This window comes from Shewanella sp. 8A (genome assembly GCF_023475945.1).
GTDB lineage: Bacteria > Pseudomonadota > Gammaproteobacteria > Enterobacterales > Shewanellaceae > Shewanella > Shewanella xiamenensis.
The window spans coordinates 1-44,554 of the sequence record NZ_JAMDJP010000037.1; the positions used below are offsets into that span (position 1 = coordinate 1).

Here is a 44,554-nt window from a genome sequence, read left to right on the forward strand (position 1 = left end):
GCCTAATTTAAAGGCTAAGGTGTAATCTCGTTGTGTGCGCTTACGGCTTGAGTTAATTGATGTTGTCATAAAGAAGTCCTCTTTATGTCAACGTATTTCAGGACGAGACAGCTGAAAATAAAAAAGCCATGCAGATGCATGGCTTTTTAGATTGTGGAAGGGGCCTATGGACGAGCCATATCCGATTCAGCACTATTGCTGTGTTTCAGCTTAGGTTCAGTGGCTTCAGCGGTGGCGGTATTTTCATACTCACGGCCTTTAGGCACTTCAACCTGCGCTCTGACTTCTACCGTTGGTTTAGTCATTTCAGATGACACCATAGCACCAAAACGGCTAGACGCTTTCGGTTTGCTGACGACAACTTCCGTTGGTTGAGCCGTAGCAGCTTGCGCCATTACAGGTTTTGCCTGAGGTTTAACAAACGCTGCAGGTTTCGCCATCGGTGCTGATGCGACTGATTTTACCGCTTCTTTCGGCTCAGTCTTTTCTGTCACTGGTGTCACTTCTTCGGCTTTTGCTTCAGGAGTTATATCTGTCACTATTTGCATAGCCTCTGTGGCTTGCACTGCTGGTTCTGTTGCTGATTGTGGCTCGGCATCAGATGCTTTAACCGTTTCAGCGGCCTTATCGTTAACTACAGGTTTAGATGTGACTTCAGCGACAACAGCATCAGACTTAATTTCCGCGGAGGATTCAGTTACTGTGGTATCTGATACCGTGCTTTCAGTCGCTATGCTTTGAGAGACTGCGGCTTCAGTTGAGGAAATCACATCAGCAGTGTGCACAATCGGCGCTGGCTGCGTTGCTGTACTCTTCACTTCAACTTCAACTGCAACCGTTTCAGCCACGGTTTGCTCTGTTAAGTTAGCCGTTTCAACAACTGCAGTTGGTGCTGGATAGTCTTGATCTTCGCCTAACGCATCATTAGGAATGAACTGCGCAGGAGCCGTTGTGCCTTGTTCATCTTCATCGCGGCGACGGCGTTGGCCAGCAGCTCGCAGATGGCGAGGACTACGGCGGCTACGACGTTGTCCATCACGGGATTCACGTTTGGTTTTGTCATCTGCATCAACATTTGCTTCGGCGTTATCTTCATCAATGGCCGCTGGTTGAGTGTCTAACTTAGCATCCACTTGAGTGTCTGCTTGGCTTTCAACAACAGGCATATCAACAATAGCATCGGCTGGCTTAGTTTCTACCACATCAGCAGCTTCTGATACTGTGGTGTCGCCGACCTCATTCGCAACCGTAACCTCTTTACGTGGCTGGCGGCGGCGCGGCGCTTTCACTTCCGGTTGAACTTCTACCGTGACATCCGCATTGATTGCAACCAACTCAGCTAAAATCGCTTCTTCCTGAATTGACGTTTCTACAACATCTGTGGTGTTGTCGATACGAACTTTACGGCGCATATTACGGCGCTGACGACGTTCACGGACGACCTCTTGCTTTGGTGCTTCGTCTTGAACATCCGCAATCACTTCTTTAACTGCTTGATTGCGGGGTTTAGGCTCAGGCTTAGCACGTTTCGCACTTTCATCCTTTTCACGGATTGGGCGCTCTTGAGCTTGTGGTGCATCGGCGACTTTTTTGGCATTACGAGTACGTGGCTCGCGAGTACCTTCTTTCGCTTTTTCAGTATCTTGTGGATTGCGAGTACGGCGAGTGTCGTTACGACGATTGCGACGGTTGGCATTCGTGGCTTGACTGTCTTGCTTCTTAGTCTCGGTGCTCTTTTCTGCGACTGCGTTATCACTTGAGCTAAAGAAAGCACCAATTGCACTGAAGAGTTTACTAAAGAAACCCGGCTGTGCGGTTTCAACTTTGGCAACTGGTGCAGTGTCTTGTTCCACTTTTTGTGGAGCAGCAAAGCCTTTTAGGGCTGGAGCTGGCGCCGCAGTACGTTCCAGTTTACGTGGCTCGTACAATTTTGCTTCAGGCTGTTCAATTCGCTTGTAGCTGGATTCGTCGATTTCATCGTCGGTGCGGTGACGGATCACGCGATAATCTGGGGTCATCATATGCGGATCTGGGATCACATAGACTTCCACGTCATGGCGTTGTTCGGTGATACGAATCGCTTTACGTTTCTCGTTAAGCAGGAATGCAGCCACATCGACAGGCACAATGGCTTCGATTTGTGAGGTATTTTCTTTGATGGCTTCTTCTTCCATCAAACGCAGAATCGACAACGCTAAAGATTCAGTACTGCGGATAGTGCCTTGGCCATGACAGCGAGGGCAGATATGTGCAGCGGATTCTTCTAATGACGGACGCAGACGCTGGCGTGACATTTCCATCAAGCCGAAACGAGAAATACGACCTAATTGAACGCGAGCGCGGTCATGGTGTACGGCATCACGTAGGCGGTTTTCGACTTCACGTTGATGGCGCACTGGCGTCATATCAATAAAGTCAATAACCACTAAGCCACCTAAGTCACGTAGACGTAATTGACGGGCAATTTCATCGGCGGCTTCAAGGTTGGTATTTAATGCGGTTTCTTCAATATCGCCGCCCTTGGTGGCACGGGCAGAGTTGATATCGATAGAGGTTAAGGCTTCAGTTGGGTCAATGACGATTGAGCCACCCGATGGCAGACGCACTTCACGTTGGAACGCCGATTCGATTTGCGACTCGATTTGGAAGTGAGTGAATAACGGTACTTCAGCTTCGTAGAGTTTTACACGTTCAACAAAATCAGGGCGCACAAGTGCGATATGCTGTTTGGCTTCTTCGAAAATACGTGGATGGTCGATTAAAATTTCCCCGACATCACGGCGTAAATAGTCACGAATGGCGCGAACAATCACGTTGCTTTCTTGGTGAATGAGGAAAGGTGCGCCTTTGGTTTGCGCCGCTTCAGTGATCGCCGCCCAGTGGTGTTGCAGAACTTTTAAGTCCCACTTCAGCTCTGTCGACTCTTTACCCACACCAGCGGTACGGACGATAAGGCCCATACCAGCAGGGACTTCTAAATCGGCCATAGCTTCTTTTAATTCAGTGCGCTCATCCCCTTCGATACGGCGAGAAATACCGCCTGCACGTGGGTTGTTTGGCATTAACACTAAGTAAGAACCAGCAAGGCTAATAAAGGTGGTCAACGCCGCGCCTTTGTTGCCACGTTCTTCTTTGTCAATTTGAACAATAACTTCTTGTCCTTCACTGACGACTTCTTTGATGTTTGGGCGACCTTGGAATGAATAACCTTTAGGGAAATATTCTCTGGCAATTTCTTTTAATGGTAAAAAGCCGTGGCGATCAGCACCATAGTCTACGAAAGCGGCTTCTAAAGAGGGCTCTACGCGGGTGATCTTACCCTTGTAAATATTTGATTTTTTTTGCTCATGACCAGGACTTTCAATATCGAGGTCGTACAGTTGTTGCCCGTCAACGAGGGCAACACGCAACTCTTCTGATTGAGTTGCATTGATTAACATACGTTTCATGATGACGTCATTCTTCTTTAAATGGAGGTCATCAAACAATCGCGTTTCGTTGCATTACGGGCCTAGCTGTGGTGAACAAAGCCTCACGGCTGGTGAGCTAGGCAAGGTGCGCATTACTGTTAGACGCAGTCGCTGCGTGTCGCATCCTATTTATGGCTTATTTTTTAATGATTACAAAAACAAGGAATTCGTTGTAAAACATCAACCAACCCCATAAATTCTTTAATTTCGTTCCGGTAATGCCCAAGTCGAATCGGTTTGTCTGACGACAAGTTAAAATATATTTCGAAATCGGTGAGAAAAGCTTTAGATAAACCTTGATAAAGTAAGGTGAGATTCTCGATTTAATCGTAAAAAACGCATTTGTGGTATTTTTACTCAGTATACGATTTGCAAATCAATGATTTGCTATCAAGAAAATCTTTTTTGATCTATAAAACTTTTCACTTGGGACAGGGAGTTTGTGAACACTTTATTCACGGCTTATCCCTAATCGCTGGTGAAATATAGCAATAATCAAAAAATTCAGCAATGGAAAGGCACAATTCTTGTGAGTTGTTGTACAATGGCCGCCGTTATAAGTAGATGGCACATCATGAATACAGAATCTCCACAGCAACAGGTGCAGTTGATCACTATTGACGAAGACCACCTCGACCAACGAATTGATAATTTTTTAATCACAGCGCTCAAAGGTGTACCTAAGAGCATGATTTATCGTATCGTCCGTAAGGGCGAAGTACGGGTGAATAAGAAGCGCATTAAGCCAGAATATAAATTACAAATTGGTGATGTGGTACGTGTGCCACCCGTGAGAATGGCTGAGTCTGATAATCGGACCGCGCCTTCGGCTAACTTGAGCAAAGTGTCGCAACTCGAAGATCGTATTTTGCATGAAGATAATCATCTTATTGTGCTCAATAAACCTGCGGGTATTGCGGTTCATGGCGGCAGTGGTGTTGATTATGGTGTGATTGAAGCGCTGCGCTCCTTACGTCCGCAACAGAAGTTTTTAGAGTTGGTTCATCGCCTTGATAAAGATACCTCTGGCGTACTGTTAGTCGCTAAAAAACGCAGTGCGCTTAAACATATGCACGATCAACTGCGTTATAAAAAAATGCAGAAGGATTACTTAGCTTTAGTTAAGGGGGAGTGGTCGGCGCAGGATAAAGTGGTCAAACAACCTTTATTAAAGCTGACACTTAAATCCGGTGAGCGCATTGTGCGGGTCAATGCAGAAGGCAAACCATCAGAAACGCGTTTTAAAATTGTGCAGCGTTATCAAGGTTGTACATTGGTGCAGGCGAGTCCTATCACGGGACGTACTCATCAAATTCGCGTGCATTGTCAATATGCCGGGCATCCCATTGCCTGTGATGATAAGTACAGTGAGCAAGCTTTCGATGACAGTATGCGCTCGCTTGGCTTGAGTAGATTGTTTTTACACGCTGCAGAATTAATGTTTATCCATCCTGAAAACGATGAAGTGATGCGGGTTTCTGCACCACTGGATGATAATCTGCAGCAACTGTTGAATAAGTTAAAGCGGGTTTAATTCCCGCTCCTCTATATACCCGTGGATAACCTTGAAGTATGAAGGCTGCCAACCATTCTACCCTGCGTAAATATGATTTAGTGATTTTTGATTGGGATGGCACTTTGATGGATTCCATCGGCAAGATCATTATTTGCATTGAGAATATGGCTAGGGCACTGGCGCTGCCTGTTCCTGCTGAGGCGGATATTCGTAATGTGATTGGCTTGTCGATGACGCAGGCGTTACAAGTGTTGTTTCCTTGCGGATTATTGTCTTCATCACAGCGATTTTCGGCGTTTCCTGAAGAGGATATGTCTACTGCTTCTACTGTCAGCACCGGCACTGAAGAGTGTTACATCACGATGCGCGCCGAGTTTAAGACGCAGTATTTGCATCTTGATACCACGCCAACGCCAATCTTCGACCAAGCACCACAATTGCTCGAATCATTATCTGCAAAGGGTTATCAGTTAGCCGTGGCGACGGGGAAGGCGAGAGCTGGTCTGGTGCGCGTGTGGGAACAATCTGGATTAGGGCATTACTTTATTGCCTCCCGCTGCGCCGATGAAGCGCAGAGTAAGCCCCATCCTGAGATGATCATCAGCCTATTGCAGGAGCTGGGCATTCAGCCTGAGCGTGCTTTGATGGTCGGTGACTCTTTACTGGATTTAACCATGGCAGCGAACGCAGGTATCGATAGCATCGGTGTGACTTACGGCGCGCATAGTGAGGCGGTATTACGACAAGCTAAGCCGATAGCATTGATTGATTCACCGCAGCAGCTCCTTCAGCATTTATAAGCATTATGCTAATACATCTATGCCTTGGCTGAGCAGCATTTCCGTGAGTAAGATTAAAGGTAATCCCACGAGCGTATTAGGATCTCGTCCTTCTAAACGATTAAAGAGTGCAATGCCTAAACCTTCACTTTTAAAACTGCCTGCACAGTAAAACGGTTGCTCTTTATCCACATAAGCACTGATTTGTGATGCTGTAAGGTGCCGAAAATGCACTGTAAAAGGCTCAACTTGGGCATTCATTTCACCCGTTTGAGCATTATAAAGCGCAAGACCTGTATAAAAGGTAATGGCTTTCCCCGAGGCTTGACTGAGCTGCTTAATCGCATTATCGCGATTTAATGGCTTACCGATGATCTTGCCATCGATCACGGCAACCTGATCGGAGCCAATAATCAGACCATCAGGACAATATTTTGCACCAGCTTCTGCTTTTGCCTGCGCTAATCGTTGTACTAAGGCTTGCGCTGACTCATTAGGCAGTGAGGTTTCATCAACCTTGGGATCGCAGCACTCAAAGGGTAAGCCTAATTTGTTCAGCAGTGCTTGCCGATATACGGAGGTGGAGGCGAGGATTAACTGGGGCGTCATCATTAATAATCCATTAGAAAACTTCACTTATTGTCGCCAATCTGGATGATTGAATGCAAGCCGTGGCAACAGATGCTGTCACTTTAGGAAGGTAATTGAGGATTCTTTCGGTGAATGCGGCTATTTTAGACGGCTTACGCTTGTGTGCCGCCCCCTGCTTGGGTAAAATTTCGCTTCCATTAATTCAATGTTGGGGCTAGAGAATCGCTTAAGTTGCAAACTGGGACTTAAGTAAGAAATTTTTCTTTGACTCTAGCGTTTTCAAACTATAATATGCGCGCCTTATGCAAACAGTAAAGATACCGGTTTCAATTGATCCTATTCGCGCCGCCTCGAGCCGTTCTACCTATGAGGGGATTGTGCCCGGGCAGCAATTGAAAAGATTAAATGAGTTATGTGCCGGCGACTGTTCCGATGTGGCAGTGTCGCTTGAATGTGGCGTAGATTTGCAGGGGATAGTCTACCTGAAAGGGAAGGCTGTGACGGAGCTCACTCTGGTTTGTCAACGTTGCATGACACTATTTACCACTGAGGTTACGGTCGAGTTTTGCTTCGGTCCATGCCGGACTAAGGCAGAAATCGATGAGCTCCCGGATGCGTATGACCCAATTGAGTGCAATGAGATTGGCGAAGTACGTCTGCATCAATTGATCGAAGATGAATTGATAGTCGCTATGCCCATCATCCCGATGCATGAAGAAACTGATTGCAATATCGGGTCAATGGATATAGTTGTAGGCGAGATCGAACCCGCTCAAGAGGAGCGTCCAAATCCGTTTGCAGTGTTAGAAAAACTGAAGAGCAAGTAATCTAGGAGACAGGGCCAATGGCTGTACAACAGAATAAAAAATCTCGTTCAAAGCGCGGTATGCGCCGTTCACATGACGCACTGAGCACTGCTCAGCTGTCTGTAGACGCTACCAGCGGTGAAGTCCATATGCGTCACAACGTGACTGCTGATGGTTTCTATCGCGGTAAAAAGGTAATCAACAAGTAATTTGTTGGTTTCCTAATGACGAGTCTGACGCTCGCGTTAGATGCGATGGGCGGCGATCATGGCCCCCACGTCACAGTGCCTGCAGCTTTGCGGGCACTAAAATCTCATTCTTCCCTTAAAATCATTTTAGTCGGCGATAAGACTGAAATAGATGTCTATCTGCACCAAGCAGAACAAGAGTTACTCTCCCGTATTGAAGTCATTCACACCGATGAAGTGGTGAGTATGTCTGACAGGCCCGTGCACGCTTTGCGCACTCGTAAAAATAGTTCGATGCGTTTATCAATTGAACTAGTGCGAGATGGACGTGCTGCTGCGTGTGTGAGTGCAGGAAATACCGGCGCGTTAATGGCGATGGCCAAGGTGCTGTTAAAAACCTTGCCCGGCGTGGACAGACCTGCATTGGTCAGTTGTTTACCCTCCGTGACGCAAAAGCCAGTTTATTTATTGGATTTAGGTGCCAATATTTCCTGCGATTCCGAAACGCTATTCCAATTTGCCGTGATGGGCTCAGTGCTGTGTGAGGCCGTGGATAAAAAATCTCGCCCTAAAGTCGCACTCCTTAATGTGGGCACAGAAGAAATCAAAGGCAACGATCAGGTTCAACAAGCGGCACAAATACTGCAAAACACTGATCAGATTAATTACACCGGCTTTATTGAAGGTGATGAAATCTATTCTGGGAATGTTGATGTGATCGTTTGTGATGGTTTTGTGGGTAACATCACGCTCAAAACCTCTGAAGGCATTGCCAAGCTATTGGTACATCAGTTAAAACGGGGCCTAACTCAAGGTTTCTTCGTGCGTTTTTTGGCAAAACTCATCGCCCCCCGCATTCAGGCGGTTCTCAGCCAGATGAACCCCGACCACTATAATGGTGCAAGTCTGATAGGATTGCGCGGCATAGTTGTAAAGAGCCATGGAAATGCGGATGAAACTGCCTATTTACAAGCAATTAGTTTGGCAGTGACTGAAGCGCAACGTCGACTCCCCGAAATGATAAAAGATCGTTTGGAGTCGATTCTTTTAGATATAAATAACTGATTCCTCCTTATGCATACAAAAATTCTCGGAACTGGTAGTTACCTACCGGTGCAGGTGCGTAGTAATCAAGATTTGGAAAAAATGGTGGAAACCAGTGACCAATGGATTGTTGAACGCACTGGTATTTCAGAGCGCCGCATTGCAGCGCAAGACGAAACTGTCTCAACGATGGGCTATCAGGCGGCATTAAATGCGTTAGAGATGGCCGGTATTGAGGCATCAGATTTAGATATGATCATTTGCGGTACAACCAGTGCGGCAAATGCATTCCCTGCCGCGGCCTGCGAAATCCAAGCCATGCTCGGTGTGCATACCATTCCAGCCTTTGATATTGCGGCGGCTTGTTCAGGTTTTGTGTATGCCTTATCGGTTGCGGACCAATTCGTTAAAAATGGTACCGCGAAAAAAGTATTAGTGATTGGTGCTGACGTTTTATCCCGTCTGTGTGAGCCGGAAGATCGTACCACCATCATTCTGTTTGGGGATGGTGCGGGGGCGGTGGTTATCGGTGCTTCCGATGAGCCCGGGATTATTTCAACCCATATTTATGCCGATGGTCGTCAAGGCGATTTGCTTAAGTGCGCTTTCCCACCACGTCAGGGGGAAACCTCTGAAGCGGTTGGTTTTATGACGATGAAAGGCAATGACGTCTTTAAAGTGGCGGTGACCCAGTTATCCCATGTCGTGACTGAAACCTTGCGCCTGAATAATATCGATAAGTCGGAAATCGACTGGTTGGTTCCCCATCAGGCTAACTTCCGCATTATTAATGCCACGGCGAAAAAGCTAGACATGAGCTTAGATAAAGTGGTGTTAACCCTTGCTAAGCATGGTAATACCTCGGCGGCTTCGGTACCTATTGCTCTGGATGAAGCTGTGCGTGATGGTCGGATCCAACGTGGTCAGCTCTTGCTGCTCGAAGCCTTTGGCGCTGGTTTTGCGTGGGGCAGTGCGCTCGTCCGTTTTTAATCGTATCTGTATACGAATAAATTCCTGCTCATCGTTATCTTGGTTAGCTGTCCAAGATAACGGTTTAGTGTTCAATAAATTAAGTTCGCCATAGGTAATTTGATATGGAAAATGTAGCTTTTGTATTCCCAGGCCAAGGTTCACAGGCCCTAGGCATGTTAGCCGAGCTGGCTGCTGTACAGCCAATAGTGGGACAAACCTTTGCCGAAGCGAGTGAGGTGCTAGGGTATGATTTGTGGGCATTAGTGCAAGACGGCCCCGTTGAAACCTTAAATGAAACCGATAAAACTCAGCCTGCTTTATTAGCGGCAAGTGTGGCGATTTGGCGTGCCTATGTTGCCTCTGGTAAATCTATGCCTGCGATGTTAGCGGGTCACAGCCTAGGTGAATATTCTGCATTAGTTTGTGCTGGTGTCATCGACTTTAAAGATGCGATTAAACTGGTTGAGCTACGTGGTCAATTGATGCAGCAAGCCGTACCCGCTGGTACTGGCGCTATGTACGCGATTATCGGTCTAGATAATGACGGTATTGCTAATGCGTGTATTGAAGCCGCTCAAGGCGAAGTGGTAAGCCCAGTTAACTTCAACAGCCCTGGCCAAGTGGTTATCGCCGGTCAAAAAGATGCGGTTGAACGCGCCGCTGCGGCCTGTAAAGCGGCGGGCGCCAAAATGGCGGTAGCCTTGCCTGTTAGCGTGCCATCACACTGCGCATTAATGAAACCTGCTGCTGATAAATTAGCTCTTGCGTTAAACGATGTGCAGTTTAATGCGCCGACCATTACCGTTATTAATAACGTAGATGTGGCATCACCCACTGTGGTTGCCGACATTAAAGATGCACTGGTGCGTCAACTGTATTGCCCTGTACGCTGGAGCGAAACCGTTGAATTAATGGCCGAAAAAGGTATTACCCAGTTAGTTGAGTGTGGTCCTGGTAAAGTATTGACAGGTCTTGCGAAACGCATTAATAAATCTCTTTCTGCCCAAGCAGTTAATGACGTTGCATCTCTTGCCGCGTTAACTGAATAAGGAGTTTGTATGAGTATCAATCTGAGTTTAGCGGGCAAAGTTGCCTTAGTGACAGGCGCGAGCCGTGGTATTGGCCGTGCGATTGCCGAAACCTTAGTCGAAGCCGGTGCGATTGTGGTTGGAACTGCCACAAGTGAGAAGGGCGCCGCAGCAATTCAAGAATATCTGGGTGACAAAGGTTTTGGTTTAGTGCTTAATGTTACCGATAGTCAATCCGTCACCGATTTATTCGATTCGATCAAAGAAAAAGCGGGTGATGTTGATATTCTAGTCAACAACGCGGGTATCACCCGTGATAATTTGCTGATGCGAATGAAAGATGATGAATGGAACGATATCATCGATACCAACCTGACATCATTGTTCAGACTATCAAAACCTGTGATGCGTACCATGATGAAAAAGCGTTTCGGCCGGATCATCAATATCGGTTCAGTGGTAGGCACTATGGGCAATGCAGGTCAAGTTAACTACTCGGCAGCAAAAGCTGGTTTGATCGGATTTACAAAATCTCTTGCAAGAGAGGTTGCATCTCGTCAAATTACAGTTAATGCTATCGCTCCTGGATTTATCCAGACCGATATGACTGATGAGCTGACCGAAGATCAGCAAAAAGCTATCATGTCTCAGGTTCCGATGGAACGATTAGGGCAAGCGCAAGAAATTGCCAATGCCGTACTCTTCTTGGCGTCGGACTCTGCCGCTTATATCACAGGCGAGACTTTGCATGTGAATGGCGGAATGTACATGGTTTAAGGGCGGATGGCAGGGATACTGTCGCAACTGAGTAGTGATCTGTATCAATTGGTCGCTAAATTTCGTGGTTAGACCACGAAAACTAAGCTTGCATTGTCAGCCAAATCTAATAAACTACTCGCAATCTTACGCAAGTGCGTAATTTGAATAGGAAAGAAAACTAATGAGCAACATCGAAGAACGTGTAAAGAAAATCATTGTAGAGCAACTGGGCGTTAAAGAAGAAGACGTTAAACCAGCGGCATCTTTCGTTGACGATCTGGGTGCAGATTCTCTGGACACTGTTGAGTTGGTTATGGCTCTGGAAGAAGAGTTTGATACCGAGATCCCTGATGAAGAAGCTGAAAAGATCACTACTGTTCAAGCAGCGATCGATTACGTTTCTAAGAATCAGTAATTCTGAATTCTAGAGAACAGGCGGCAAATATGCCGCCTGTTTTTGTTTTATCCCCGCCTAATTCTGCAATAGTGCCATTCAATCGTCTCTGGAAGCTGTGTTGAATTTATCCATGAGATGCTCGCCGCAGATTGGCGAAGACATTTTAATGATAGAACTGCATTTGTCTGTCATAACTTAATCTATTTAGCATTCAAAAGGTGACTGCCGTGTCTAAACGTCGTGTAGTGGTAACCGGTTTAGGGTTAGTAACGCCCGTGGGCAATACTGTCGACACTACTTGGAAAGCCCTGCTTTCGGGTAAGAGTGGGATTGCGCCCATAACCAAATTTGATGCCAGCGAATTTACCACTCGTTTCAGTGGTTCTGTAAAAGATTTCGATGTTGAGCAGTACTTAACTAAAAAAGACGCCCGCAAAATGGACCTCTTTATTCAGTATGGTATGGCTGCGGGCATCCAAGCTATCCAAGACTCAGGTCTGGATATGAGCAAAGAAAACCCTGGCCGTGTGGGTACCGCAATCGGTGCTGGCATGGGCGGTATGTGGTTGATTGAACAAAACCACAGCGCGCTATTAAGTGGTGGCCCTCGTAAAATTTCGCCTTTCTTCGTGCCAAGCACCATTATCAATATGATTGCCGGCCATTTATCGATTATGTACGGTATGACGGGCCCTAACTTTGCCGTCACTACCGCCTGTACTACCGGTGTGCATAATATCGGTTTTGCGGCGCGCACTATTGCCTATGGCGATGCTGACGTAATGGTTGCCGGTGGCGCCGAAGATGTGACTTGTCCACTCGGTGTTGGTGGTTTTGGTGCGGCCAAAGCGCTGTCAACCCGTAACGATGACCCAACGGCGGCCAGTCGCCCATGGGATAAAGACCGTGATGGTTTTGTCATCGGTGATGGTGCGGGTGTGATGGTGATGGAAGAATACGAGCACGCGAAGGCGCGCGGTGCGACCATTTATGGTGAACTCGTCGGCTTTGGTATGAGTGGTGATGCGTTCCATATGACATCGCCTCCAAGTGATGGAGCGGGCGCTGCGGCCGCTATGGTCAATGCAGTGAATGATGCTAAGCTGCCATTTGAAAAAATTGGTTATATCAATGCGCACGGCACTTCAACGCCTGCGGGTGATAAAGCTGAAGCGGCAGCGGTGAAATCTGTGTTTGGCGATCATGCCTACAACCTGCTTGTAAGCTCGACTAAGTCTATGACGGGTCACTTGCTGGGCGCTGCGGGTGCGGTTGAAGCGATTTTCACTCTGCTTGCGCTGCGCGATCAAGCCGTACCACCGACCATCAACCTCGATAATCCAGATGAAGGCTGTGATTTAGACTTCGTGGCGCACACTGCCCGTGATGTAAAGTTAGAGTATGCTCTGTGTAACTCCTTCGGATTTGGTGGCACTAACGGTTCATTGCTGTTTAAGAAAGTCTAAACAGCGGTTAGCTCGATAAAAAATGCGCCTACTGGCGCATTTTTTTATGCTCGAATTGTGCCTAATATCACTTTCTAACCTGCTGATATCCAAATAGTTAACCTTTGTTCATCAAGCTTGTTTAATGCCCTTTGCCGCCGATAATGACAGGCATATTCTATTTAAAAGGAAATCTGTCATGTTAAACCCTCTGGTGATCCCGCTTGTGCCTATCGTTGGTGCCGTAACCGCAAATTTGACCGAATTAATTCGTGGTGAATCCAAAGCTTGGCATCCTAATATGGATATCGGCATGAAGACCTTCACCTTTGCGATTGCGGCATATGTGTTGGTGTGGTTCGCCTTATTGGTGACCGCCATCAGTGTCGGTGGCAGTAACCATATGTCATCGGGATTTGAAGTGATTGGGTTGTTTTTGGCTGGGTTGGGTGTTTACACTTATGGCAAGGGCACTCGCTTTGTTAGCAGTCAATTACAGCTGTGGTTGTATCGCCTGGCGTTGCCGGGATTATTACTCTCCTGTGGGCTAATAAGTTACTTTGGCTAAATCGGTTCTCTTCACTGGGACAATCGTAATTATCTTTACGCTATTGCGCATTTCTATCGTAAACTCAACTTATTGCAAAATCATTGAGCCACAGAGGCTGAATAAGTTGAGGTTATATGGCTGGTATCGATAGACAAATTACCCTGAGATTTTTGTCAGAACCCGCAGATGTGAATTTTGGTGGTAAGGTTCACGGTGGCGCTGTGATGAAATGGATTGACCTTGCGGCTTATGCCTGTGCTGCGGGCTGGAGTGGTAAATATTGTATTACCGCCTATGCGGGTGGAATTCGATTTGTTCAGCCTATCCTCGTGGGAAATATCGTCGAAGTCAGCGCTAAGGTGATTTATACCGGTAAGACCTCTATGCACATCGGTATTGATGTGCGGGCAGGGGATCCTAAGGTCTCTGAGCGTCATCTCACCACTCACTGTATTGTCATCATGGTTGCCGTGGATGAAAATGGTCAACCTACACCCGTGCCTGAATGGGTGCCGCAGACTGAGTATGATATTCATCTGCGTGATTCCGCACTGCGCTTAATGGAAATGCGCAAGAAAATTGGCGCCGAAATGGAAGCACACGTACAAAAGTGATTTGGGTTAGTTATAAAAACAAAGGCGCCTCTGTGCGCCTTTGTTGTTTCTGTCGAACACTGCGTTTGTTGCCAAGTGCATTTTTACTCTGACGCTCGCCTAATCGAGTGCTACACTGCCGCCACCGTTTTAGCTACAGATTGACCTTTTAAGTTGAAACACTTGCTCGCATTTTTTTAGTTTGGGTCGGGTCTTTCTCGGAGTAACATAAGCGCGCATCCTGTGTGTCGTTAATCTATTGTGTTAATTCAGTGAGGTTAAATGAACGCAGTGCAAATGTGTGGTGTAAAACGTTTCACCTTGTTTATCAATTAAAGGAGTTCCTCATGGCAAAAGTCGCATTTATTGGTTTAGGCGTAATGGGTTACCCCATGGCAAGACACTTACTCAACAAGGGCCATGAGGTTACTGTGTATAACCGCACTTTTGCCAAGGCACAAACCTGGGTCGAGAACTACGGTGGTCGCTGCTGCCCAACGCCTAAAGAGGCGGCAATCGGCCAAGATATTGTTTTTACCTGCGTAGGCAACGATAACGACTTGCGTGAAGTGGTATTAGGCAATGATGGCCTGATCCATGGTATGGCTCAAGGCACTGTATTGGTGGACCATACGACGGCTTCAGCCGATGTGGCCCGTGAATTACATAAAGTGCTGGCCGAAAAAGGCGTCGATTTTCTCGATGCGCCTGTATCTGGTGGCCAAGCTGGTGCCGAAAATGGCGTACTGACTGTGATGGTCGGGGGCGATCAAGCTGTGTTCGAGCGTGTTAAGCCCGTTATCGAAGCGTTTGCGCGTTGCGCTGAGCGCTTAGGTGAGGTTGGTGCCGGCCAACTCACTAAGATGGTCAACCAAATTTGTATCGCAGGTGTGGTTCAAGGCCTTGCCGAAGCGCTGCAATTTGCCCGTAAGGCCGGTCTTGACGGTGAAAAAGTGGTGGAAGTGATCAGTAAAGGTGCGGCGCAAAGCTGGCAGATGGAAAATCGCTACAAGACCATGTGGGGCCAAAGCTATGATTTTGGTTTTGCCGTCGATTGGATGCGTAAGGATTTAGGCATTGCCCTAGAAGAAGCTCGCCGCAATGGCTCGCACTTACCCTTAACCGCACTTGTGGATCAGTTTTACTCAGAAGTTCAAGCCATGGGCGGTAATCGCTGGGATACCTCAAGCTTGTTAGCGCGTTTTGAGAAAAACACTAAGTAGGCGGTGATTGCCAAACAGATGACCATCGTGAATTTGATGGCATAAAAAAGCCCAGTCATGCACTGGGCTTTTGCATTGATTGGGGATAAAGACCGATTAGTCTACCCAGCGAATATGGGTGACTAAACTGTGACTCTCGCCGGGAGCCAGCGTTAATTTATCTTCAAGCACATTGGCGGCTTCAAGACACACCATGGTCAGATAATCATCGTCATTAAAGCGGGCAAGGCGAGTCGATTTTTCAATCCAAGGGTTCCACAGCACGGCCGAGTGGCTATTTTCGCGGCTCACTTCAATCACACCTTGGGGCGTATGTAAGTGTTGAACTGGGCCTAGCTTGGTATAAACGCGGTCGGTTTCGCGGTCAAATAGCACATCATCTGTCGTTTGCGGATAAGGCCCTTCGGCAAACTCAATATATTGAGCGCCACTAAAACCAGTGGCCTTAAGCTGATGAATATCTTCAATCGGAAAATAGCTGTGTAGTGCTTGGGTAAGCGTTACGGGCACATCGCCAAGGTTAGTGTTAACTAAGCTGATACTTAAGGTTTCACCTAAGGTAAAGAGTACGCTGACTTGGGTATGGTGCGGCCAAAAGACCTTGTCTTCTTCGCTGATCGTTAAACTGAAACGCAAATCCACCAGTTGATTTCGCATCTCAACAGACTCGAGTGTCCAAATACGGGTGCGCGCAAAACCATGTTGTGGAAAATTAGCTTGATTGCTCATGCCAAACCAAGGCCAGCAGACGGGTACACCGCCACGGATCCCATTACCGGGTTGATAGTCATCCGCCGAAGACACCCATAACAAGGGCGGCTTACCTACGGGTTGAAAATGGTCGATTTGCGCGCCCTGTAAAAAAATCCTTGCTTGGCATAACGCAGTGTTTACTTCGACATAATCGAGCCCGTTTGCGTGTTTTTTGGTGGTAACAGAACCCATAGTAACAATATCCTCAACCTGATGACGTATCAGCAATACAGACACTTAGCTTACAAACTTTTGCACTTGAGCATAAGCCTTTGTTGCGATCAATTTACGGTTTTGCTGTTCGATTGTGCAAACAAAAGTCACTGCACAGAGGCTCAGATGCTTCCTTTTTCAACAGATTTAGCTAAAGTGGTCAGAGCACTTAGTCCATTGCCATAAAACAAGAAAGGGAAGCGATTATGCCAGTCTATCAAGCACCACTGCGTGACTATCAATTTATCCTCGATGAAATGTTGCATATTTATCAGCAAGATGCCCTAAAAGGCTTCGATGAAATTGACCCCGATTTGGTCGATGCCATCCTTCAAGGTATGGCGGATTTCAGTACTGAGGTGATGTTGCCGTTAAATAGCGTAGGGGATGTGCAGGGCTGCAAACTCGTGGATGGCAAAGTGGTTACCCCCGAAGGTTTTGCCGACGCCTATCAGCAGTTTGTCGACAATGGTTGGCCGACACTGACCTGCGATCCTGCATACGGTGGCCAAGGACTGCCCGAAGTAGTCGGGATTTTCGCCACCGAGATGCAAACCTCGACTAATATGGCCTTTGCCATGTATCCCGGCCTTACCCACGGCGCCTATGCGGCTATTCATGCCCACGGCAGTGAGGCACTTAAACAGAAGTATCTAGCGAAATTAGTGAGTGGTGAATGGACTGGCACCATGAACCTAACCGAATCCCATGCCGGAACCGACTTAGCACTATTGCGTACTAAGGCCGTGCCTGCGGCGGACGGCTACTTTGCGATAACAGGTGAGAAGATTTTTATCTCCTCGGGCGACCATCAATTTACCGATAACATAGTGCACTTAGTGTTAGCACGCTTGCCCGATGCGCCCGAAGGGGTTAAGGGCATTTCGCTGTTTGCCGTGCCCAAAGTGTTAGTGAACAGTGATGGCAGTTTAGGTGAGGCGAACAGCCTCTATGCCAGTGGGCTTGAGCACAAAATGGGCATCCACGGCAACTCAACCTGTGTGATGGTATTTGAGGATGCACTCGGTGAGTTAGTGGGAGAACCCCACCAAGGGCTGCGCGCCATGTTTACCATGATGAACCAAGCGCGTTTGGGGGTTGGAATGCAGGGATTAGGCGTGTCCGAAATCGCCTATCAAAATGCCTTAGCCTATGCCAAGGACAGATTGCAGAGCCGCGCCATTAGTGGCGCTAAAGCGCCTGAAAAAGCTGCCGACCCGATTTTGGTACACGGTGATGTGCGCCGGATGTTGTTATCGCAAAAAGCCTTTAATGAAGGTGCCCGTGCACTTGTTGGCCAGCAGGCGCTGTGGCTTGATGAGGCTGAGCGCCATAGTGATCCTGCAAAAGCCAAAGCGGCCTCGCAATTAGCGGCCTTGTTTACGCCAGTGGTGAAAGGTTTTATCACTAACCGAGGTTTTAATGCCTGCGTTGATGCACAGCAAGTGTTTGGTGGTCATGGTTATATTCACGAGTGGGGGATGGAGCAATTTGTGCGTGATAGCCGTATTGCACTGATTTATGAAGGAACTAATGGTATTCAGGCACTCGATTTAGTTGGGCGTAAACTGCTGAGCGATCGCGGTGCTGCCATGCAGCAATGGTCAACGCTGGTCACTGAATTTATTCAATCACAGGGCAAAGATGTGCAAATGCAGCCCTACGTGAGTGGGCTAATGGATTGCGCCACCGATTTACAAAAGGCGAGTGGTTATTTAGCGAGCCATGCAGCCAGCAATCCCGACATTATCGGCGCGGCATCGATGGCGTATCTGGAGTTATTTGGCATTACGGCTCTGGCATGGATGTGGGCGCGTATGGCCAAGATTGCGCTAACTGCGCTCGCAAATGGCACGCAAGAGGCGGAGTTTTACCAGGCTAAACTGAAAACGGCGGACTTTTATATGGCGTATTGGGCCGTGCAGAGCCGCAGCCTGCGTAAACAGTTGGAGCAGGCGAGTGAGATGCTAACCACGCTTGATGAGGCTGTTTTTTAAGTTTTTATATTCAAAGCGTATAGCCACTAAAAACAGTAAAAAGCCAGCAAAGTGATGCTGGCTTTTTTATTGGAGATGGCTTTCATTAAGCGCCATTTAGTAAGTGCTATGCACTAAGAGCCATGCTGCTATATCCACACATAACGAGTAGACTCTCTTTACAATTGCTATCAATCCTGACCGATGTAAATTCAAATGAGAATTATTGTTATCTAGTAATCAAACTTTATAATGACGGCACATTTTGATGATATGGGTAAACCACAGGTTTGCTCAAGGTTGGGGGACTTTGTGAAAACACGTTTTGCCTATTCAATACTAACGCTTGCCCTGATGCCGCATTTGGCCTTTGCGGCTGCGCCTAACGCTCAAGAGAGTAAACCTGAGCAAGAAAGTACTTCAACGGTACAAGCCGATATACAAACCAACACTCAGGCCGAAGCACAAGCCGAGACTAAGGCGCCAGAGCGAATTGTCGTGCGTGGTCGCGCCATGCAAATGTATGTTGATAAAGAGACTGAAATCGGCACTAAAACGGCAATCAATGTGATGGAATTGCCGCAGTCTGTACAAGTGCTGACCGAGCAACTGATTGACGATCAAGCCGCTCGTAACATCACTGACTTATACCGCTCCATTGCCGGTGTGAGTGAATTTAGCTATTCCGGCGTGACCTTTCGTGGCTTTCGCGATGATGCAAACGTGTTTTACGATGGTGTACGTGGCGACCCGTATTCGGGATTTTCGGTGCCACAACTGTTCAACGTACAGCGGGTTGAAGTATTAAAAGGCCCTGCATCGGCACTCTATGGCGGCGGTGAACCCGGCGGAATGATTAACTATGTGACGAAGAAACCAACCTTTATCGAGCGTAAAGATCTCACCCTAAGCACGGGTAGCTACGACATGATGGGCGGCTCGCTGGATTTCACTGGCGGTTTAACTGAGGATTTAGCCTATCGATTGGGGGGGCTACTATCAGCAGGAAGATAGCTTTCGTAACAATGCCGATAGCTTAAATGCCGAAGTGGCAGGTGGTTTACTCTATGAAATAAGTGAAGATACCAAGCTCACCACCACCTTCGATCTGATAAGGCAGGATTTGGGTGGCAATCGACTCCGTGGTGTACCCGTGGATGATGCGGGTAATTTCCTTGTTGATCCTTCCTACAATGCCAACGAGAAAAGCGATTTCCAGAAAATGGATGCCTTGGTGCTGCAAGCGATTCTCGATCATCAATTTAGTGATGATTTTTCGGTAAAAACTCAAATTCGTTACCTGAATAATGAATCCGATCAGCAATATCACGAATCCCGTGGTTGGGTCGATGTGAATGGTGATGGCAAGGCAAACAGCGCAGATGGTACGATCAAACGTGAATATCGTGTCCAATCCCGTGCCAATGACGAAATCAGTTTAACCAATGATTTTGTTTATCGTTTTAATGCCTTAGGTTTTGAGCATGAGTTCCTGTTTGGTGGTGATTATCACTACGTCGAAACCGAATACCATTACAAGTTGGCGACCAGTAAGGAAGGCGTGGGTAATCTGAATATCTTTGCGCTGAATTACGGTGAAACAAACCCAAGTGCTTATCAGTTAAAAGACATGGATACCGACGGTACCCGTGCCAACCGTTTTGGCCTGTATCTGCAAGAGCATCTGCATTTCAACGAGCAGTGGTCTTTAATTGCGGGTCTACGCTTCAGCCAGTTTGATGATTACGATAAAAAGACCGGATTCTCCTTTAGCGATAATGCCATTACCCCAAGGGCTGGATTGAATTATCGTCCAATCGATGCGATGTCTTTCTACTTGAACTACTCAGAGAGTTTCAATCCGGCAGCATTGTCTGATCAAGAGAGCATCAAAAGCGACGGCGCACTCGATCCCGAAACTGGTAATCAAATAGAACTTGGGATGAAAAACGAGTGGCTCGATGGCCAGTTTATGACCACACTCGCACTCTATCGCATTGAAAAACAAAATGTGGCCCAGGCTAACCCTTTAGATACTGGGGATGACGATGGTATTCCGAATTTAGTTAATTTTGGCGAAGTACGTAGCCAAGGGGTGGAATGGACGCTGGTGGGCGATCTCACAGATAACCTTACCGTAACGGCTAACTATGCCTATAACGATACCGAAGTGATTAAAGGCGTGACCAACGACAGCCTAACCAACACCTTTGGTGACGGCAAACACTTTGCCAATGCGCCGCGCCATCAAGCAGGGCTATGGACGCGCTACGATATTCAAGCGATTGATTCCGCCATTGCTTTTGGGATGGACTATGTGGGCGAGCAATTTAGCCTCAATGGTCAAACGGTAAAACCCCATACGGTGTTTGATATGAGCTGGACGACCCAGTGGGACCAAACCCAAGTGCGCGTAAATCTGAAGAATATCTTCGATAAGGAATATGCTGTCAGCGGTTTTAGTGAGCGCAATGGCCATTTCCCTGGCGAGCCGCGCAATGTCACGCTTGAATTAACCCATAAGTTCTAACGTTAAGAAACCAAGTGCAATCTAAGCCAGCGTGACGATCCGCGGGCTTAGATTGCATATGCAACGCATTGTATCTACAAGCAACTTTACCTATAGCTTTTAACTATGTATGCGAGTATTGCATCGTTGATAAAGTGCTTTAATTCACGCAAAACGCTTCTTATATTTATTTATCGATTACAACAATAGATTCTATCCGTTTTTTACTATGGCTTTCTTTGTTTAGACTGGGCTTATCTATTCTCCATTGCGATAAGGTCAGTTATGCCGCCGATTAACCATTTATCCTCAGCTTCTCAATCTGTTACCGCGCCTAAAGTGGCGTTAATTGCAGAGGGTGGTGGTCAGCGCGGTATTTTTACCGCAGGCGTACTCGATGCTTGGCTTGATGCGGAGTTCGACCCTTTCGATTTATTGATTGGTACCTCTGCTGGCTCGCAAAACTTGACGAGTTTCTTAGCTAGGCAAAAGGGATACGCTAAAAAACTTATCCGTGGCTTAACGCGTCATAAACGCTTCTATCAATTAGGACGAGGTCTGATTGGCGCCAATGTGATCGATCTCGACTGGTATTTTGACCAGATTCAACGTGGAAGCTTTAAGCTAGATTTAGCCGCGGCGAGTCAATCCCTCCGTGGGCGAGAACTTCTTATCACCACCACGCGAGTCAGCGATCGCCAAGGGTATTTTTTGAGCCCAACCAACCACGATCACTGGCGTGAACTACTTAAAGCCTCTAGCGCATTGCCTTTTTTATATAAACAAGGGGTGAAGTTAACACCTTGGTTAGCGATTGAATCTGCTAATCATGCCGAAGTTATGGCTGAACCAGAGCAGGATTTTTATCTCGATGGCGGTTTAGCGGCGCCGCTACCTGTGCGTGAAGCGTATCGACGCGGCGCCCGTAAAATTGTGGTGGTCAGAACGGTGAATGAAGATTTTCAAGCCCAATCCGCTTGGGTACATAAACTCAAGTCGTGGATCTGCGTCTCAGGTTTTTGCCCTAAGACCATTGATTACTTAGTGCAGCATGAAGAGGCCTATCAGACCGAGCTAGACTTTATTGCCAATCCTCCCGATGATGTTGAAATTGTGCAGATTTTTGCTAAGTCACCATTACAGAGTAAGCTGTTAGGTAGCACAGATGCGGATTTACGGATTGATTACCAGCAAGGGATAAAGGCGGGGGAGGCGTTTCTTGCTAAGTCTTCTGGGCAAATTGCCAAGGTTAAAGATGTGACGCCAGTTTTACCATTGGCAATATCGGCCTAGATCATTGGTTCGCTTCTTCTTGAATCACTCAAGGTATTATTGCTCGGCCGTATTTTAGCTTGCTTGGCAAAGCTAAATGAATGGGGCAAAGCGTTAAAGGTAATAAAGCCACCCGAGGGTGGCTTTATTATTAGGATGGGATATCAGTGGTTAATAGCTGGCGGCATGCACTGAGCGTACGGCGCGGCCTGATGGGTCGATAATACCCCGTAAACTTTCATCCCATGCCAGCGCTTCTGGGGTAGAGCAGGCGACCGACTTGCCACCAGGAACCGTTTCGGCAGCACTTGGCAATGGATAATGCTCCTCAAAGAAACAGCGATAGAAGTAAGCCTCTTTGGTTTCTGGCGTGTTATACGGGAAGCGGAACTTCGCGTTGGCTAGTTGCAAATCGTCGACCTGTTCTGCGGCATGGGCCTTCAAACCATCAATCCAAGAGTAGCCTACGCCATCGCTGAATTGTTCCTTTTGGCGCCAGGCGACTTCTTTAGGTAATTTATGCTCAAAGGCTTGGCGCAGAATGTGTTTCTCAATCCGGCCATCCTTAGACATTTTTGCCTCAGGGTTAATGCGCATTGCCACATCCATAAATTCCTTATCGAGGAAAGGCACACGGGCTTCCAATCCCCACGCCGCCATGGCTTTGTTGGCACGCAGACAGTCGAATAGATGCAGTTTATCCAGTTTACGCACGAGTTCCTCATGGAAGGCCTGCGCGTTTGGCGCCTTATGGAAGTATAAGTAACCGCCAAAGAGTTCGTCGGCACCTTCACCCGATAACACCATTTTGATCCCCATCGCCTTGATTTTACGCGCCATCAGATACATGGGTGTGGCAGCACGAATGGTGGTGACATCATAGGTTTCTAAGTGGTAGATGACTTCTTTAATCGCATCTAGCCCTTCTTGGAAGGTAAAGTTGATCTCATGGTGAATCGTTCCAATGGCATCAGCAACCTTTTTGGCCGCGATTAAATCCGGAGCGCCTTTTAAACCGACAGCAAAGGAGTGTAGCTGTGGCCACCAAGCGTTTGTTTCACCGTCATCTTCGATACGGCGTTTGGCAAATGTCTGGGTGATAGCCGAGATTACCGATGAGTCTAAACCGCCGGAGAGTAATACTCCGTAAGGTACATCGGACATCAATTGACGTTTTACTGCGGCTTCTAGAGCTTCACGCAATTCTTCTTGGCTGGCGCCGTTATCTTTAACTGCATCATACTGTTGCCAATCGCGGGTGTAGTATTTCACAGCCGCAGCATCGCTTGAGAATAAGTATTGGCCCGGCTGGAATTCTTCCACCGTTTTACACACTGGCATCAGGGCTTTCATTTCGGAGGCGACATAGAAGTTACCTGCCGCATCTCGACCCGTGTAGAGCGGAATGATACCCATATGATCGCGGCCAATTAGGTAGGCGTCTTTGGCTTTGTCGTAGAGTACGAAGGCGAAAATACCGTTTAATTTATCAAGAAATTCAGTGCCATATTCCTGATACAACGCCAGAATGACTTCGCAATCTGAGTTGGTTTGATAGCTGTATTTATCGCCGAGTTGGGCTTTGAGTTCTTTGTGGTTATAGATTTCACCGTTGACCGCGAGGATAAGGCTGCCATCTTCGGTTAGCAGTGGCTGCGCGCCATGTTCAATATCGACAATGGCCAAGCGTTCGTGGGCCAAAATCGCTTTATCGCTGGCGTAAATGCCTGACCAATCGGGGCCGCGATGGCGCATCAGTTTGGACATTTCTAGTGCCACTTGGCGTAGCTCTTTCGCATCGGATTGAATATCTAAAATTGAAAAAATCGAACACATAATGCAACTCCTAAACCGCTGTATTTCATTTGAGGATGTCTCAATTGAGTATCAATGTGCCAGCGATTCGGGATTTTGCCAAATATTATTTTTGATGATTTGTTCGTTTTTAGGTGTTTTAGGTGAGTTTAATCTATATTGAAAATGGTTTTAATTGAATTTTGTTTAATTAGTTTCGCTTTTTTATACACAAAGTGTTTTTTGGTGTTGATTGCTAGGCGGGATATTGGCAAATACATAATGTTCACTCAAGAAAATCCGTTTTTGAGAAAATCATGATAAATGTGAGCAAGATAGTGATCCAAGCGTCATAATCGCTGATTTTATAAGCAGCATATCGGCAGTTATTGCCCGTGTTGCTACAGTCAAGGTCAACAGTGAGCGTAAAGTGGGGCGGCTCATAAAATACTCATAACATAATAAGGCACCCTTCAAGGTGCCTTATTAGATTTTTTAGCGATTAATCCCTTTGCTTAAGCCGCTTACTTTGCGGTCGTGGCAAGTTCTGTTTTGGCGGGACGCAGGCTGTTAAACTCAGTACCTTGATAATAGCCTGGCCAATCTTGGCTGTTGCCTAAGCTGCGAGTCACTTGATAGTAAATTTCCAGATCTTGAATCGCACCACTCAAATCCCAGTCTTCATGATATTCATCGCAGACATTGTGATAGCAGCCCTTCATGGTTGCTTGCATTTGAGTCTTATAGTCCGCGGTTGCCGCATCGATAGGCTCACTACCGCCACCGGCAAAGACCGCAGGAACGCCGAGTTTAGCGAAGCTGAAGTGGTCAGAGCGGAAGAAACCGCCCGATGCAGGATTCTTTTCACCCAAAGCAATGCGGTTTTGCTGTTTGGCGGCATCGATTAAGTAGTTTTCAAGCTCGGACTTGCCTTTACCGACGATAGTGAAGTCCTTGGTTTTTCCATAGATATTGGTGCTATCTAGGTTTAGCACTGCCACGGTTTTATCAATGGGGTAGATAGGATTAGCGGCATAATAACGTGAGCCAAGCAACCCTTGCTCTTCGCCCGTGGTGGCGATAAAGGTCACCGAGCGAGCTAAGCCGTGGCCCTGTTTAGCGTTATCGGCGAGTTGTCTGGCGATTTCTAAAATGCCCGCAATACCCGATGCGTTGTCCATGGCACCGTTGTAAATTTTATCGCCTTCTTTACTGTCATCTTTGCCAATATGGTCCCAGTGGCCAGTAAACAGGATTTGCTCATCTACTTGCTTGGTGCCAGGAAGGGTGGCGACGACGTTATAGCTGTTGGCATATTCCGCTTTGTTTTTAAAGGCGATGCTGGCCGTTTGCTCTAGGGATAAGCTAATTGGGCTATCGGCAGCGCGAGCCATGAGAGTTGGAAGTGATAGGCCAGCCTTTTCAAACAGTTTTGTGGCGGTATCTAAGGTTAACCAACCTTCAACTTGGACGCGGCTATCCTGCTCAGCTTTGCTGTGCACTAAATCCTGTTGTGGCCCCGTCCAACTGTTTTCGACAACAGACCAAGGATAAGATGCAGGCTCAGTATCGTGGATCAGCAGCGCGCCGAGTGCGCCTTGGCGGCTAGCTTCTTCAAATTTATAACTCCAGCGGCCGTAGTAGGTCATCGCTTTGCCATTAAATTTGCCTGAGTCTGGGCGGGCAAAACCGGGATCGTTCACTAAGATGACTGCGATTTTACCTTTCATATCCACATCTTGGTAATCGTTCCAGCCATATTCAGGTGCATTAACACCGTAGCCAACAAATACCAATGGCGCGTTTTCAATGTTAATACCACCGTTATCATGGCGACTACTGAGCACCAGATCTTGACGGTATTTAAAGGGTAATCCAGCTAGCGTGACTTGCTGTGCTTCATCTGCGGTATAGCTCACCATAGGCACAGGTTGTAAAAAGCTACCTTGGTAAGCACCTTTAAGTCCCATCTCTGCAAAGGCCTTGGATAAATAATCCAAGGTGAGTTTTTCACCCTGAGTGGTTGGGGCACGGCCTTCAAACTCATCGGAAGACAGGTTTTTAATATCGTCTCTAAAACGTGCTTCATTCATTTGCACGGGTTTCAGTGCGGCACTGCTGTTGGCATCGGGCTGGGCCGAGTTGGGGCTACAGGCACTGAGCAAGGCTAGTGCGCAAAACGGATACAAACGTCGCATAGGTTGATCCTACTGTTATTTTTAGGGCGTGTTTAACGCGAATATTGAAGGGGTATGTCGTGCCTTATCATGAAGCAAGCGACAATGGGGTACAAGGGAAGTCCAACGGCAAATATGTTACTTAATGTTAAGGTCAGTGGTGTTTCTCAGCACGCTAAGGTGCTGAGAAGCTGGCAGTTTGATGCTTAAACGACATCGATATCGCCGGCACAGGCGAAAACATGATTTGGGCGGAAAGGTTCTTTATCGATATCTTCAAGTTTACTTACGCCGCTGGTAACCAGAATGGTTTCAAGTCCGGCTTGGAAGCCCGCCAAGATATCGGTACGCATATTGTCGCCGATGATCACGGTATTTTCGGAGTGACCGTCAATATGATTGAGCGCCGAGCGGATAATCCATGAACTCGGTTTACCGACGTAGAAAGGCTTTTTGCCGGTAATACGCTCAATCGGTGAACACAGGGCGCCGCAGGCGGGGCTGTAAGCGGGGCCGTGAGTGTCGGGGTTGGTGGCGATAAAACGGGCGCCACGGGCGACAAATCCGGCGGCCTTATGGATCATATCCCAATTGTAGGAACGGGTTTCGCCAACAATCACAAAATCGGGATTAATGTCGGTAATGGTAAAACCAGCCTTGTAGAGCTCATGGGTGAGGGCGCCTTCACCGATAACAAAGGCTTTACTGCCCTCTTGGTGCTTTAAAAAGTCGGCGGTAGCCATGGCCGAGGTATAAAAACATTCCTCCGGGATGTCTATCCCCGCTGCGCTAAGGCGGTTTTGCAGATCTTTGCCTGTTTGTACCGGATAGTTAGTGAGAATGACAAGGGGATTGCCTTGCTGGAGAATGCGCTGGATAAATTTATCACTGCCGGGGATCAGCTTATTGTCGTGCAGGAGTACACCATCGATATCGCAGATAATATTTTTCATCTAATAATCTCTTTTATGCCGAACAAAATCACTTTTCGTTAGCTTATCTAATGCCACATTAGTCCATAAAACAATGGTTTTGTATGTCATAGCCCAAAAAAAAGAGACCTTTAAGGTCTCTTCTTCCAATATTCAGAGATTAATCGGGTGCGTAGCCATTAGGGCCGATGAGCGTGCCATCAAGATAGGCTTGGCCGTCTTGCATTTTTAGGCGTTGATGGCTAAACCATTTCACCACTAGGGGGTAAATAGCATGCTCTTGCTCGTGGACACGCGCAGCGAGCATCTCTGCGGTATCGTCTTCATAAACTGGGACTTTCGCCTGTAAAATCACCGGACCAGCATCTAGCGCTGGGGTAACAAAATGCACACTTGCGCCATGTTCTGTTTCTTTGGCATCAATGGCACGTTGGTGGGTGTGTAATCCGGTAAATTTGGGCAGCAATGAAGGGTGGATATTGATCATGCGACCTAAATAATGATTCACGAATTCATCGGTTAGAATGCGCATAAATCCAGCCAACACGATTAAATCCGGTTGGTATTGTTCAACTGCAGCCATTAACCGTGCATCGTAATCAGAGCGAGATTCACCTGTGCGAGCAATCACGCAGCTGGTATCAATTTCACTATGATGGGCACGAACTAGGCCGTAGGCATCGGGTTTATTACTGATCACTCCGACAACTTCGGCTTGCAAATTATCGTCACAACCGTCGATAACGGCTTGAAGATTACTGCCATTTCCGGAAATTAATACAACTACACGACAGCTTTGGGGCATTACAGGATCTCCACTTGCTCTTCATTGCCTTCGCGAGCAGCGATAGCACCGATAAGCCATGCTTGTTCGCCTTCCGCTGCCAGCAGCGCAAGTGCGGCATCCACTTTATCGGCTGGCAGCGCAACGATCATGCCGACACCACAGTTAAAGGTACGGTACATTTCATATTCTGCAATGTTACCGTTTTCCATTAACCAATTGAAAACAGCTGGCCATTGCCATGAATCACCTTGAATAACGGCTTTGCAGTTTTCAGGCAGTACGCGAGGAATGTTCTCCCAGAAACCACCGCCAGTGATGTGCGCCATTGCGTGCACGTCTGATGCTTCGATCAGCTTGAGCAATGATTTAACGTAAATTTTGGTTGGTTCTAACAGATGTTGGATCAATGGCTTGCCATTGAGATCCTGTTGAGGGTCCGCTTGGCTGACTTCTAATACTTTACGAACTAATGAATAGCCATTTGAATGAGGACCACTTGAAGCTAAGGCGATCAGTGCATCACCCGCGGCCACTTTACTCCCGTCAATGATGTCGGCCTTTTCAACCACGCCCACACAGAAACCTGCGAGGTCGTAATCTTCACCTTCATACATGCCTGGCATTTCAGCGGTTTCGCCGCCGATTAACGCACAACCAGATTGGAAACAACCTTCGCCGATGCCGTTAACAACAGAAGTTGCTGTTTCAACATCGAGCTTGCCTGTTGCATAGTAATCGAGGAAAAACAATGGCTCAGCGCCTTGAACGATCAAATCGTTCACACACATGGCCACTAAGTCGATACCGACTGTGTCGTGTTTTTTGTAATCGATAGCTAAACGCAATTTAGTACCAACACCATCGGTGCCTGACACTAAAACAGGTTGCTTGTATTTAGTGGGTAATTCACACAATGCGCCAAAACCACCTAAGTTGCCCATTACCTCTGGACGACGGGTACGTTTAACAGCCGCTTTAATGTTATTTACCAGTGCATTACCAGCATCAATATCAACGCCAGCGTCTTTATAGCTCAGTGGGGTAGGAGTGCTCACGGAGGATCCTCTCGGGTACATCGTTATTGGATTTTTATGCGGCGGTATTCTATCAGCTTGTGCTAGGGGTCGAAAGTCATGATTTGGATTTATCAGTATCTCTGAAGTTTTTTTAGCTTCACAGGGGGATATTTCACATTTTCAATCTAGTGATTGGTCATAAAATAGTGTGTTAGTGGGCGTATCTTAAGCGATAAGCAATAATTCTTGCGATATTGCTCACGATTAGTCCGAATGGAAAAACTTTATGTTTTACCCAATAAACAAATCATCTAAAATCTGAAAAATTTGCCTAAGATAATTCGCGAACAATAGTAGGAGAGAAAAATGAAAGTTGTCGAGGTTAAACACCCGTTAGTGCGTCACAAAATCGGCTTAATGCGTGAAGGTGACATTAGCACTAAACGTTTCCGTGAGCTAGCCGCTGAAGTCGGCAGCTTGTTAACCTATGAAGCTACCGCAGATTTCGAAACCGAAACTGTTACGATTGAAGGCTGGAATGGTCCGGTAGATGTGGATCAGATCAAAGGCAAGAAAGTGACTGTTGTGCCTATCCTGCGTGCGGGTTTAGGCATGATGGACGGTGTACTTGAGCATATTCCAAGTGCGCGTATTTCGGTTGTGGGTATCTACCGCGACGAAGAAACCCTAGAACCTGTGCCATATTTTGAAAAGCTGGCCAGCGACATGAACGAGCGTATCGCGCTGATTGTTGACCCCATGCTGGCAACTGGTGGCTCGATGATTGCGACTATCGACCTGCTGAAAAAACGCGGTTGTACCTCAATTAAAGCCTTAGTGTTAGTTGCCGCGCCCGAAGGGCTCAAAGCCCTTGAAGCGGCTCACCCGGATGTTGAGCTGTATACTGCCGCAATCGACAGATGCTTAAACGAGAAGGGCTATATCCTGCCTGGTTTAGGTGATGCGGGCGATAAGATTTTTGGGACTAAATAATGTTCTGATGGCTTAAATGCTATCTCGATTTGACAAGGGGGCTTAGGCTCCCTTTTTGTTTTTTATGATTCCATTTTTGCCGACTCGTTCTACAGTTAACGATAAGATTAATTTTTGACAGAATGCGTTTGCGCGGCGCAGTAGGTTTGCAATAAATCGATTTAACTCAGGTCATCATCGGGGATTATGATGGTTTCAAAACTAAGTTGGTCACTTGTTCGCCAATCTTGTTCATTGGCTACCTTGATATTTGTTGTGTTACTGCTGGTCCTTTTACCCTTGCGAATAGAGAAAGAACACAGGGCATTTGTCAAATTTGTACGGGCGAAACACGTGGTGCCAAGTTATTTAGAGTTGCTTGGTAAGAGCTTATCTTTACACGATATTATTGATTTTGATAGTGCGCTACTTACACCATTTAAGCTTGATTCCTCCCGCTTATTATTGCCTTCAGGCGGTGCCTTATCACCAGAAGAAGAGCTGATCCTGCGCTATTTTGACTATTTATATTCAAATAATAAGAATCCTGTCAGAAGTGCGTTTATATATATCGGTCTATACAAAAGTAATGCGCTATATTTTGCCTCCACGATTCCTGAAGAGGTGAAAAGTCGCCTAATACACGAAAATTCTTTCACCAATGAGTTTTGCCAACGGCTGCATTATTGCAGTAAGGATGCCTCTGCTGACTCCTTAGTTGATGATATTGTGCTATCCGTTCCTTATCGTGATGAAGTAACGGAAAACATTATTCTTTCTATGGCGGCGCCCATTTCATCCTCACATGCGCCTGAGCATCTTTGGGGGGATGTGATTGCTGATACATCATTTATGGCAACGGATTTTATGCAAAGAAAAGTGTTTGAAACTCAGAACTCGGCTTATGGCACTGAGATTGTCATTAGCGGAGATAGTTTTTGGACACGGATCACGCCCAACTTTCTGTTTTATGCTATGAGTAATCACTTAGATAATCAGAGTGTTTTAACATACAAAATCAGTACGTTAAGGTTTTTTATGCAATATTTGCCTCTTTGGTTATTGCTGTCGGGCTTAACAATTATTTTCCAACTTAAATTTATGCGTCTCAAGCAGTTACGTACTGAGCGTCAGCAATTTTCTGAAGCTATGCTGTTGGATCCATTTACGAAGACCTACAATAAAAAAATCTATGAAACACTTATTTTTAAGGCTGCAACTGCGTCTCAATATGCTGTGATTTGTATTGATGGCGATAAAATAAAAACGATTAACGACACCCATGGTCATCAATTAGGTGATTTGGCAATAATGCAAATTGTCGAAGCGATGCGAGCCGTTTTTCGGGAAAACGACATTATTATCCGTACTGGCGGTGATGAGTTTGTAGTGATTTTAGCCAACTGTCCTATTGATAAAGCACAACAACTTGCGGATAGACTTAAAGATAACATTCGGCAGCGACATTTTTTAAATATGCTAACTGTTTCTTGTGGTGTCGCAGATTCAATGGATTGCCTATCCTTTGAGGCGGTATTTCTGGCGGCAGATAAGGCGTTATACGCGGATAAGACACAAAAAAGATCCGATGATGAAAATGATGTTTTGCGGTAACGTTCTAATACTCAATGCTTAAATCCCTAGCATAAAAAAAGCGTGGCATTACCACGCTTTTGCTTATGTTTATATGTCTTTCCTACGCTTAGAGCACCATGGCGGCAATCCAACCAAATACTAACAGTGGAATATTGTAATGAATAAAGGTGGGGATCACGCTGTCGCGGATATGGTCGTGCTGACCATCGGCATTTAAACCCGATGTGGGACCCAATGTTGAGTCCGACGCTGGCGAGCCTGCATCGCCCAACGCAGCAGCAGTCCCGACTAACGCGATAGTTGCGGGTACTGAAAAGCCAAAGCTTAGCGCAAAGGGCACATAAATGGTCGCGATAATCGGAATGGTCGAGAAAGATGAGCCAATACCCATAGTAATTAATAGTCCAACGACTAACATCAAAAAGGCGGCGAGGGCTTTATTGTCGCCAATCAGACTACTCAATGATGAAACCAGGGTGCCAACTTCACCAGTTTCTTTCACTACTGCGGCAAAACCTGCGGCGGAGATCATGATAAAACCGATATTGGCCATCATGCGCACGCCCTGAGTAAAGATATCTTGGTCAGCAACGTGTTTTAGGGCGCCAGAGAAACTAAAGATCATAAAGCCGACTAAAGCGCCGAAGATCATCGAATCAGTCTCAAGCTGTACAAATAAAGTTGCAAGAATTGCTACCGCTGCGATAGCGATATTGCGCTTATTGAGCGTCTCTTCGGGCTCGGCACTGAGCACTTTAGTTTCATCGTATACCCTTGGCTTGCGATAGCTAACAAATACGGCGATCAATAAACCGACCACCATGCCCGCTGCGGGGATCAACATGGCAGGGGGGATTTGGTCACGCACAGCGACTAAGCCGTTGCTGGTGAGGTTTGACAGCAAAATATCATTTAAGAAAATACCACCAAAGCCCACGGGTAAAATCATATAGGTAGTGACAAGGCCAAAGGTCAGCACGCAGGCGACCAAACGGCGGTCGATATGCAGCTTGGTCATCACATGCAGCAGCGGCGGCACGAGTATCGGAATAAAGGCGATATGGATCGGCAGGATATTTTGCGAGGCCATCGACATCACGAGCAGGGATAACAGCAGTAACCAGCGCACCCAATTAGTGTTGGTCGGATTAGGTTCTTGGCCAAGGCTTTTAATGATCGAGTTGGAGATCAGCGTCGTCAAGCCTGAATGGGATAATGCTACGGCAAATGCACCCAATAAGGCATAACTCAGGGCGATTTGTGCGCCGCCACCTAATCCTGTATTGAAGGCATCAATCGTTTGATGCAGATCCATTCCCCCGACTAAACCAGCAACGAGGGCGCTGATGGTGAGCGCGACCACTACATTCACCCTCGCCAAACTAAGGGCTAACATTAAACACACAGCAATGACGACTGCATTCATAGACAAATTCTTAATTCTGTAAACCAAAAGGGTTATTTTCGACTGCTAAGGCCGTGTCTGTCCAGTTTACCGAGCCTTAATCTGAAAAATATCTGAAAATGTGAATCGAGAGGGCTTTTAGTGTTAGATGAATGTGGGCTAAAGCGCTTATCAATGGCACAGATTGCTCTATCCTTAAGCAGTAGCGTCAAAATGCCCTTGAAAAATGTGATATTGGTCTTAAATAGGTTGTAAGGCAAAACGCACGACTTATAATGCCTAAAGATTTGATTGGTAAGCGCTCTCAAATACACTCGCACAAATGTGCAAGCGTGTTTAAGGGATGTTTTACTTTTATAGTTAGTTCAACTCATAGATGGAGATATAAAATGAGCGTATTAGTAGGCCGTCCGGCTCCTGATTTTACTGCAGCAGCTGTATTAGGTTCTGGCGAAATCGTAGATAGCTTTAACTTAACTGCAGCCATCAAAGGCAAGCCTGCAGTGGTATTTTTCTATCCACTTGACTTCACTTTCGTTTGTCCATCAGAGTTGATCGCTTTTGATCACCGCATGGAAGAGTTCACTAAGCGTGGTGTTGAAGTGATCGGTGTGTCTATCGATTCTCAATTCACTCACAACGCATGGCGTAACACCCCAGTAGAAAAAGGTGGTATTGGCCAAGTGAAATACACTTTAGTTGCTGACGTTAAACATGACATCTGTAAAGCATACGATGTTGAGCACCCAGAAGCTGGCGTGGCTTTCCGTGGTTCATTCCTGATCGACAAAGAAGGTATGGTACGTCACCAAGTGGTTAACGATCTGCCATTAGGCCGTAACGTTGACGAAATGCTGCGTATGATCGACGCACTGCAATTCCACGAAGAGCACGGTGATGTTTGCCCAGCAGGTTGGGAAAAAGGCGACAAAGGTATGAACGCAAGCACTGAAGGTGTTGCGGCTTACTTAGCTGAAAACGCAAGCTCTCTGTAATTTGTAAACCTTTAGTTAGGTAAAAAGAAAGCTGCCTTTTGGCAGCTTTCTTGTTTTAGACAATTGTTGGTAAAGCTATGCTTCGCTATCCGAATCATCAGGTTCGTTGGTGGCTAAGAGTGGCCAGCCACCTAAAGATTTCCAGCGGTTGACGATATAACAAAAGAGCTCAGCAGTGCGCTCGGTATCGTAGAGTGCAGAATGGGCTTCTTTATTGTCAAAAGGGATGCCTGCCATAATACAGGCTTTTGCTAATACCGTATGGCCAATCGCTAATCCTGCCAACGTCGCGGTATCAAAAGTGGCAAACGGATGGAATGGAGAGCGTTTTAAGTCACAACGTTCAATAGCCTTACTCACAAAGCCATGATCGAAGGCCGCATTGTGCGCCACAATAATACTACGGTGACAATCAGATGCCTTTTGGGCTTTTTTAACGGCTTTAAATATTTCTAAAAAGGCTTCTTTTTCGCTGACCGCACCGCGTAATGGATTGGTGGGATCGATACCATTAAAAGCCAGCGCCTCGGGTTCTAAATTTGCACCCTCAAAGGGCTCAATGTTGAAATGCAGGGTTTTATCAATCCCGAGCACACCTTCATCATCCATTTTCAGTAGCGTGACGGCTATTTCCAGCAACGCATCGGTTTGAGAGTTGAAGCCCGCGGTTTCGACATCTATCACTACCGGAAAGTAGCCACGAAATCGGTGTTTCAATTTGTTTGCGTCGCAAATATCGCTCATTAAAGTACCCAAGAAAAATCACAGGGCGCTATTATGCTTAATGAACTAGGATGTGTCATGTTTGATTGCTGGTTTTATGAGCTAAAGGAACTAAAAAGTTTGCCGATAAAACCTCGTAACCGAATAAACACGAGTAAGGGCTATGTGGCGAAAACTGATATTAGTATCAATTTTATGCGTTCCAGCAACTGCAATGGCAGAGTTGCGCCACTATGTGGCCTCTTTGGGTGAATCCCAATGGCGAGTCAGTCAAAACAGTCCGATCGTGTGCCGTCTTGAGCATGATATTCCTTCCTACGGTAAAGCGATTTTTACCAGTGAAGCGGGTAAGCAATTAAATCTCAATTTCACTTTGGATATGTGGGTAAAACCTGATCAAGTGACCCAAGCCAAGTTGATGAGCCGAGCTCCCAAATGGCGACCAGGTGTGGTGTCAAAAGAAATCACTTCGTTACGTTACCAAAAGTATTTTAATGGTGAAGTGCCTAAACGCGCCGCGTGGTCCATGTTAAACGAGCTAAGCCGTGGTATGGAGCCGACATTTTACTATGCCGATTGGTATGATGAGTCCAATAAAATTGCTGTAGGGCTGTCGGCCGCGAATTTTGGCCGAAAATATGCTGAGTTTAAGGCGTGTTTATCGCACCTATTGCCTTATAGCTTTGAAGATATTGCTTTTACCGTGCTTAATTATGATGAAGGGGGAACGGATTTAACTCGCTTCTCACAGCAACAGCTTACGCGAATACAGGAATATTTGTCATACGATCCAGATGTAGAATTAGTATTAGTCGATGCTTATACCGATAGTTATGGTGGTCGTTCAGTGAATCAGAAAGTCTCGGACAAACGTGCTGAATCGGTAAAAGATTTCTTTGTCTCAAGCGGTATACCGCAAGATCGAATTGTGACTGTGGGTCACGGCGAGCGGCGTCACGTGGCTTCAAATGACGATATTGAGGAAAGGGCGCTAAACCGCCGAGTTGTGATCCGAATTAGTAAGCCCCTCTAAATCAAAGCTTAACCTAACAATGCCAAGTCTACTGACTTGGCATTGTTGTTTATTGACGCTGTTTGTATTCGCGTCAAAATACTATGGCAGTCTGTTGATTCGGATAGTGACACGCAAATAAGCGCCATTTATTGAGAGGCTCCAGTGGTTTTTATGTAACAAAAAATACTGAACGCCGATAAGTGTCGCTTGATGTTTGATTCTGGGTAAAAAAAAGCCCGCTTAATCTAAGCGGGCCGCAAAATAATGCATTTGCAATCAACAAATTGAAGGAAGGAAGTCAAGCATAAGAACCAGGGATGAACTGAAGTACTTAAAAGACATCAGTTTAAAAGTTCTTTGTTTTCAATATCCGCTAGCGGATATCTCCTGAAAACAAGCACATTTTAGTGTGTTGTTATTTGGCTAGCAAACGAGAAAAATTGCCTCGATACATTAGCAAAACTAATGATTGATTAAGTGATCTGCCTCACTTAAGTCACTATTTAGCATGATTAATAACTTGTCAGTCATAATTACTGCATAAAAATACACTTCAATAAGCTCATCATTGCTACCAGTTTGTTAAATCTTTCTTCTTCGCTAGAAAACCTCATCTTTTGCTACAGCATTGCCATGAAAAATTTTGCTTGTATAGTACTTGCTGCAAAAGAGCGTTAAGCCGGACATCACCAAAAGGACGATAAAAGATGGCATTAAGATTTCGCCTTGCCCAGCAAGGTTTATTAGTAGCCACATTGGGCATGGCGTTGGCCGCCTGCCAGAGTGGCAATACGCCAGAAGAGGCCGCACAGCAGGTCAGCGCAAACAAATTGGTTTACCCTGAAACGAGAAAAGACGCCTTAGTCGACACTCTTCACGGTGTTGCGGTGGCGGATCCTTACCGTCATCTTGAAGAAAACACGCCAGAAACCGAAAGCTGGGTAAAAGAACAACAGGCCTTTGGTCAAGCTTACTTGGCAAAAATCCCCAACAAACAAGCCGTGGTTGACCGTATCACTGAACTGTGGAACTACGAGAAGATTTCAGCCCCCTTCGAGAATGGCGATAACCAGTTTTATTACCGTAACGATGGTTTACAAGCGCAATCGGTCCTTTATGTAAAAGGCAAAGATGGCGTTGAGAAAGCCGTGCTCGATCCAAATAGCTTCTCAGCCGATGGTACCGTGGCGTTGTCTGGAGTATCGGTAAGTAATGACGGTAAGATTTTAGCCTATGGAGTGTCTAAGTCAGGCTCTGACTGGCAGCAGTGGCAGTTTATTGATATTGCCACTGGTAAAAAGCTTAAAGATGAACTCAACTGGATTAAATTCTCCAGCGCGGTATGGGATAAGGAAAACCAAGGGGTTTTCTATGCCCGTTACGATGCGCCAGCGGGTGGGGATTTACTGGCCGATGTGAACTTTAATCAAAAAGTGTATTACCACAAATTAGGCACAGATCAGCGCCAAGATTTATTGATTTACGAACGCCCCCAAAACAAAGATTGGGGATTTGGCATCGATGTGTCTGAGCAGGGCGAATATTTACTGCTGTCGATTTCGCAGGGTACGGACAAACGTAATCGCTTTTTCTATAAATCACTGTTTGAACCTAAAGCTCAGGTGGTGGAATTAATCCTTAACCTCGAAGCAGAGTATGAGTTTTTAGGTAATGACGGTTCGGTATTTTATTTTAAAACCGATTTAGATGCGCCTAACGGTAAAGTGATTGCCATTGATACCCGTAATAGCGAGAAATCGCAGTGGCAAACCATTATTCCTGAATCAAAAGATCCCATTAATAAAGTCGCTATTATCAATGACCATTTAGTCGTCAGCTATTTACACGATGTATTGGGACAATTATCGATTTTCAGTATGGGCGGCCAAAAGCGTCAAGATGTCACTTTACCAGGTAAAGGTAATGTCGCCGGGCCTTTCGGTAAGGCGAGTAAAGACTATTTCTACTATGTCTTTAACAGCTATATTCAACCTGAAACCACCTATAAGTTTGATTTTAAAACAGCGCAGTCGACCGTTGTGGCTAAACCTCAGGTGTCATTTAATCCCGATAATTATGTGTCTGAGCAAGTGTTTTATACCAGCAAAGACGGTACTCGCGTCCCGATGATGCTGTCCTATAAGAAAGGTCTTGTGAAGAATGGCCAAAATCCAACGTTACTCTATGCCTACGGTGGTTTCGCGATTTCGATGACGCCGCGTTTTAGCCCTGCCAACATCGCATGGTTAGATATGGGCGGCATTTACGCCGTACCAAGTTTACGCGGCGGCGCGGATTATGGTGAAAGCTGGCATCAGGCAGGTATGTTCGATAAAAAGCAAAATGTGTTTGATGACTATTTTGCCGCTGCCGAATACCTGATCAACGAAAAATACACCAACACTACAAAGTTAGGCGCTTATGGCCGCAGTAATGGCGGTTTATTGATGGGCGCCGCGGTGACGCAACGTCCTGAGCTGTTTGCTGCCGTACTACCAGCAGTGGGTGTGCTGGATATGCTGCGCTTCCATAAGTTTACCATTGGTTGGGCTTGGACCAGTGAATATGGCAGTGCAGATAATGCAGAGCAGTTCCCGGCATTATTAGCTTATTCGCCTTACCATAATGTTAAAGCGCAGGCTTATCCTGCAACTATGGTGATGACGGCTGATCACGATGATCGTGTTGTGCCGCTACACAGCTTTAAATTTGCCGCCATGATGCAAGAAAAACAGCAGGGCGATAAACCCGTGATAATGCGCATTGAGTCTAATGCTGGACATGGTGCGGGTAAACCAACCGCGATGAAGATCGACGAGTTTGCCGATATTTATAGCTTCCTGTGGCAAAGCTTTGGTTTGTCACTACCGCAAACCCTTGCAAAATAGCTAACTATGTTAATTAAATGGGGTCGTTTGGCCCCATTGTTATTTACAAATCCCTCAATTGCGTTGAAACCCCTGCTATCCCTATCTATATCTTCATCGGGTCATTCACAAGTCTTGTTTCCCTAGGTATAGTAGCGTCAATTTTTCAACCAAAATCTACTGATTTCGCATGACGTTTAATTGGCCCATTTCAGTCTATTACGAAGATACCGACGCAGGTGGCGTTGTCTATCATTCGAACTATCTCAATTTTTTTGAGCGAGCGCGAACCGAATGGTTAAAAGCCTTAGGCGTAAGTCAGACTGCACTGTTGGCCGATGACACGGCGTTTGTGGTTAAGCGGGCGGAATTGGATTTTAAAAAAGCCGCACGTTTTGAACAGAACCTTATTGTAGAAACTAAGGTCATAGAGTTGAAAAAGGCCTCGTTGGTATTTCATCAACGTTTGGTTGATCATCTGGGAGACTGTTATTGTGAAGGCACAGTGCTAGTAGCCTGTGTAGCCTTATCACGTATGCGGCCCCGAGCTATCCCCTTAAATATTGTGCAGGAGTTTGACAGTGCAAGCTGATATGTCGATTGTCGGGTTATTTTTACAAGCCAGTTTATTAGTGAAATTTGTTATGTTCACTTTACTTTGCTTGTCTGTAATGTCTTGGACGGTGATCTTACAACGCCGTAGTTTATTGACATCTGCAAAAAATAAATCGGCAAAATTTGAAGATAAATTTTGGTCAGGCGTCGATTTAAATCGTCTGTATAAAGAATTATCGGCTCGTCCAGATAATACGGGCTTAGAGTCATTATTTGTGACGGGTTTTAAAGAATATTCACGTCTGAATAAATTAAATAGCAAAGTGCCTGATGCGGTGATGGATGGTACTTCGCGGGCGATGCGTGTGACCTTATCCCGTGAATTAGAAAAGTTAGAAGCTAACTTACCTTTATTGGCAACCATTGGTTCGACTAGCCCTTATATCGGTTTGTTTGGTACGGTATGGGGTATTATGAATTCATTTATCGCAATTGGCTCGATGGAAAACGCAACATTAGCCATGGTAGCGCCAGGTATTGCAGAAGCACTGATTGCTACCGCTATGGGTCTGTTTGCGGCAATTCCAGCAGTTATCGCTTATAACCGTTTTGCGACTCAGGTTGAAAAGCTGGAGATCGGTTACGCTAACTTTATGGAAGAGTTTTCTAGCATCCTGCATCGCCAAGCATACAGTGAGAAGGAAGGCGTATAATGCAAGTCGGTTATCAGCGTAAACGTCGTCGCCCTGTTGCCGAAATCAACGTGGTGCCTTACATCGACGTCATGCTCGTGTTGCTGATTATTTTCATGGTAACAGCGCCGATTGTGACCCAAGGGGTGAAGGTGGAGCTGCCGCAAGGTGCGGCCGAAGTGCTACCCGCGGATAGTAAGCCGCCGGTTGTGGCGTCTATTGATGCCGACGGTACTTATTTTCTTAATCAGGGCGGTTCCAATAACGAAGAAATGGAATTGGAAGAGTTAGCCACCGCCGTGGCGGCGATTATGGTGACTGAGCCTGAACGTCCTGTGGTGGTTAAAGCCGATAGAACTATTCCTTACGATAACGTGATCCAATTGATGGTGACCTTGCAACAGGCAGGCGTTCCCTCAGTCGGTTTGATGACGGATTCACCCAAGGAGAAATAGGTGGCGGATAATTCAAATGTTGCATTACCTCTGTCAATTTCAGCAGGTATTCATATTGGCGTGATAATTATTCTGGCCATTGGCATAGATTTCACCCATAAACCTGAACCTGTGCAACAAGTTAGCGCCCCTGCAGTAAAAGCTGTTATGGTTGATCAGCAACAAGTCGCTAATCAAGTTGAAAAGCTAAAGCAGGAAAAGCGCGATGCAGAGCGCCGAGAACGTGAGCGCCAAGCCGAACTTGAACGCAAAGCACAGGAAGCAAAGCAAGCCCGTGAGCGTGAACAAGCACAGTTGAAGAAACTGGCGGAAGAACGTAAGCAGCAAGAAATTGAGACCCAAAAGGCCAATGATGCCGCGAAAGCCGCGCAGGTGAAGCAGCAACAGGAAAAGGAAAAAGCACAAAAAGCCGAAGCCGATCGCAAGCAGAAGGAGCAAGAACGTAAACTTGCTGAAGATGCAGCTCAAAAAGCCGCGGAAAAACGTAAAGTAGAAGAGGCCGCTGCCGCGAAAGCTGAGGCAGACCGTAAGCAGAAAGAAACCGAAGCCAAGGCAAAAGCTGAGGCAGAAGCTAAAGCCAAAGCAGAGGCAAAAGCCAAGGCTGATGCAGAGGCGAAAGCAAAAGCCGAAGCTAAGGCAAAAGCAGACGCTAAGGCCAAAGCGGATGCTGAAGCCCGTGCTCTGCAAGAGCAGGAAATGGCTGATGCGTTAGCCGCCGAGCAGGCTGCCTTATCGCAAACCATGAATAAGCAGATGCAAACGGAAGTCGGTAAGTATACCGCGATGATTAAATCAACGATTCAGCGTAACCTTGTGGTTGATGAATCGATGCGTGGTAAAACGTGTACCGTTTCTGTGCGTTTAGCGAATGATGGATTTGTGATTAGCAGTCAGACACAAGGTGGTGATCCGAATGTGTGTCGTGCAGCTAAAGCGGCGATTTTAAAAGCGGGTAAGTTACCAGTGTCTCCAGACCCTGCGGTATATAACTTGATGAAAGAAATTAACTTAATCGTTGAACCAACGTTTAATTAAAGGAGTCCCATGAAAATTTTGGCAAAATGGTTAGCATTGGCAGTTCTGCTTTGTACTATGCCGGCAAAAGCGGCGCTGGATATTGTGATTACCGAAGGTGTGGATGCGGCGCGACCAATCGCTGTGATGCCATTCCAATGGCAAGGTGCTGGTGCGCCACCACAGGCGATTGCCGATGTGGTTATGTCTGACTTAGTGCGCAGCGGTACGTTTAAACCTTTAGATGAATTAGGGTTACCTCAACGTGGTATTGGAGCCTTAGCACAGTTTGATGCCAATGCTTGGGCTAATGTTAGTGCAGAAGCCGTTGTGGTTGGTTCGGTTAAGCCTTACGGCACGGATCAGTTTTTGGTGAGCTTTGATCTTATTGATTTGGTTAAAGCACAAAACCAAGCACTAAAAGGTCCTGCAAGTCCAACTGAATTTTTGATGGATAGTCGTCAGACCGTGATTTCTGCGACCCAGTTTCGTCAGTATGGCCACCGTATAAGCGATATCGTTTATGAAAAATTGACCGGTATTCGTGGTGCGTTTTTGACGCGCATTTCTTATGTATTGGTTAACCACAGTCAAAAAGCGGCTTATTCATTAATGATCGCTGACTATGATGGTTACAATGAGCAGATGTTATTGCGTTCTCCTGAGCCTTTGATGTCACCCGCGTGGTCACCCGATGGCCGTCGTTTAGCTTATGTGAGTTTTGAAAACAAAAAAGCCGAGATTTTTGTTCAGGACCTATACACTCAAGTGCGTACTAAGGTGAGTAGTTTTCCTGGCATTAACGGTGCGCCTTCTTTCTCGCCCGATGGTAAATCATTGGCCGTGACCCTCTCTAAGGATGGTCAACCTGAGATTTATGTCATTGATATTGCCACTAAGGCGATTAAACGTATTACCAACCACTATTCCATCGATACCGAGCCAACTTGGTTCCCTGATGGTAAGTCATTGTTGTTTACCTCCGAGCGTGGTGGTAGACCACAGTTATATCGTGTAGATTTAAATTCAGGCAAAGTGACCCGTGAAACCTTTGAAGGTGAATGGAATTTAGGTGGTTCAATTACCCCTGATGGTCGCAGCATGATTTTTGTGAATCGCACAAATGGTAAATTTAATATTGCACGTATGGATTTAAGTACGCGCTTTATGCAGGTGCTGACATCGACACGTTTGGACGAGTCTCCAAGTGTGGCCCCTAATGGTACTATGGTGATTTATGGCACTACGTATCAAGGCAAGCAAGTTTTAGCAGCTGTTTCTACGGACGGACGCTTTAAAGCGAGATTACCGGTAGGTCAGGGCGAGGTGAAATCACCTTCTTGGTCTCCGTTTCTCTAGTGTATTAGTTTGATTTATTAACATTTAATTTTATAAGGAACAAGTAATGGATCTGAACAAGTTGTTAAAAGCTATGTTGGTAGCACTTCCAATTATGGCTATTAGTGCGTGTAGCTCAACTTCTGAATCAGAAACTGATGCTATGGGCTCTACAAGCGGTTCTGGTAGTGAACTCAATGGTGGTGTTCAAACGGGCGGTATTGGTGGAATGTTGTCGCCTGAAGAGCAACAACGTCAGCAACTCGAGCAGTTGAGAAAAGAGCACATTATTTACTTCGATTTCGACCGCAGTGAAGTTCAAACTGAATATGCAGCTGTCCTCGAAGCCCATGGTACTTATTTAGTTGAGCACCCAAGTGTTCGTGTATTGATTGAAGGTCATGCCGACGAGCGTGGCACGCCAGAATACAACATCGCACTGGGTGAGCGTCGTGCTAAAGCTGTTGCTAAATACTTACAAGGCATGGGTGTACAACCAAGCCAAATGAGCATCGTAAGCTATGGCGAAGAGAAGCCACTTGACTTCACTCGTACCGATGAAGGTTTTGCTAAAAACCGTCGTGCAGTTTTAGTTTACTAAGATTGAATTACGGAGAGTAACGAGATGAAACGTGCCGTCTTAATTACGGCAATGTTCTTCGGCGCAGGAGCTGCAATTGCAGCTCCTGCTCCTGTTGAAGACCTTGCTGGTGGTTCAGGTGATGACAGACTTGCTCGTTTAGAGCGCATTGTAAAATCGAGACAACAAAGCGAAATTGATATGCAGCGCCGTCTGGATACTTTGCAGCAAGAAGTTCTCGACTTACGTGGTTTGACTGAACAACAAAATTATCAAATAGAGCAGATGCAGCAACGCCAGCGTCAGCTTTATGATGAAATTGCTAATTTATCTTCTAAAGCAGCGACTCCAGCCGCTTCAGTGCCTTCCACTCCTGCCGCTGCAGCAGCAACCGCGAATGCGGCCGCCAGTAGTTTAAGTGAAACGGCCAGCTACGAAAGTGCAGTTAATCTCGTGCTGAAAGAGCGTAAGTATGATGATGCAATCCCAGCCTTTCGCGCTTTCATTAAACAATATCCAGATTCAGTTTATGCCGCCAATGCTAATTATTGGTTAGGACAATTGCTGTTTAATAAAAGTGAGTTTGCTGAAGCTAAGCAAGTTTTCAATACGGTCGTGACCCGTTTTAGTGATTCCAACAAACGTGGTGACAGTTTAGTGAAGCTTGGCATGATCGCAGAGAAAATGGGCGATAAAGCTGGTGCAACTCAATATTACCAACAGGTAGTAAAAGACTACGCCAACAGCGCTGCAGCACGCATTGCTCAGCAACAACTGGCTGCAATTAAAGCGTAATTAACTAAAAAACATACTCTTAGTCTGTTTTTCATGCAAACGACAAAAAATTGGGAATTTACGCTTGCATGGGGAAATGAAAAAGGTATTATAGGCGCCCTCGGAACGGCGAGGTCGTTCGGGGCGCAAAATACCAGTATATGGGTCGTTAGCTCAGTCGGTAGAGCAGTTGGCTTTTAACCAATTGGTCGAAGGTTCGAATCCTTCACGACCCACCACTTACTCTAGTAAATAGAATAAGTTAACGGTATTTGAAGTGTAGTAGATTAGATGGGTCGTTAGCTCAGTCGGTAGAGCAGTTGGCTTTTAACCAATTGGTCGAAGGTTCGAATCCTTCACGACCCACCACTTTTCTGAAAGTGTAAAACTCAGAGTATTTAGATGGGTCGTTAGCTCAGTCGGTAGAGCAGTTGGCTTTTAACCAATTGGTCGAAGGTTCGAATCCTTCACGACCCACCACTTTTCTGAAAGTGTAAAATTCAGAATCCTTAGATGGGTCGTTAGCTCAGTCGGTAGAGCAGTTGGCTTTTAACCAATTGGTCGAAGGTTCGAATCCTTCACGACCCACCACTTTTCTGGAAGTGTAAAATTCAGAATTTTTAGATGAGTCGTTAGCTCAGTCGCTTATGTTATAAAGCTAGGGCAGTTGGATTTTAACCAATCAATCGAATGGTTTAAATCCTTCATGATTCACCACTTACTGAAGTGTAAAATCAGCGTTCACTAGATGGGTCGTTAGCTCAGTCGGTAGAGCAGTTGGCT

Annotated in this window: 37 protein-coding genes, 5 tRNA genes and 2 pseudogenes; 33 read left to right on the forward strand and 11 right to left on the reverse strand. The window is 46.2% G+C overall.

Annotated elements, in window-relative coordinates; translation table 11 throughout:
• Window positions 1-69: pseudogene (locus M0413_RS19675) on the reverse strand (valyl-tRNA synthetase); the annotation flags it as partial.
• Window positions 70-164: 95 nt separating this feature from the next.
• The gene (gene rne / locus M0413_RS19680; protein WP_249555363.1) at window positions 165-3,449 is read right to left on the reverse strand and encodes a ribonuclease E; all 3,285 of its coding nucleotides are present in this window, start codon (window positions 3,447-3,449) and stop codon (window positions 165-167) included.
• Window positions 3,450-4,044: 595 nt separating this feature from the next.
• Between rne and rluC the strand changes: the two genes are divergently transcribed.
• Both rluC and M0413_RS19690 read left to right on the forward strand, forming a co-directional pair.
• Window positions 4,045-5,004 carry a 23S rRNA pseudouridine(955/2504/2580) synthase RluC gene (rluC, locus tag M0413_RS19685; RefSeq protein WP_249555364.1) on the forward strand — a complete coding sequence of 320 codons (960 nt, stop codon included), beginning with the start codon at window positions 4,045-4,047 and terminating at the stop codon, window positions 5,002-5,004.
• A 38-nt stretch (window positions 5,005-5,042) separates the two neighbouring features.
• A complete protein-coding gene (locus tag M0413_RS19690) occupies window positions 5,043-5,786 on the forward strand; it encodes an HAD-IA family hydrolase (RefSeq protein ID WP_169548679.1) in 744 nt (247 codons plus the stop codon).
• A gap of 3 nt (window positions 5,787-5,789) precedes the next feature.
• On the opposite strand, the gene M0413_RS19695 is transcribed toward M0413_RS19690, so the two are convergent.
• On the reverse strand, window positions 5,790-6,374 hold the full coding sequence (locus M0413_RS19695; RefSeq protein ID WP_081990957.1) for a Maf family protein: 585 nt from the start codon (window positions 6,372-6,374) through the stop codon (window positions 5,790-5,792).
• A 284-nt stretch (window positions 6,375-6,658) separates the two neighbouring features.
• On the opposite strand from M0413_RS19695, the gene yceD reads away from it, so the two are divergent.
• From yceD to M0413_RS19750, 11 genes are all read left to right on the forward strand, one after another.
• The gene (gene yceD / locus M0413_RS19700; protein ID WP_011072716.1) at window positions 6,659-7,183 is read left to right on the forward strand and encodes a 23S rRNA accumulation protein YceD; all 525 of its coding nucleotides are present in this window, start codon (window positions 6,659-6,661) and stop codon (window positions 7,181-7,183) included.
• Window positions 7,184-7,200: 17 nt separating this feature from the next.
• Complete coding sequence (gene rpmF, locus M0413_RS19705) at window positions 7,201-7,371, forward strand: 50S ribosomal protein L32 (RefSeq protein ID WP_011072715.1); 171 nt, start codon at window positions 7,201-7,203, stop codon at window positions 7,369-7,371.
• A 15-nt stretch (window positions 7,372-7,386) separates the two neighbouring features.
• Entirely contained in the window at window positions 7,387-8,415 is a 1,029-nt protein-coding gene (gene plsX, locus M0413_RS19710) for a phosphate acyltransferase PlsX (protein ID WP_037419691.1), read from the forward strand.
• Between the two features lie 9 nt (window positions 8,416-8,424).
• Entirely contained in the window at window positions 8,425-9,384 is a 960-nt protein-coding gene (locus tag M0413_RS19715; protein WP_037419694.1) for a beta-ketoacyl-ACP synthase III, read from the forward strand.
• A 104-nt stretch (window positions 9,385-9,488) separates the two neighbouring features.
• Entirely contained in the window at window positions 9,489-10,415 is a 927-nt protein-coding gene (fabD, locus tag M0413_RS19720; protein ID WP_140907570.1) for an ACP S-malonyltransferase, read from the forward strand.
• Window positions 10,416-10,424: 9 nt separating this feature from the next.
• Window positions 10,425-11,171: a 3-oxoacyl-ACP reductase FabG gene (gene fabG, locus M0413_RS19725; RefSeq protein WP_011623152.1), complete on the forward strand. Its 747-nt coding sequence runs from the start codon at window positions 10,425-10,427 to the stop codon at window positions 11,169-11,171.
• Between the two features lie 163 nt (window positions 11,172-11,334).
• Complete coding sequence (gene acpP, locus M0413_RS19730; RefSeq protein WP_006081231.1) at window positions 11,335-11,568, forward strand: acyl carrier protein; 234 nt, start codon at window positions 11,335-11,337, stop codon at window positions 11,566-11,568.
• Between the two features lie 209 nt (window positions 11,569-11,777).
• Window positions 11,778-13,016, forward strand: coding sequence for a beta-ketoacyl-ACP synthase II (fabF, locus tag M0413_RS19735; RefSeq protein WP_037427243.1), 1,239 nt, complete (start codon window positions 11,778-11,780; stop codon window positions 13,014-13,016).
• A gap of 178 nt (window positions 13,017-13,194) precedes the next feature.
• A complete protein-coding gene (locus tag M0413_RS19740; protein WP_037419714.1) occupies window positions 13,195-13,563 on the forward strand; it encodes a hypothetical protein in 369 nt (122 codons plus the stop codon).
• A gap of 116 nt (window positions 13,564-13,679) precedes the next feature.
• Window positions 13,680-14,159 carry an acyl-CoA thioesterase gene (locus tag M0413_RS19745; RefSeq protein WP_037419717.1) on the forward strand — a complete coding sequence of 160 codons (480 nt, stop codon included), beginning with the start codon at window positions 13,680-13,682 and terminating at the stop codon, window positions 14,157-14,159.
• A 326-nt stretch (window positions 14,160-14,485) separates the two neighbouring features.
• A complete protein-coding gene (locus M0413_RS19750) occupies window positions 14,486-15,361 on the forward strand; it encodes an NAD(P)-dependent oxidoreductase (protein WP_055647217.1) in 876 nt (291 codons plus the stop codon).
• A gap of 96 nt (window positions 15,362-15,457) precedes the next feature.
• Here the strand turns inward: M0413_RS19750 and M0413_RS19755 are convergent, their stop codons facing one another.
• The gene (locus M0413_RS19755) at window positions 15,458-16,306 is read right to left on the reverse strand and encodes a D-hexose-6-phosphate mutarotase (protein ID WP_249555365.1); all 849 of its coding nucleotides are present in this window, start codon (window positions 16,304-16,306) and stop codon (window positions 15,458-15,460) included.
• Window positions 16,307-16,533: 227 nt separating this feature from the next.
• Between M0413_RS19755 and M0413_RS19760 the strand changes: the two genes are divergently transcribed.
• From M0413_RS19760 to M0413_RS19770, 3 genes and pseudogenes are all read left to right on the forward strand, one after another.
• Window positions 16,534-18,324 carry an acyl-CoA dehydrogenase C-terminal domain-containing protein gene (locus M0413_RS19760; RefSeq protein WP_249555366.1) on the forward strand — a complete coding sequence of 597 codons (1,791 nt, stop codon included), beginning with the start codon at window positions 16,534-16,536 and terminating at the stop codon, window positions 18,322-18,324.
• 291 nt (window positions 18,325-18,615) lie between these two features.
• Window positions 18,616-20,833 (forward strand): annotated as a pseudogene (locus M0413_RS19765) (TonB-dependent siderophore receptor).
• A 264-nt stretch (window positions 20,834-21,097) separates the two neighbouring features.
• Window positions 21,098-22,105 (forward strand): patatin-like phospholipase family protein, encoded by a 1,008-nt coding sequence (locus M0413_RS19770; protein ID WP_249555367.1) that lies wholly within the window; start codon window positions 21,098-21,100, stop codon window positions 22,103-22,105.
• A gap of 150 nt (window positions 22,106-22,255) precedes the next feature.
• Here the strand turns inward: M0413_RS19770 and asnB are convergent, their stop codons facing one another.
• From asnB to purM, 5 genes are all read right to left on the reverse strand, one after another.
• On the reverse strand, window positions 22,256-23,920 hold the full coding sequence (asnB, locus tag M0413_RS19775) for an asparagine synthase B (protein ID WP_055648383.1): 1,665 nt from the start codon (window positions 23,918-23,920) through the stop codon (window positions 22,256-22,258).
• A gap of 482 nt (window positions 23,921-24,402) precedes the next feature.
• Complete coding sequence (locus tag M0413_RS19780) at window positions 24,403-26,076, reverse strand: M28 family metallopeptidase (RefSeq protein WP_055648384.1); 1,674 nt, start codon at window positions 26,074-26,076, stop codon at window positions 24,403-24,405.
• A 185-nt stretch (window positions 26,077-26,261) separates the two neighbouring features.
• Complete coding sequence (locus tag M0413_RS19785) at window positions 26,262-27,008, reverse strand: HAD-IIA family hydrolase (RefSeq protein WP_037419391.1); 747 nt, start codon at window positions 27,006-27,008, stop codon at window positions 26,262-26,264.
• A 139-nt stretch (window positions 27,009-27,147) separates the two neighbouring features.
• A complete protein-coding gene (gene purN, locus M0413_RS19790) occupies window positions 27,148-27,792 on the reverse strand; it encodes a phosphoribosylglycinamide formyltransferase (protein WP_249555369.1) in 645 nt (214 codons plus the stop codon).
• On the reverse strand, window positions 27,792-28,829 hold the full coding sequence (purM, locus tag M0413_RS19795) for a phosphoribosylformylglycinamidine cyclo-ligase (RefSeq protein ID WP_133178131.1): 1,038 nt from the start codon (window positions 28,827-28,829) through the stop codon (window positions 27,792-27,794). The genes purN and purM overlap by 1 nt, the downstream gene beginning before the upstream one ends.
• A gap of 327 nt (window positions 28,830-29,156) precedes the next feature.
• Between purM and upp the strand changes: the two genes are divergently transcribed.
• Both upp and M0413_RS19805 read left to right on the forward strand, forming a co-directional pair.
• Window positions 29,157-29,783 carry a uracil phosphoribosyltransferase gene (gene upp, locus M0413_RS19800; protein WP_023267861.1) on the forward strand — a complete coding sequence of 209 codons (627 nt, stop codon included), beginning with the start codon at window positions 29,157-29,159 and terminating at the stop codon, window positions 29,781-29,783.
• Between the two features lie 189 nt (window positions 29,784-29,972).
• Window positions 29,973-31,376, forward strand: coding sequence for a GGDEF domain-containing protein (locus M0413_RS19805; protein ID WP_249555371.1), 1,404 nt, complete (start codon window positions 29,973-29,975; stop codon window positions 31,374-31,376).
• Window positions 31,377-31,464: 88 nt separating this feature from the next.
• Here the strand turns inward: M0413_RS19805 and M0413_RS19810 are convergent, their stop codons facing one another.
• Window positions 31,465-32,784, reverse strand: a complete 1,320-nt coding sequence (locus M0413_RS19810) for a Na+/H+ antiporter family protein (RefSeq protein ID WP_249555373.1) — start codon at window positions 32,782-32,784, stop codon at window positions 31,465-31,467.
• Window positions 32,785-33,152: 368 nt separating this feature from the next.
• On the opposite strand from M0413_RS19810, the gene M0413_RS19815 reads away from it, so the two are divergent.
• Window positions 33,153-33,758 carry a peroxiredoxin gene (locus tag M0413_RS19815; RefSeq protein WP_011623136.1) on the forward strand — a complete coding sequence of 202 codons (606 nt, stop codon included), beginning with the start codon at window positions 33,153-33,155 and terminating at the stop codon, window positions 33,756-33,758.
• Window positions 33,759-33,833: 75 nt separating this feature from the next.
• Here M0413_RS19815 and rnt read toward each other — a convergent pair whose 3' ends face one another.
• Window positions 33,834-34,502 (reverse strand): ribonuclease T, encoded by a 669-nt coding sequence (gene rnt, locus M0413_RS19820; protein WP_069455157.1) that lies wholly within the window; start codon window positions 34,500-34,502, stop codon window positions 33,834-33,836.
• A 142-nt stretch (window positions 34,503-34,644) separates the two neighbouring features.
• On the opposite strand from rnt, the gene motY reads away from it, so the two are divergent.
• The 14 genes from motY to M0413_RS19890 all read left to right on the forward strand — a co-directional run bounded on the left by motY (window position 34,645) and on the right by M0413_RS19890 (window position 44,488).
• A complete protein-coding gene (gene motY / locus M0413_RS19825; protein WP_037419408.1) occupies window positions 34,645-35,514 on the forward strand; it encodes a flagellar protein MotY in 870 nt (289 codons plus the stop codon).
• Between the two features lie 689 nt (window positions 35,515-36,203).
• Window positions 36,204-38,384 (forward strand): prolyl oligopeptidase family serine peptidase, encoded by a 2,181-nt coding sequence (locus M0413_RS19830; RefSeq protein ID WP_249555375.1) that lies wholly within the window; start codon window positions 36,204-36,206, stop codon window positions 38,382-38,384.
• Between the two features lie 169 nt (window positions 38,385-38,553).
• Complete coding sequence (ybgC, locus tag M0413_RS19835) at window positions 38,554-38,955, forward strand: tol-pal system-associated acyl-CoA thioesterase (RefSeq protein ID WP_011072691.1); 402 nt, start codon at window positions 38,554-38,556, stop codon at window positions 38,953-38,955.
• A complete protein-coding gene (tolQ, locus tag M0413_RS19840; protein ID WP_037419415.1) occupies window positions 38,945-39,631 on the forward strand; it encodes a protein TolQ in 687 nt (228 codons plus the stop codon). Before ybgC ends, tolQ begins: the two co-directional genes overlap by 11 nt.
• Window positions 39,631-40,065, forward strand: a complete 435-nt coding sequence (gene tolR, locus M0413_RS19845; protein WP_037419420.1) for a protein TolR — start codon at window positions 39,631-39,633, stop codon at window positions 40,063-40,065. Before tolQ ends, tolR begins: the two co-directional genes overlap by 1 nt.
• Window positions 40,066-41,100, forward strand: a complete 1,035-nt coding sequence (gene tolA / locus M0413_RS19850; RefSeq protein ID WP_069455155.1) for a cell envelope integrity protein TolA — start codon at window positions 40,066-40,068, stop codon at window positions 41,098-41,100.
• Between the two features lie 9 nt (window positions 41,101-41,109).
• On the forward strand, window positions 41,110-42,438 hold the full coding sequence (gene tolB, locus M0413_RS19855) for a Tol-Pal system beta propeller repeat protein TolB (protein WP_249555377.1): 1,329 nt from the start codon (window positions 41,110-41,112) through the stop codon (window positions 42,436-42,438).
• Between the two features lie 46 nt (window positions 42,439-42,484).
• Window positions 42,485-43,018: a peptidoglycan-associated lipoprotein Pal gene (pal, locus tag M0413_RS19860; protein ID WP_037419429.1), complete on the forward strand. Its 534-nt coding sequence runs from the start codon at window positions 42,485-42,487 to the stop codon at window positions 43,016-43,018.
• Window positions 43,019-43,042: 24 nt separating this feature from the next.
• Window positions 43,043-43,792, forward strand: a complete 750-nt coding sequence (ybgF, locus tag M0413_RS19865; RefSeq protein WP_037419433.1) for a tol-pal system protein YbgF — start codon at window positions 43,043-43,045, stop codon at window positions 43,790-43,792.
• A gap of 142 nt (window positions 43,793-43,934) precedes the next feature.
• Window positions 43,935-44,010, forward strand: a tRNA-Lys gene (locus tag M0413_RS19870).
• A gap of 54 nt (window positions 44,011-44,064) precedes the next feature.
• Window positions 44,065-44,140: transfer RNA gene (locus M0413_RS19875), tRNA-Lys, on the forward strand.
• 35 nt (window positions 44,141-44,175) lie between these two features.
• Window positions 44,176-44,251: transfer RNA gene (locus M0413_RS19880), tRNA-Lys, on the forward strand.
• 35 nt (window positions 44,252-44,286) lie between these two features.
• A tRNA-Lys gene (locus M0413_RS19885) sits at window positions 44,287-44,362 on the forward strand.
• Between the two features lie 35 nt (window positions 44,363-44,397).
• Window positions 44,398-44,488 (forward strand) — tRNA-Lys (locus tag M0413_RS19890).
• The last annotated feature ends 66 nt before the right edge of the window (window positions 44,489-44,554 follow it).

Bases quoted from the DNA above. Each gene is read 5' to 3' on its own strand.
- rne (WP_249555363.1), bottom strand. From the start codon at position 3,449: ATGAAACGTATGTTAATCAATGCAACTCAATCAGAAGAGTTGCGTGTT.
- rluC (WP_249555364.1), top strand. From the start codon at position 4,045: ATGAATACAGAATCTCCACAGCAACAGGTGCAGTTGATCACTATTGAC.
- M0413_RS19690 (WP_169548679.1), top strand. From the start codon at position 5,043: ATGAAGGCTGCCAACCATTCTACCCTGCGTAAATATGATTTAGTGATT.
- M0413_RS19695 (WP_081990957.1), bottom strand. From the start codon at position 6,374: ATGACGCCCCAGTTAATCCTCGCCTCCACCTCCGTATATCGGCAAGCA.
- yceD (WP_011072716.1), top strand. From the start codon at position 6,659: ATGCAAACAGTAAAGATACCGGTTTCAATTGATCCTATTCGCGCCGCC.
- rpmF (WP_011072715.1), top strand. From the start codon at position 7,201: ATGGCTGTACAACAGAATAAAAAATCTCGTTCAAAGCGCGGTATGCGC.
- plsX (WP_037419691.1), top strand. From the start codon at position 7,387: ATGACGAGTCTGACGCTCGCGTTAGATGCGATGGGCGGCGATCATGGC.
- M0413_RS19715 (WP_037419694.1), top strand. From the start codon at position 8,425: ATGCATACAAAAATTCTCGGAACTGGTAGTTACCTACCGGTGCAGGTG.
- fabD (WP_140907570.1), top strand. From the start codon at position 9,489: ATGGAAAATGTAGCTTTTGTATTCCCAGGCCAAGGTTCACAGGCCCTA.
- fabG (WP_011623152.1), top strand. From the start codon at position 10,425: ATGAGTATCAATCTGAGTTTAGCGGGCAAAGTTGCCTTAGTGACAGGC.
- acpP (WP_006081231.1), top strand. From the start codon at position 11,335: ATGAGCAACATCGAAGAACGTGTAAAGAAAATCATTGTAGAGCAACTG.
- M0413_RS19740 (WP_037419714.1), top strand. From the start codon at position 13,195: ATGTTAAACCCTCTGGTGATCCCGCTTGTGCCTATCGTTGGTGCCGTA.
- M0413_RS19745 (WP_037419717.1), top strand. From the start codon at position 13,680: ATGGCTGGTATCGATAGACAAATTACCCTGAGATTTTTGTCAGAACCC.
- M0413_RS19750 (WP_055647217.1), top strand. From the start codon at position 14,486: ATGGCAAAAGTCGCATTTATTGGTTTAGGCGTAATGGGTTACCCCATG.
- M0413_RS19755 (WP_249555365.1), bottom strand. From the start codon at position 16,306: ATGGGTTCTGTTACCACCAAAAAACACGCAAACGGGCTCGATTATGTC.
- M0413_RS19760 (WP_249555366.1), top strand. From the start codon at position 16,534: ATGCCAGTCTATCAAGCACCACTGCGTGACTATCAATTTATCCTCGAT.
- M0413_RS19770 (WP_249555367.1), top strand. From the start codon at position 21,098: ATGCCGCCGATTAACCATTTATCCTCAGCTTCTCAATCTGTTACCGCG.
- asnB (WP_055648383.1), bottom strand. From the start codon at position 23,920: ATGTGTTCGATTTTTTCAATTTTAGATATTCAATCCGATGCGAAAGAG.
- M0413_RS19780 (WP_055648384.1), bottom strand. From the start codon at position 26,076: ATGCGACGTTTGTATCCGTTTTGCGCACTAGCCTTGCTCAGTGCCTGT.
- M0413_RS19785 (WP_037419391.1), bottom strand. From the start codon at position 27,008: ATGAAAAATATTATCTGCGATATCGATGGTGTACTCCTGCACGACAAT.
- purN (WP_249555369.1), bottom strand. From the start codon at position 27,792: ATGCCCCAAAGCTGTCGTGTAGTTGTATTAATTTCCGGAAATGGCAGT.
- upp (WP_023267861.1), top strand. From the start codon at position 29,157: ATGAAAGTTGTCGAGGTTAAACACCCGTTAGTGCGTCACAAAATCGGC.
- M0413_RS19805 (WP_249555371.1), top strand. From the start codon at position 29,973: ATGGTTTCAAAACTAAGTTGGTCACTTGTTCGCCAATCTTGTTCATTG.
- M0413_RS19810 (WP_249555373.1), bottom strand. From the start codon at position 32,784: ATGAATGCAGTCGTCATTGCTGTGTGTTTAATGTTAGCCCTTAGTTTG.
- M0413_RS19815 (WP_011623136.1), top strand. From the start codon at position 33,153: ATGAGCGTATTAGTAGGCCGTCCGGCTCCTGATTTTACTGCAGCAGCT.
- rnt (WP_069455157.1), bottom strand. From the start codon at position 34,502: ATGAGCGATATTTGCGACGCAAACAAATTGAAACACCGATTTCGTGGC.
- motY (WP_037419408.1), top strand. From the start codon at position 34,645: ATGTGGCGAAAACTGATATTAGTATCAATTTTATGCGTTCCAGCAACT.
- M0413_RS19830 (WP_249555375.1), top strand. From the start codon at position 36,204: ATGGCATTAAGATTTCGCCTTGCCCAGCAAGGTTTATTAGTAGCCACA.
- ybgC (WP_011072691.1), top strand. From the start codon at position 38,554: ATGACGTTTAATTGGCCCATTTCAGTCTATTACGAAGATACCGACGCA.
- tolR (WP_037419420.1), top strand. From the start codon at position 39,631: ATGCAAGTCGGTTATCAGCGTAAACGTCGTCGCCCTGTTGCCGAAATC.
- tolB (WP_249555377.1), top strand. From the start codon at position 41,110: ATGAAAATTTTGGCAAAATGGTTAGCATTGGCAGTTCTGCTTTGTACT.
- pal (WP_037419429.1), top strand. From the start codon at position 42,485: ATGGATCTGAACAAGTTGTTAAAAGCTATGTTGGTAGCACTTCCAATT.
- ybgF (WP_037419433.1), top strand. From the start codon at position 43,043: ATGAAACGTGCCGTCTTAATTACGGCAATGTTCTTCGGCGCAGGAGCT.